Below are 54,450 nucleotides of genomic sequence, written 5' to 3'. Positions count from 1 at the left end.
CCTCCATTAGTACAGCCTCCCAATAAACTAAATAATACTAGTTTACTAGAAGTGTATTGAATAGTGAAAAAGTGTTCAAACCAAATGAGCAAATTCTGTTGATTCTATTTTAGCGTTTACAATAATATAATACCCCAAATAGGAAGGGTAGGATAAAGCTCACTATCAACTAAAAGTGATAATAGTATTCCTATAAAACCTACACTTATAATTATCATTGTAAAGAAGAAGCTTTTATTTTGGAGAATATAACGAGTTGTTCTTTTGGGGTGAAGCCATACAGAAAAATATGGATTTACTCTTTCTAATTGAGTCATATTAGTTCCTCCTATTAGGTTTTACAATAAAAGTAAAACATTATAAAACAAAAATGTAAACTTCATAGAAGTGGAAAAGAGGCTGGGACATAACTAAAAGACGCCATTTTTCTTGATGAGAAAAATGACGTTTTTTTGCTAAGTGGAAAATTGATTTCCGTTCCGGGACCGCGCATCCAGGGCTGGCCCAGAGCCTCCTCGTCGCTACGCTCCTGTGGGGTCTCGAGTCACGGGCTGTTCCCGCAGGAAGCTTTGTACCTGACGCTTCGCTTTCGGTACAGAAAAACATTGCTCTGTAGCGAAAGGCGCAGCCGGCAGCTACACTCGCCCCTTCACTCCAATCGATTTTCAAAAAATATCAAATTCTTATTAATGATAAAAGCGAATTCTTACAAAAAATCCACTTATGTCCCAGCCCCTTCAAACATTCCAGTATTGAAATTTAAATTTAGCTTTTTTATTAATAAACTCCTTCTGAAATCATTCCATTCGCAACCTTTACAAAACCAGCAATGTTTGAACCAACAACTAAGTTGCCAGGATGCCCATAATTTTCGGCTGCAGTTTTACTTTCGAGATAAATAGATTTCATGATGCCATGAAGTTTTTCATCTACTTCATTAAATGACCAATAGTTTCGACCTGAATTTTGTGCCATTTCTAGAGCAGATACAGCAACTCCACCAGCATTTGCAGCTTTTGCAGGTCCGAAAAGTACACCATTATCTAAGAAGATATTAATTGCTTCTAAGTTAGATGGCATATTTGCACCTTCTGCAACTACCTTTACGCCATTTGCGAGTAATGTACGAGCTGCTTCTCCATCAATCTCATTTTGAGTTGCGCAAGGTAAAGCGATATCACATGGAATAGTCCAAATATTATTGCACCCTTCTGTATATGTTGCATTTGAACGGTAATCTACATAGGTTTTAATACGATCGCCTTTTACTTCTTTAATCTCTTTAACAAGCTTTAGGTCAATGCCATCTGGATCGTAAATATATCCGTTTGAGTCAGAGCATGCAACAACTTTTGCTCCAAAATGCTGTGCTTTTTCGATTGCATAAATTGCAACGTTTCCAGAACCTGAAACAACAACAGTTTTGTTTAAAAATGAAAGTTTCGCATCTTGCAGCATTTGCTCTACAAAATAAATTAATCCATATCCAGTTGCTTCCTTACGAGCAAGAGATCCTCCATAGCGAGGTTGTTTGCCAGTTAAAACACCAGCTTCATATGCACCGCGGATTCGTTTATATTGTCCGTAAAGGTAACCAATCTCTCTTCCACCTACACCGATATCTCCAGCAGGAACATCGACATCAGGACCGATATGACGGTATAATTCTGTCATGAACGCTTGGCAGAAACGCATAATCTCTGAATCTGATTTACCCTTTGGATCAAAATCCGAACCTCCCTTACCGCCACCAATAGGCAGTCCAGTTAATGAGTTTTTGAAAATTTGTTCAAAGGCTAAAAATTTCATAATTGATTCGTTTACTGTTGGGTGGAAACGTAAACCACCTTTATAGGGGCCTACAACATTATTAAACTGTACCCGATAGCCCCGATTTACTTGGACATTATTTTGGTCGTCTTGCCACGTAATTCGGAATGAGATAATTCTGTCTGGTTCAACGATTCGAGATAAAATATTATGTTTAATATATTCTGGATGTTTTTCAAAAACTGGTACTAAGGATAAAAAGATTTCTTCCACAGCTTGTAAGAATTCTAGTTGGTGTGCATTTTTTTGTTTAAGTTGTTCGAATACTGAATCTATATAGTTTTGTGCAGCTGATTTTGTACTAATTACTTCTGTCGTCATCATGTTACCCCCGTTTTTTTTGTTGATGAATGTATAGTATTATGATTTTTCTAACAATTCAATAAAATATTTTGCTCGCAAGTTTATGACATGTTTATGTAAGGTTGTAATTAATGCTGAATTTACTATTTAAATATAATAAATTTATACAAATATTTCTAGGTGGTGAAGGTCTATTTTACAGTTACTAATTGATGCAGATGCTTGTCCGGTTGTTGATTTGGCGCTGTTTATATCATCTCAATATGAGATTAAACCAATCTTGTTTTGCGATACATCACATACTATAGAAAGGGAGAATGCAATAACAATTACAGTGCCGAAAGGGCCCGATTCAGTTGATTTTAAGCTGGTTAATGCGGTTTCAAGATACGATATTGTCATCACACAAGACTACGGATTAGCAGCAATGTGTTTAGCGAAGGGGGCGTTTGTTATTGATCAAAATGGAAGAGAAATGACTTCAGATAACATTGCTCAATTACTTGCTTTTCGATTTGAAAGTGCAAAAATTAGACGTTCAGGAGGTCGAACAAAAGGTCCAAAAAAACGAACGGAAAAAAATAATATTTCGTTTGAAATGAAATTTCGACAAATTTGTGAACGAGCGATTTTGGAGAAAAAAGGGGGATGAAATAAAATGATTGAAAAACAAAAAATAGAAAAATTAAGGAATCAATTTTATTTATTAAATGACATATCTATGTTAAAACCGGTGTTATGGATAAACCCAAAAAAACAACTGACTCTGCCAAAAGATGATTTTTCAATTCATGAAGCTAAAGAGGCAGAGGAACTATTAAAGCGATTCTCTTCTTATATAAGAGCGGCGTTTCCTGAAACTGAAAAATCGCAAGGAATCATTGAGTCCGAAATAAAAGAAATTTCTAATATGAAACGTCATCTAGAAGAACTAGAAGGTATTAAAATATCGGGGAAATTTATTTTAAAATGCGACCATTCTTTGCCGATTTCTGGTTCCATTAAGGCGCGAGGTGGAATTTATGAAGTGCTAAAATATGCAGAGGCGCTCGCAATTGATAATGGTTACTTATCATATGATGATAATTATGAAAAGCTTGCTAGTGATACATTTAAGCAATTTTATAGTCAATATAAAATTGCAGTCGGCTCAACTGGGAATCTGGGGTTAAGTATTGGAATTATGGGAGCAAAACTAGGCTTTCAAGTTACCGTTCATATGTCAGCAGATGCAAAGGAATGGAAAAAACAATTGCTTAGGGAAAAAGGGGTTGAGGTAATTGAATATTCATCAGATTATAGCAAAGCGGTTGAAGAAGGAAGGAAACAGGCAGAACTTGATGAAAAATGCCATTTTGTAGATGATGAAAATTCAAAGGACTTATTTGCAGGTTACGCAGTAGCAGCTGCAAGATTACAAAAGCAGCTAATTGATTCAAAAATACTTGTTGATAAAGATCACCCTTTATTTGTCTATTTGCCTTGCGGTGTAGGAGGTGGCCCAGGAGGAGTTGCGTATGGTTTAAAAGCACTGTATGGAGAAAATGTTCATATATTCTTTGGTGAACCAATTCAATCACCATGCATGTTATTAGGAATGATGACTGGGCTACACGATGGGATTTCTGTAGCAGACATTGGCTTATCTAATCAAACAGAAGCGGATGGATTAGCAGTTGGACGAGCATCCAAATTTGTTGGGAAAATAATGGAGCCAATTATAAGCGGATGTTATACAGTTAGTGATCAATTTTTATTTAATAGCTTAAAAGATATATATAAACAGGAACATATTTTTATGGAGCCATCTGCTCATGCTGGTGTTTATGGTCCAATCATGTTAATGAAAAACGGCAGTCACTATCTTTCGGAAAATGACTTAACAGCAAAAATGGAGCACGCAACTCATCTGATATGGTCAACAGGGGGAGATATGGTACCGCCCGAGCAGCGTATAGAGTATTTACAAAAAACTCTAAAATAGAGATAAACTGACATAAAGCAGTACAAATCATTAGTATGGTTTGTGCTGCTATTTTTTAGAATAAGCAAAAAATTGAATAACGGATAAAAAAAATCTTATGACTCACAATAATAATTGTGGAGGTGAGAATGGAATGGGCAGCAATAAACATAAAAACAATAAAACGCAAGATAACAAAAAACAACAAAATCAAAATCAAAACGCGAATAAGCGTGAAGAGTTTGCTGAGGAAATAAACGTAAATAAAAACCGTAATAAAAAATCATAACAGCTTCTAGCTAAAAATAACATCTAACTATTAAGTGCTGACTGATTTTATCAGGTAAAAATAAACCCTAATAGAAACCCTTTTATTAAAGGGGATATCTATTGGGGTTTTTGATTCAGAGTAGTCGCTTTTAGAAATTACTTTTCCTTTTTATTTGATTAGTCACATTTCTATAAAAAATACCCGGAAATAATATTCCGGGCTTGATTACACTTACTTAAATTCCTCCATGACACACTGCCTCGCTTTTCGCATTGTATCTTAAGATTTACCTAAGAAAACCTTGCTTTAGCAATATTTCAGTTGATGGCCCTTCAGAGTTCAATCTTCTGCACTCATCGGGTTAACCCTCCTAGTCATTGGATTTGAAGTGAAATCTTTAATAGTATTGTTCAATTATTAATTATTATACGCATTAATGCGATTTGGAATATAAAGGAAATTTCAAGGAATTTGAGCTGTTGTATTAATCGGCTTGAATTTCTTCAACTGTTTGTTCTACTTCTGCACGCGTCATCTTTTCTTTACCTTGTTTTAATGCATCCAACGTTTTATGTGCTAATGCAAGTGGTAAACGGCAGAATAATGTAATAGAACGTTTATTAATATCTTTCATATAACGGTCTGCTTTATCTAAATTTTCTTCAGCGTATTTAAATAAATCAGCTTTTGTCCAACCATCAGGAACAAAACTTACACCACGTTCTTCCATATCCTCCTGTTGATTCCGAAGAATGTTTACAATTTGCAACCCTCGACCATAGCCAATTGCCAATTCCCGATCGGTTTTAATTCCTGCATTCCATTCCCAAAGCTCTGACAACATTACGCCAACAAGTCCTGCAACATAGTATGTATAATCATCTAGATCTTCTTTCGTATGGACTTGGAAATTGTCTCTAGCCCATTTTCCCATACCTTCAGCCATTTCGCTTGTTGCATTTTTAACAATATTCTCCGCTCCATTAGGGATAAGACGAATCCAATCTCCTAAACGTATCGTAACTTCCGGCATGTATTGTTTTATAGGTTCAAGTATATCTAAATATTTCTGTTCATTAAAAGCAGGCTCTTTTAATAGTGAACTTACCTCTGTTAAAATTGCGAATTTAATGTCATTCGTTACTTCTGGATTTTCATTATCCTCTATTTCATCAATCGCTCTCATCATTAAATAAGCAGTAGCAACAGCTGTTTTTAAATCTTTTTGCAAAAAGGTAATGGGTATATAAAAAGTACGGCTAGTTGCTTTTAAAACCCGCATTGCATCCTTTAGGAGTTCTTTGTCATTCATTCAGATGTTTCCTCCGTTCATTACATACATCAGTTATTATCGTACATTAATTTTCAAGAAAATAAAAATAGAAACTTTAATATTTTTACTTAAATACCGTATTTATTTTGTTAAGCATTGCAAATACGAAAAGAAACCAGTTATAAGATTTATTTTCTCTTTTTCACAATGATAAACTATTTTCATAACATATTCGTGTAAAATACCTTTATATTCGCTACAATGTAGAATAGTAGACTGAACAGGTCAGCCTGTTTTTTAGTTAAAGGTGGAATGAGAGTGCGCAAGTACACTTACATATTTCTTGATATTGAAGCGGCATTAATCCATGGAAAACAACATATTATCGAAATTGGTGCTATTAAGTTGTTGCCTAATGGAACAAGGGAGAGTTTCTCAAAACTTATTCAACCGAATAAATTCAAAAAGTTAAATTCACATATACAAAAATTAACTGGAATTAAAACGGAAGAACTCATAACAGCTGCGTCGTTTAAAGAAGTAATGAAAAAGTTTATGGATTGGTGCAGCGAGGATACAATATTTGTTGCATTTGGTGAATTTGATCGGAAGGTTTTAGAGGAAGAATTAATACGAAACGGTTTGGATGTAAGTTTTATTTATCCAATGATTGATTTTCAACAGAAGTATATGATTGCAAATCAATTAAAGGAACAACCTAGTCTTAGTAGTTTATTGGATGCTTATCAAATTGAAGTTGAAACCCAGCACAGAGCGCTGGCTGATGCCTTTAGTTTGTGTAAAATTTTTAATGCTACAGATGGAGTAGAATTAATTGAAAATCAAAAAACAAATAAGTTCGGCATTATTTTAAGTGAATTTCGCCAAATGGACAATGTTTTTGATTTAAGCATTTCATTTATTTCGGGAAATGTTTCTTCAAAGGAGATTGAAATAACGTCAGTTAAAAATATAAATAAACATTTACATTATGACATTATTGAAGAACAGCGTAAAACAGAAGAAGGGGAAATAGAAATCATTCAGCGGACACAAATTTATCCACATAATGATGTACAACTATTCTAGGAAAGTATAATTCAAAATTTAAAAAATAAAGTACTGATTACGCGTTCCGGTTTAAAACAATTATCCCGAATTATTCGCCTTCATCAATGTACTATACCTAAAACAGAAGTTATGACACTACATAACGTACTGCAAAATGAGGACCTTCTAAATGAGTTTACTTTAATTGATGAATTTAATGAATCCTATGAAAATAAAATTTATCTTTTATTAAAGAAAAATGAAAATTTAATTATAGATGAATTTAAAAAACGAGACCTCTTAATAAAGGATAAAATACTTATTTAATGAAATAGAACTATAGAATTACATTTTATTGGTCAATTACTCATTGTTTATATTAATATAGTTAAGTAAAAATAATTGCACTATTATTTTAAGAAAGTTAAAGTTTAGAGGGAGAAACTAAAGGAGAACATTTATGCAAAAAGTTATAGGAATTGATGCAGGGGGAACTTTAACAAAATTAGTTTTTGTAAATGAGCAAAATGAGCTGGAGTTTAAAATCTTTCCTTCAAATGATTTTTCTCAAGTAAGGAATTGGTTAGAAAATCACCCGCATATAGAAGAAATAGGACTTACAGGCGGCCGCACACAACAATTGCTTGAAGTCTTAAATACAATGAAATCCATTCAATATTTAGTTGAATTCGAAGCAACATTCAAAGGTGTAAAATATTTATTGAAAAAAGATGGTTATGATATAGAAAATAGTATTATAACAAATATAGGAACTGGAACTTCCATTCATTATATGGAAGGCCAAAGCCATACGCGAGTTGGTGGGACAGGCATTGGCGGAGGTACATTAACTGGACTTTCTACAATAATAACAGGTATTTCTGATTTTGAAGATATTACATCTAAAGCAGCTCTAGGCAGCCGAGAACTAATCGATTTATTTGTTAAAGATATTTTCCAAGGAATGGAACCACCGATTGAGGGGCACCTAACAGCTAGTAATTTTGGGAAAGTAAGTATTTTAAAAGATGCAAAACATGAAGTAAATGACTTACTTGCAACTGTTCAAGCATTAGTTGGTGAAGTTATTACTACGCTAAGTATTCAATTTGCAGAAGAAAAAAAAGCAGAACATATTATTTATATTGGCTCAACTTTAATTAATAATGAGCATTTAAAAAAGGTTATTGCTAATTATACAATTTTGAAAAAACATAAACCGATTTTCTTAAAAAATTGCGGATTTACTGGAGCAATCGGGGCATTATTAAATAAACTCGAACAATCTAAAATTACCTATTAAAACAAGAGGCATTTTAAGCATCCATCATGCTTAGATGCCTTTCTCTCTTATATTTATTTTGCCCCTTTTAAAATTGCTTCTCTAGCAAGTGCATCTGCTGCTTTATTTTCATTGTCTGGAATCCATTTGATAAAAAATAAATCAAATTGTTCAGCAAGTTGTATAATTTGATCTAAATATGGTTTATATTGTTCGTTTTTTACGTACGTTTTTTCAACTGATGCAACCACTATTTTTGAATCAGAGCGGACTGAAACGAAAGTTGACCCCAATTTTTTCGCTTCCTCAAGGCCGCGTAATAAAGCGGTAAACTCTGCAATATGGTTATTCGTTTCACCTATGTACTCACTAATTTTTATTAAATGACCTTCACCTTTAATGAAAATTCCAATGCCACTTGGTCCAGGGTTTCCCGCACTAGCACCATCAATGTACACTTCTAGCATAAATATCCCTTCTTTTTTTGAAATAATTAAATTGTTTTTTAAGCATATTATAACTTATTGTATCGTAATAAAAAATTGTTATCACCACAATTACTTAGGTAATACGCTTTGACAAAAGAAAAACGGTAATAGTAAAATAGGAAAACGTTGTTTAAAGGGGGAGTATTGTGAATAAAAATACTGTAATTAAAGATATAGATGAATTAACCGACACTTATTGCAATGACTGTCCTATAAAGCGTGATTTACGTAATAAACGCGGAAAATCAGGTGCTCACCGTTTTTGCATCGAACAATGTTCTGTCGGAGAACAGCTACAGTTTTTAGGAAATGAATTATTAAAAATCTACGAAAAATAGTTATTTATCCTTATTTTAACTATCAAATTTTTGATAAAAATTATTGAATCTTTAATAAAAAATTGATATTATAAATATGTACTATTAGTGCTCATCAAATGTATCCTCTTCATATGAAGAAACAAGATAGAGCTAGTTGAATGATATCCGATGAGGATTAATATACAAAATGGTTGGTTAGCCATAGAAGAAGCAGCCCTCTTTATTAGAGGGCTGTCAGACTGTTGACAAACGCTTTCATCCTACGTTACTTGTCTCGCTCGTCCGCTCATGAAGGCAACTTCTATTCGCGTCTTCACTCGCCTTCGTGCCTTGGCTGGCAAGCGTTTTCAAGACAGTCTGGATATTCTTTACTTTTTAAGAATTACCTAAAAATACGTGTAGACAAAGTCGATTTTCGACTTTGTCTACACTCTGGCAGCCCTCTTTATTAGAGGGCTGTTTTTATAATTTAAAGAAAAAGTGAAAATAATATAATTTTAAAAAAGAACCCGCTAATAAGCGGATTCTTCATAATATCAAATATTTATCATTAATTTACACATTAAAAAGTTTAAACTAAGACATTATCATACTCTAATAATTCTTGGTAATATTTATTTAATGAACTAGAAGAAACTCCGAAGCTCTCTGCAATTTCTTTAATAGTAAATGACTGATTTAGTAATAAATTGCGTTCTTGAGCGAAACGAATAGCACCAGCAGCGATTGCTGAAGCTTTTCTCGCCTTTGGTTTTTTCTCTACTAAATAATCTTCTAATATTTCGATTAGACGATCTGCCTCTATATTTTTATCTAGTAAAAATTGCTTCGTCTGTTCAATTACTTCAATCTCAAATGAAGAATACTCTTCACCGTTATAACCTGTTTCAACTAACTTTACCCAGAAATTATAGTGATTGTTTTGTAAAAATTTATCTACTTCTATCTTCCCATCATATTCCTTGGCAAATGCATCAAATGCTTGCTTGTATTGATTTGGGAAGAAAATTAAAGTAGAAACTGCTAAATAATGATCCTTTTCACCTGAACCATCTGGCAATAAAAACGCAAAAACTTGCATCCCTTCAGGAATTGGTTTATTTGATTCTCGTCGAATATAGAGGTCTGAATTTGTAATTGTGCATGAAGCTTTAAAATATTGACTTTCTAGTGCTTCAACTTGTCCGATAAACATTTTTGGAGTTTCCCATTGTTTTAACAGTTCTTTTAAAGCTGGACGAATAACTTTTTTTGACACTTTTTTTAAATATCCTAACCAAATATCATGTCGTTGATGGAAGAAAAAGTCGTCCAATGCAACAGCCTCGATTAATTCACGTTGTAAATTTTGTTCTAGACTTGGTTTCCATTGTTGAACTAATTCAAAATAATCTTTTATATCCTTTCTTTCTGGATAGCTATTATAAAAAGTTTGAAGAACATGTTCAATTTCCTCTAAAAATACCTTTTTAATTGTCTGCTGTTGAGTTCCTTCACAGCACTTTTTATACTTTTTGCCACTTCCACATGGACATGGTTCATTGCGTCCTACCATATACAGCACTCCCTTTTACGAATTCTAGTTTGATTTGTTCTACTATTAAACTCCATCCATAATAATAACGGCTTTGCATTGAGTTGAAAAATGATAGTCTATTATAAACTATTTGAAAAATCGGACAGATAAAGTGAAACTTCAATCAGTAGGGGTCACTCATCCCTCGCCGTTTGTAAGTTGTTGTCCACAAAATGTGAGTTATACAGCCGTTGCAAAATCTGAGGAGCTTTTAGCTTTTACAGACAATTAATCCATCCTCCACTAATATTTTTCTATAATTACTGCTTTAAAGCGGGATAAATATATATATGCAAATGAATTCAAAAATAGAATTAAAAAACAGTTTAATAGAAGAATCTAATAAACTGTCGATTACTTGTTTCTGAATTCGTAATGTTTGGTAGCTTAGTTTTCCTTTTGTGACGGAAAACAAACCATATAGGAGGATAAAGAAGCACCTTAAGACCTCGTTCGTTTGAAGAACCAGTCTCACACCATTCGATATTTTTATTTATATTAAACTGTTTTTTCTGTATGTGATTTTTTGTGGAAGAATCTGAAACTATTAAATTGTTCTAATTGGGCAATAATGTTGCCACCAAAAATAAATAATCCACCCATAATAAGTTTCATTGTAATGTTTTCATCTAAAAAAATTACAGCAAAGATGGCAGCGAAAATCGGTTCTAGTGAAAAAATAAGTCCAGTTAAAGTGGCAGAAGTATATTGCTGAGCAACTGTTTGACCAATAAAACCAAATGCACTGCAAAGTATTCCTAACCCTAGAACTGCAATCCAGCCTGATGAATCTACTGGGATTTTTGGCGCTTCAAACAATAAACAAAAAATACCGCTTATAATCGTTGCAAACCCCATTTGGTATATTCCAAATGCTAGTGAATCAACTGATCTTGTAAATTTCCCATTTAGCACGATATAGATGGAATAGGCAACGGCTGTAAGTAAACAATAAACATCTCCAATTTGAAATGTGAACGTACTGTTTAACGTTAAAATACTAATACCAAGCATTGTACAGATGATGGCGATTGTAACTGTTCGGGTCGGCAATTTTTTATCGATAAAGCTAGTAATAATTGGTACTAAAACAACTGTCAAGCTAACAAGAAAACCTGCATTTGATGCTGGGGTAGTTTTAACACCGAACATTGGAAAACCTATAGCGAAAACAAGAAAAAAGCCTTGGATCATTGCATAGTAAATTGTTTTTTTATCTACGTGCATTAGTTTTTTATAAAAAATTAACCCTGCTATTATAAAGGCGATAAAACTTCGAAGTGCAACCGTATTAAACACCTCTAATGTCTCTAGCCCCATAACCATAAACGTATAAGAAAGTCCCCAAAACATAGTAACAATAACCATTAACATATTTGCTTTTAATTGCATTTTCATTTTCTCCCATTTCTATCTTTATTGGTACAAATTAATATATAATGTAATCAAAGATTAGTGAAACGAATGTTTATAATGAATATCATTAAAATTATTCATGTTAGATAGGTGTGTTGCTACTTGAGTTTAGTAAAATATGAAATCTTTTGTAAGGTTGCGGAACTTGGTAATTTTACGCGAGCTGGAGAAGTACTAGGTTTGACACAATCAGCTATCAGCCATGCAATTTCGAGTTTAGAAAAGGATTTTGGCTTTGCATTAGTTCATCGTAGTAAAAATGGAGTGAAGTTAACTTCAGAAGGTCAAACATTGTTGACATCAATGCGATCCGTTATGCAAGCAGAAGAGAGATTAAAACAAGAGGCCTCAAATATATTAGGTGTTACAAAAGGTAAGGTGCGAATAGGGACATTCTCTAGTATTTCCTCTAAATGGATGCCTAAAATTATTCAAATAATGGATCGGAAATATCCAGGAATTAAAATTGAATTACAAGAAGGGGATTATTATCAAATTGAACAATGGCTTAGTGATGGGGATATTGATTGCGGTTTTTTAAACCGTGCACACTCAAAACAGTTTCAATTTTTGCCTTTAATACGTGATGAATTGCTTTCCATTGCTTCATCTGAGAGCAAGTTATTTCATAAAGAAGTAATAGATATAAAGGAAGTTGAGGCAGAGCCTTTCGTACTAACATCCTATAACGGGACAAATGATGTATTAGCAATTTTTAATCGCTATGGTATAAAACCGACCGTTCGTTTTGAATTATTTGATGAAAAAGGCATTATTTCGATGGTTGAGCACCATTTAGGGATTTCGATTTTGCCACAGCTCGTTTTTGATCAGCTTCCAAGTAATGTTCGTGCAATTCCCATAAAGCAAGAAAGCTATCGAACAATTGGACTAGCAACAAAACATCAACCTTCTCCAGCAACTGAGAAATTTATAGAGGTTTTACAGAGTTGGCTTTCAACTAATGAAAATGTTAAAAAAGTCGAGTAAACTATTGATAGGATAATTCAATATAAAGGTGATATTATGAAAAACTTAAATGGTAAAAAAATACTAATTACAAGCGGTGGAACCCTAGAAAAATGGGATCGTGTGCGCGGTCATACGAATTTATCGAAAGGTACTATGGGGTGTTTTTTAGCAGAAGAAGCTCTCTCAGCAGGTGCTGAAGTAATTTATTTACATGGCTTTTTTGCTAAACTTCCTGAAAACGCGCATTTGATGACAACGATTATGTTTGAAGGAATAGAGGATTTAGGAAATAAAATTAAATCCATTGTGCAACAGGAAACGATTGATTTTATCATTATGGCAGCGGCAGGTTCAGACTGGATTATTGACAAAGTGTACGATCAATCCGGTAACTTAATGGAGGAAAAGGGGAAAATGCCCTCTGATGAACCGCCTATTATCCATTTTAAAAAAGCTCCAAAAATATTAGGACAAATAAAAGAATGGACACCGAAATCAACATTAATTGGATTTAAACTAGAGGCTACGGATGATTTCGATTATTTAATTAGCCGTGCAAAACTTCGCATGGAAAGCTCGAATGCACAATACATGGTAGCAAACAGCTCAAATTCTTTATATGGTGCAAATGAGCCCCATTTTATTGTAGCATCAAGCGGTGAAGTAATTCGTGTAGAGGGTAAAGAGGGTACTGCTCAGAAATTGATGGAAATATTAGGAGAAAATAAAGAGTAGAAATTCACTTTCTAAAATAACGAAATCAACATATTAGAATAGCAAAAAACTACAATTTAATTCGAATTGTAGTTTTTTCTACTTATGTCCCAGTCCCTTTATTATTAAATGGTATTGATTGTTTATATTAAAACAAAAACATCATTACTTGTATTAGCAGTGCTAATTGCTATTTATATCCTCAATTGTTAATGTTATGAAAAAAGACTTAATCGTCTAAAATAATTAGAAACTCATTCTACTCATCACTTAATAATAATTGTTAGAAATTTTTAGTAATATAAAAGCTAGAATACGATTTGTAAAATGATTATACATAGTTTTTTCTGTGCATGAGAGGGGAGTAGAAAGAATGTTCAAATTAAATAATAACTCACATATTATTGTGATTGTTTCAGTAATTACCGGTATAAGCCTTTTAGGTGATTCCATGTTATACATTACCTTACCAATCTATTTGGAAGACGTAGGACTGGATTCAATCTGGCAAGTTGGTATTCTCCTTTCGATTAATCGATTTATTAGACTGCCATTTAGCCCAATTGTCGGATGGATATATAGTAAAATTTCATTGAAAACAGGTTTAATGATTGCAATTCTTTTAGGGAGTTTTACTACATTAGGCTATGGTGTCTTTAATGGGTTTCTAGCATGGATAATTCTACGGGCTTTATGGGGAATAGCGTGGTCTTTTTTTCGAATCGGTGGTTTATCTATTGTCGCAACTGCTGCTGAAGAAAATAATGGAAAATCAATTGGATTGTACAATGGAATTTACCGGTTAGGAAGTTTAATAGGAATGTTAGCAGGAGGGTTACTGGTTCCTATTTTAGGTATAGATCTTGTATCCATTATTTTTGGCTGTTTGACTCTTATTGGTTTACCTTTAATACTTTTGTTTATAAATGGTCAGTCTCCTAGTCAAGTTGAAGTAAAAGGAAAGGAAACTAAAACTGAAAAGAGACCTTTCATACAGAGACTGCAAAAAAAATATTTAATGATCATTTTCACGGGCTTTTGTATAACCATGTTATTTCAAGGGATATTTACCTCTACTCTAAGCCCGGTTATTGAAAATCATTATGGTGAGATTATCTATTTATTTGGCACTGCAGTTAGCGTTACATTTTTTTCTGGCGTACTTCAATCAGCTCGATGGGTATGGGAGCCATTTTTAGGTGTGCGTTTTGGACATTGGTCTGATGGAGCAAAGGGAAGAATGCCAATTTTAATTCTAACATTGACAATTACAAGTTTAATATTTTGGACAATTTCAATGGATCTACCACTTTTCCTCTTCATAACAAATACTTTTCTCGTTTTGATTGCTGCAACTTCGCTAACAACAGTAGTTGATGCAATTGCATTAGATTTTTCTAAGAAAACTAATGAAGTTTCAGTTTCATTTCTTACTTCCTATTCGATTGCACAGGATTTTGGGGCATCAATTGGACCCTTTATTAGTTTTATGCTTATAGAATTAGAGAATGGTTTTTCTTATATCTATTTTGGCAGCTCAGTTCTATTCTTCGTATTAGCATTATTATGGTTCATTTCATCTAATGGCAGCTTTAAACAAAGTCCAATCATTTGAAAAGGATTAATTAATTCAAGTCAAAACTAAAAAAGGTCTTTGTTATTGGACGGGATTGTGAATTAAGGCTATTTTCAATAACGAAATATAACCAGCAAGCAGATTGAAATTGAAAGAAAATAAATTAATCTATCTGTAACAATTGTAGAAGCTATGTAATAAAGTGCAAAATTGAAAATCTGTCAATAGGTTTTCAGTGGTAAAATAATTTTTGTATGGAATGTTTTATGAAATAAAGGGTGTTGAATCTCTTAGTCTATTAGAGTTTCATTATAGATTGTATCTCCTTCCAGTTTATGGACCTTATATTACTTAATTTGTACTGTAAGATAGGTGCTGTAAACAAAGAGGAGGAATTCAGAATGAATAAAAAATGGTTAGCAACATCATTATGTGCAGCAACATTATTTGGAGCATCTTTTACAACTGCGGGTGCAGCAGGTTTAAATGAAGAGGTTAAAAGTGAATCAAATCCATATATTCAAGTAATTAAAGGCGATCAAGTTCAAGGAGTTGCTTTAAAAATAATCGATCAAATTCAATTATCAAATGGAGAATTTGATTTTAATAAATTCAAAGAATTAGTCAATAAATCATTAAATGATCAAGCAGCACAAAAAGTAATTAAAGAAGGTAAAAAAGTATATCAAGAAAATGCATCTAAAGAAACAAACACAAAAGCACCAGCAAAAACACCTTCTACAAATGCAACGAACAACAACAAAACTACAGCACCAACAAATTCAAATAACCAACAAGTAGAAGCACCAGCAAAAGCGCCTTCTACAAATGTTAGTCAATCAGTATCTGAATTTGAGAAACAAGTTGTAGATTTAACAAATGCTGAGCGTACAAAAGCAGGTCTTAAACCGCTTCAAATCTCGAATCCATTAATGAGTGTAGCTCAAGCAAAATCAGAAGATATGGCGGCAAAAAATTATTTCTCACATACAAGCCCAACTTATGGTAGCCCATTTGACCAAATGAAAGCTGCAGGTATTTCTTATAAAGCAGCAGGTGAAAATATTGCACAAGGTCAAAGAACACCTGAAGAAGTAGTACAAGCATGGATGAATTCAGAAGGTCACCGTGCAAACATTTTAAACGGAAACTTCACACATATTGGTGTTGGCTATGTGGCAGATGGTAACTACTGGACACAACAATTTATTCAACAATAATTTAAGTTTCATATAATATGTATTAGATGGTCTTTAAGTCTACTGGCTTAAGACCATCTTTTTTGTATAAATTTATTCCTGTTAATGCAACCCTGATTGTATAAAGCTCGATAATAGAACTAACTCTGATTATTTTTAATGAAAGTTGTTAAAAAAACACCTGGAAATTTAGTAAAAGTTTAGGAGAGATTGTGAAATCTTGTAACGAGCAATAGAGGTGGAAAAGGACCTTCAATAAAATTTTGAATAGCGTTATGTTTAGAGTATTTATACATAAAATTATTATGAATATTTTATGGAAAGGGGTATGGAATATACGAAACTATTTAAAGCATTTTATTAATGGCGAATGGGTTGAATCAACTGGTTCAAAAACTGTTGATGTGATTAACCCCGCTACTGAAGAAGTGATCGGTCGAATTAGTGATGGAACAATGGAAGATCTAAATAAAGCTGTTGCAGCAGCCCGAGCAGCATTTCCTTCATTTTCTCAAACATCAAAGGAAGAACGAATTGAACTGTTAAATCGCATTGCTGATGAGTATGAAAAGCGTAAAAACGATATCGTTGAAGTCGTTACAGAAGAATTGGGATCACCTATTACAATAAGTGAGAAAACGCATTATAACATGGGATTAGCTCATTTCCGCCAAGCGGCAAAGGAGTTGGAAAGCTTCGAATTTACTGAAAGACGCGGTGGTGCATTAATTCGCAAAGAACCTATCGGTGTAAGCGGCCTTATTACGCCATGGAACTTCCCGACGAATCAGACATCTACGAAGCTAGCAAGTGCTTTCGCTGCTGGTTGTACCGTAGTGTTAAAGCCATCTGAATTAACACCATTTGCAGCGATTATTCTCGCTGAAATTTTCCAAGCAGCTGATTTACCAAAAGGCGTCTTTAATCTTGTGAATGGTACAGGTGAAGTCGTCGGAAACGGCATTAGTTCTCACCCAGATATTGATTTTGTATCATTCACCGGTTCTGGAGCAGTCGGTCAAAAGATTTCCGAAAATGCTGCAAAAACAATTAAGAAAGTGGCCCTCGAACTTGGAGGGAAATCACCACTTGTTATCCTTGATGACTTTGACATGAAAAAAGCAGCTCAAATTGCCATCTCTAATGTTGTTTTCAATTCTGGTCAAGTGTGTGTAGCAGCTACAAGGACACTTGTTCCAAAATCAAAACATGATGAATTCATTGAGGCTGTGAAGGAAATCTTGCCGAATATTCCATATGGTGATCCACAGGATAAGAGAAACATCTTCGGACCGCTCGTTTCTGAGAAACAATACAATCGTGTGCAAGGGTATATAAAGAAAGGCATAGAAGAAGGTGCGACCTTAGTAAGTGGAGGACCTGGCAAACCTGAAGGGCTTGAAAAAGGTTACTTTGTAAAGCCAACTGTGTTTACTAATGTGAAAAATGATATGGTGATTGCTCAAGAGGAAATCTTTGGACCAGTGATGTCAATTCTTACTTACGAGGATATTGATGAAGCCATTGAAATCGCCAATGATACGGTGTATGGATTAGCAGGATATGTAGTTGGCGAGGACAAAGAAAAAGTAGTAAAAGTTGCATCTTCCATTCGTGCTGGCCATATTACGATTAATAATGCGCCTATGGAAATGTCAGCACCATTTGGAGGCTATAAGCAATCCGGAGTCGGTCGTGAGTGGGGCAGCTACGGCATTGAGGAATACTTGGAAGTAAAATCAATAGTTGGTATGCCGTCATAATATTGAAGCAATTTATAGGGGCTGCAAAAATTAGTAAAGAACTGATTTTTGCAGCCCTTGTTTTTGTGGGAACAAGGTAATGATGTCTTATACTTACCCTTCTTTAATGTTCGTTTATAAATAGTTGATGATATCCGACACTTTAAGTGTTGGATTTTTCTGACTTTCTAACTTGAAAACGCTTTGTCAACAGTAATGTAAGGAGTAGTAGAAATTCCAATACATTCATTATTGGAAAGTTCGTAATCCAAATAGCTAATACACTGCCTAAAGTCATAATGATTGTTCCGATTAATAACCAAGGGAAATGAAAGTTTTTAATTAGAATGATGCCTATAATAACGAGAACTAGCGTGACCAAGATAACCATGACAGGACTAGCCGGTTCTATACTTTCATAGGTTAATACGCCATTTTCTCTTTTGGCTTTTAGTTTTAGAACAATTACTGAAGAAAAGAGTTCGTAAAGAATTAACCCGAGTGTTAAGAAACTAAAGGTAATTTTCCAAAATTTCTTCTTGGCCCAGGTTAACCCTAGTGTAAAACAAATACTCCATGCGAAAAGGATGAGTAAAGGGGTGAAGAGAGCATGTAACCAGAAACGTGCATAACTTAACCCTTCGAGTAATTTCCCCTCGCCAATAGATCTTCCTAGAGCAATAATTAAATTATCATAAACAAGTCCGACAATAACGAGCAAAAACAAGTTGGTAGCATTCAAGATGTTCTTTTTTGAAAGGATAAGTCCAAATATGAAAAGCGAAATATATCCAAAGGATAGAAGGAAGTAGAGAAAAGTATTCATGGAATCACTCCTTCTCCTATTGTTTCCGTTTTTCAATCAATAAAAACTTATAAAGATAAAAAACTAATCATAATATAATGGATTCAAACTCGTTCAAAATTCTTTAGGTGGACATGTAAGAGTAATAAAATTCGGATGGCTTTTGTTTTAATGGGCAATTAATTTAATAAATGTTTGTTCCAAAACAAAGTAAAAAACGAAGCACAATTTGCTTAAAAGAATAGGTTGTCCCAATTTGTGACCTGATTTTTTTTAGAAAGTGAACTTTCCCCTATAATTATTGAATTGCCCCTGTACTCTTTAATTTCGGATGAATTATTATTTTTATTTCCGCATTTTTGTACGCTTCTTTCCATTCCTCGCTACTCATACGTTTGTTATGCAATGTACGTGATTTATAATCAATACCAAAACCTATAGGATCAATCCCAACACTGGTCATTTCAGAAAAAAATTCGGTAAGTTTCTCTTTTGCGACTTTTTCAAGTAATTTGTTATAGTACGATAAATTTTTCATTTTTAATGGATGTTTAGATTCTGCAATATATCCGGTTAAACGTACTTCTATTTCAAGTGCAATATTATTGTTGTTTTTTACAATCACTTTATGTTTTGAATTCATAGAATCAATTTTTGCAATAAAAGCTTCTCCTTCTCCGTCTTCTTCTTTTATAATAAGATCAGCAACCTGTATATTCATTGATAGAATATTAAAAATTCCTGTATAAAGCGTGGGGAGTTCGTGTGGTTCTTTCTTATCCACTAATACTAGAGATTTATTTATTTTGAAGTGTGATGTATTCTTTTCAATAATCGGCAATATCGGATCGATTCCTTCTTCCACCATTCTTCTCCTGAAATCAAATAAATAAGTTGTTACAATGTATTGACTTTCGTTTCCAATATCATCAAAGTAGTTGAATAAAGCAGGGTAAGCTGCATTTTCACCTTGAGGCACCATTTTGATTATTTCTTCTGCGGAAGGTCTCCCAGCTGCAATCCAAGATATCATTTGAATATCCGGTCTTCTTAATAAAAAATCCATTACTTCAGATGCTTTATGTTCCTTTAAAAGATCCTCTCCGATTACGATTAGCTTCGCGTGTCCAAATTCTAATTCTTTGTCTGAATAAGTTTCTAATATGCGAATTGCCTCGGATAAAGTCTCCCCAGATTTAGTGATATAAGTATATTGAGGTTCCGGAGACTGTTTAAAAGAACTAGTCGGTACATATAATTTCAAAGTTATTTTGTATGGTTTATCTTCTTCATCAGACTTATCTATGCCAATCATTGAAACAAATACATCTTTATCGATATCCATAAATTCACAACCTGTAAGCAGGGTAATTAAGGGCACTATTACTAGAATGAATAATTTAGTTTTGCTTTTCTTGCTTGGCATATTTCATTCTCCTTTTTATAAAGATAAAAAGTATAATCAATAGTGGGAAAAAAAGTATTAACGTATCATAAAAAAAGTTTGAATAACGGAGTAATTGATATTCATTAAGTTTACCAATTAAAAGTAAAGATGCACCAATGAAAAAAGGGATTGGGATATACTTGCCTATTTTAAAGCCTTTAAATTTAATTTTTTCTAAATTGAAAACAAACTTTAAAAATTCAAACGAGACATGCCAGTGAATCAAGATACTTAAGAAGGCTATGCCCAAATAGAACAATAAAAAAACAAACAGAAGTCGTTCAATCATGAAAAATTCCATCCTTAACGAATCACTTGTAGTAATCCATGGATAAACAAGTTCATCAATGTTTTCGAAACCGTTAAAGCCTATAGGAATAAAATAAGTAGTAAATAAATTTAAGGTTGAAATAAAACCAATTAGTGTTATATGTTTCCAATTGAAATTTTGTTTCTTTGTAAAGAAACGGTTAAATATAAAAAGATTGACTACCCCTAGAAATAAGAAAAAGCAGGATGAGAATGAATGTATATTAGGGAATTGATTCACATAAAGTGCTGCTTCCTTTACAAAATCCCACTCTAAACTTTCGTTGCTATAAGCCTTGAAAAAAATATATAAAATTAATGGAAAAACAATTAACAATATTAATTCAATAGTATATAACACACGTTCGGTTCTCATTAGACACCCAAAGATGACAGATAATATAATTATTAAGCTAATTTGAAAAAGTGGCATCTCAGGCGTAAGAAATCGTATAAGGAGAAAACTAAAAGTTGCCAATGTAATTAATCCTGCTACAAACCACATTAATGCTAAAAAGAATATAAATGGATTGTAAAACCATTTGGAAGTGGTTTTCTTTAGTAAATCAGGTAATGTTATGCCAGGGAAAGCGATAAAAAAACGTGTATAAATTGTTATAAGAATGGTTCCTGCAACTACCGCTAGTATCATGGCGGAAACGGATCCATTTTTATGGTTGTGTAAGAGGATCGCCGGGACTGAAGCGATAACATTCGCCACCATATTTATTAATATTAAGTAGTAATAATATCGGCTCAAGTTTTTTCCTCCGTAGTCTTCCTGTTTTTCGATAAAGTATATATCTTCAGATAAGTTTCCCCAAAACTATCTAAATTAACTAAATACATTATCAATACAAAGAAACCTAATACTAAACCGGCCAAACCAAATACACTTGTGATGATTATTAATAATAATCGAACTACTCTTATAGAAAACGCCATTTCATTTACTGGAATAACAAAAGTTGAAATGGCTACTGCTGAAACAATAATGACCATAATATTGGATGCAAGAGATGCCTCAGTCACAGCTGTTCCTAGTATTAGACCTCCTACCGTAGTAGCAGTTGCACTAACTGCTTTTGGAAGTCGAATACTGGCCTCTAATAATAATTCCATAAAAAAAAGCATGAATAGAACTTCTATAAAAGAAGAGAAAGGTACACCTACTCGACTTCCAGCTACAGTCAAAGCCAGTTCAGTTCTAAACAATTCAGGAGTAAATGAAGTAACTCCGACATATAAAGCAGGAAGAAGAAGGCTGAGAAATAATCCAGCATACCGAAGAATCTTTAGAAAAAGTGAAATAAATAATGTATGATAATTATCCTCCATTGTCGTCATGAAATCGAAGAATACCACTGGTGTAGCGATCGATTGTGGGTTTCCGTCGACCAAAAGAATAACTTTACCACCAGCTAAATTGTAGACAATCCGGTCAGGTCGTTCAGTCATAATCATTTGAGGAAATAATGAAAATCGGCTGTCGTTTATAAGATTACCCAACTGAGTGGTAGAAGTAATTAGTTGTTTATCTACTTTTTGAAGCCTTTTTCGAATAATATCTAATACATCATTTTTAACCTTCTCTTTATCATATATAACTGCAACTTTATGTTGATTTACTTCTCCTTTAACGAAATATTCAACGGATAAAGAAGCTTGATGGTAATTAGAACGGATAACGTTGATGTTTGTCATGAGATTATCACTTAATGCTAATTGAGAACCATGGATAGTGGTTTCTACAGATGTTGAATTGACTTTATCGTTTTTTGCTAGTTTAAAGTCAAGCAAGTAGAATTCGTTTTGAATTACAATTAAAATGTTGCCATTCATTATTTCAAGATGAACTTGTTCTTTTGACTGAACCTCTTGGAACTGTGGCAGTGCTTGCAAGTATAAATTGAATTGTTCTTCGGAGGACATTTCAAAAAAAGGTTTAATAATTAACTTTTGAAGCATTTCTGAATTAATTAGAGATTTAATATAGAATAGCAAGATGTGCTTATTTTCATATTCCAAGTTTTTTTGTACTAATTCATTTGTATTTTTGAATTGTTCGTTAATCCAATTAATGGTTTCCAATGAAGACATATTGAATTCCCCAATCATCTAATAGAAGTACTATTTATATTATCCAATAATTGTGTGTCAATTCATTACCATGGTAACTTATTGACAATCTCTGTTATGTTGAATTTTGAACGACTATAAACAATAATTAATGAATGCTTAAGTAACTCGTCTCATTTCATTAAAGTTCAATGGAAGCATCTGGTTATGCTGTGGTTAAAAAAAGGGAACGTAAAGAAGACAAGTTTAATAGAAGTAGGAGAATATAATTTTTAGTGAGGTAAGTAAATGTGTTGGGCCAGCATTATGATTTTATTATTTCTAAGACTTGCCTTTATGGGGGACATCGTAACTTGGATTGGGATTGAAACAAACGAAAGGGAAGAAATAGAAAAGCAATTATTACATAAGTTATTTGTGTAAATCAGAATGAAAACTAGTATTAAAAGGGAAGTTTTTAAGGTTTTAAATTTTAGCAGTACATTCTAAATTATTAGAGGTTCCCATTAAAAAATTATAAATTTCTACATTACAATTCGAATTTTAACTTTTATAAACCTAAGCCGCGATGGCTTATAATTCTAAAATTCATAATATTTCTAAATTATATATAACTAGTATAAGATTATAATAGAGGAGTGTGATATACAAATGAAGGCACAGGTTATTAAAAAATTTGGGGATTCATCTGTTTTTGAGTTTGCTGAAGTTTCTAAGCCTGAAGTGATTCCTGGGCATGTAATTATTCAAGTGAAAGCAACAAGTGTAAATCCAATTGATACAAAGATACGCAGTGGTTTCGTTCCGGCAGTTTCACCAGAGTTCCCGGCGGTGTTACACGGAGATGTGGCAGGAGTTATTACTGAGGTCGGAGAAGGGGTAACAGAGTTCAAAGTTGGTGATGAAGTCTATGGATGTGCCGGTGGTTTTAAAGGAACAGGTGGTGCTCTTGCAGAATTTATGCTTGCGGATGTACACCTACTATCACCTAAACCAAAAAACTTAACGATGGCACAAGCTGCAGCCCTTCCTTTAGTAACGATTACTGCATGGGAATCACTTTATAATCGAGCAAATGTGCAAAATGGACAAACGGTACTTGTTCATGCTGCCACAGGCGGGGTAGGCCATATTGCCATTCAGTTAGCCAAACTTGCTGGTGCGAAAGTATTCACAACGGCTTCTTCTACAGAAAAGTTAAACATTGGGAAACGTTTAGGTGCTGATGTAGCTATTAATTATCGAGAACAGTCAGTAGAAGATTATGTAATGGAATATACAGATGGTAAAGGGTTCGATATTGTATTTGATACGGTTGGTGGAGAGAACCTAGACCGCTCATTCCAAGCGGCAGCCATAAATGGAACAGTATTAGCAATCGCAGCACGCTCAACCCATGATTTGTCACCTCTCCACTCCAAGTCACTATCCTTACATGTTACGTTCATGCTTTTGAAAATAATTAATAAAGACCAAAGGAAAGATCACGGAAAAATATTAAGAGAAGTAACGAAGCTTGTAGAGGAAGGGAAACTTCATCCACTAGTCGATGAAAATACTTTTACCTTTGATGAAGTAAGTGAAGCACATGCTTATTTGGAATCTAACAAAGCAATTGGAAAAATCGTGTTAATAAATGAATGGTAACTAGGGAAAGTACTTCTTTATAAGTAGAGTAGAGTTATGTACCTCTACTCTCTTTTTGTTTTGGTCTAAGGAACTTTCTTGTTAGACCTAACATCTCGTCTTTTTCATTTAAAAAGTTGTGAATTTTCCAGTATAATAAAACGAAATTGAGTTTTTAAAATTGGAAAAGAAAGGATTGTCTTTATGTCTTTACAAAGTGTTCGTGAGCATTTCAAAAAATTTAATCGAGAACAAGATATTTTAGAATATAATCAAATTAGTGCCACAGTGGAGCAAGCTGCAAATGCATTAAATGTTATACCTGCAAAAATTGCCAAGACTTTATCATTTAAAAATAATGATGGGGAAGCATTTTTAGTGGTAACTGCTGGGGATGCAAAAATTGATAATAAAAAGTTTCGGGAGCAATTTGAAATAAAAGCAAAAATGTTAAATGCCGATGAAGTAGTTGAACATACAGGACATGTAGTCGGAGGAGTTTGTCCATTCGGTCTTGCCAAAGCTTTGAAAGTTTACTTAGATATTTCGATGAAACGTTTTGCAACTGTATTTCCTGCATGCGGAAGTGTAAATTCCGCAATTGAACTTACTTGTGAAGAATTAGAGCAATATTCTGCAGCAGTTCAATGGGTAGATGTTAGTAAAGATTGGAATGAAAACCTAACTGAACCAAATTCGTCTAAAGATAATATAGTTGCAAACTAACAAATAGGAGGAAGCTTGTATGTATTTACTAGATCATATTGTTCATTTCGTGGACAAGCCAGAACAACTAGTAGAAGAAACGAAAAAGATTGGCCTTTATACAGTTAATGGTGGAAAACATGGGATGTGGGGAACATACAACTCATTAAGTTATTTTGGTTTATCATATATTGAATTTATCGGTATTTTTGATGATGAATTGTTCGAGAGAGCTTCCCTCGAACCGTTTACACTTCATGAATCATATAAAAAGCGAAACCGTAAAAATGGACTTACCCGAATTGCATTAAGAACAACGACAATTGAAGCAGATGCAAAAAAACTTAAAGATGCGGGTCTTGTCGTTCATGGACCAGAAACTTTTTCACGCACTCGTCCGGACGGGTCAGAGTTAAAATGGCAATTACTTCATTTTGGTAATGAAAACCAGGAAATCGAATTCCCATTTTTAATTCAATGGGAGGGCAGTGATTCCGACCGTTATGATGAATTGGTTAAGAAAGAAACAATCGGAGAGCACCCTTTAGGAAATTTGAAAATTGAAGAAGTATCATATGTTGTTGAAAACTTAAAAAGTGTAAAAGAGTGGGCTGAACTTTTTAATTTTGATTTGGACATAAATGAAACATACATAAAACTTAAAGCACCAAATTGTGTCATTGGGTTTTATAAAAATACAAATGATAAAAATTCGAATATTAATCAAATTACCGAAGTTATCATTTCGGGAGCAAAAGAGCAAAAAGAAATCGAACTTGAAGGAGCTTCCTATAAATTTAAACGATGATGATTCTTAGTTGAATAATTTCACTTTAATCTCTTTACATATAGGAGGGGGATTTCAATGTTCGATAAAATAATGGCATCTATTTTTATATTTCTTGCTATTGGTTTTGTAACAATAGTACTATTATTTAGCTTTTTACTTACAGGAAAACTCTATTATACTGGTTTAATAGTTGCACTGGCTATTATTCTATTTTTATTTATTGAATTTCAATTGTATGGTTTTTTCAAAACAAAGAAAAGAAAAGTAACTTTTGCTTGTATTTCAATTGCTGCAATTGCTATTACTGCAATTTCACCTATAAAACATGCTTATATTGATAGAATACCAACAGTAGGCGCTGAGGTAGATATTTACCAATACATGCCATTTTCAGAGAATAATAATGTAGCAGTATTAGATGAAGAAGCGTCATTAAAGCTTACAGACGATCAACCTAAAATTGATGGTGCAACAGCACTTTACCCGCTGTATTCAGCAATAGTGCAAGCCACATATCCAAAAAAAGAGTATAATCCTTATGATAGCGAAGTGATGGTGAATACTACACCAGAAGCATATATGAATTTATTAAATGGAAAAGTAGATATGATTTTTGCAGCAGCTCCTTCTGTTTCACAGCAAAATCGAGCAAAACAAAAAGGACTTGAATTAAAACTAACTCCTATAGGACGAGAAGCATTTGTGTTTTTCGTTAATCAAAAAAATAGCATTAACGGGTTGACGATTGATCAAATTAAGAAAATTTATTCTGGAGAAGTGAAAAATTGGCAGGATGTAGGAGGAGATGATGATTCGATTCGTGCATTTCAACGCCCGGAAGATAGTGGGTCCCAAACAGCGCTACAAAAATTAATGGAAGATACTCCGATTATGGAAGCACCTACGGAAGATATTGCTTCCGGTATGGGAGATATTATAAGTGAGGTAGCGCAATATAGAAATTATAAAAATGCAATTGGCTATACATTTCGATTTTATTCAAATGAAATGGTAAAAAATGATCAAATTAAATTGTTGGAAATAAACGGTGTTGAGCCTTCGAAGGAAACGATTCGTAATGGAACGTATCCAATTACTTCTGAATTTTATATTGTCACGGCAGGTACAACGAATCCCCATGTTGAGAAGCTAATTGAATGGATATTATCACCTGAAGGACAACAGCTTATTGAGCGAGCTGGCTATGTCCCGATAGTAGAATAGAACTTATTAATACCTTAAAAGGTCTTTTACTGGAAGGCTCTTTTAAGGTTTTTGATTATTAAACCGTAACCTATAACCTATATAGCAAAAATGGATATAAAAAAACCAGCCTTAAAAATGACTGGTGCCTGTTATCTATAGTTTGACTACATTTGAAGCTTGAGGACCACGATTTCCTTCCACAATGTCGAATGAAACTGGTTGTCCCTCTTCTAAAGTTCGGAATCCTTCTTCTTTAATGCCTGTAAAGTGAACGAAAACGTCTTCACCATTGTTGCATTCAATAAAACCATAACCTTTTTCATTATTGAACCATTTAACTTTTCCTTGGTGCATTGAGGCGTTCTCCTCCCAAATTAGAAATGGCATCTTTAGAATATTTGAACAATTACGAATAAACTATACCTTATTATTATAGTAGTGTCAACATTTTGACATTTTTCGTTTACAACAAAACGTTTTTGAGGAACATTTTAAGCTTATAATAATATTGATACCAAATGAAAGTAGGCTACAATAATGACTTTTACGAAACCACTGACTGATTTGGAAATAGCAACAAAAGCAAAATTAAAACCAATTACTGATATTGCAGATTCCGCTAAAATACCTTTTGAAGCATTAGAACAGTATGGAAAATATAAAGCGAAAATAGATGCAACTAAAATTATCGGAAAACCAACAGGAAAAGTAGTACTCGTTACAGCAACAAGTCCAACACCCGCTGGAGAAGGTAAATCAACTGTTACAGTGGGGCTTGCAGATGCTTTAAATCAACTTAAACAGAAAGTAATGGTTGCTTTACGTGAACCTTCCTTAGGCCCAGTAATGGGAATAAAAGGAGGGGCAACTGGTGGCGGCTATGCCCAGGTTGTACCGATGGAAGATATTAATTTACACTTCACTGGAGATCTTCATGCGATTACGACAGCTAATAATGCTCTAGCAGCTTTAATCGATAACCACATATATCAAGGAAATGAGCTGAAAGTTGACCCGAGACGAATTATTTGGAAGCGCGTGTTGGATATAAATGACCGAGCACTTCGTAAAGTGGTTTTAGGTCTAGGCGGACCTGTCCAGGGAGTACCTCGCGAAGATGGATTTGATATTACAGTGGCATCCGAAATTATGGCTGTATTTTGTTTAGCGACGAGCTTAGAAAATTTAAAAGAACGACTTGCAAATATTGTTATTGGATATACATATTCCAAGGAACCAGTATTTGTTCGAGATTTAGGAGTTGAGGGTGCTTTAACAGTACTTTTAAAAGATGCTTTTAAGCCAAATCTAGTTCAAACAATTGAAGGAACACCAGCACTTGTTCATGGCGGCCCTTTTGCAAATATTGCCCACGGCTGTAACTCGATAATAGCAACTCAAACTGCAAGAAAACTAGCAGATATTGTTGTAACAGAAGCTGGATTTGGTGCAGATTTAGGCGCTGAAAAATTTATGAATATAAAGGCTCGTCAAGGCAGCTTTGCTCCTAGTGCAGTTGTTGTTGTAACAACAATTCGTGCTCTTAAAATGCATGGAGGAGTAGAAAAATCAGCTTTATCAACTGAAAATGTGGTGGCGTTAAAAAAAGGAATTCCAAACTTAGAAAAACACCTCGATACCATCCGCAACTTTGGAATTGAGCCAATCGTTGCATTAAACCGTTTTATTACCGATACTGAACAAGAAATTGATGTAATTTTAAATTGGGCAAAAGATAATAATATTCGAATTGCAAGAACAAATGTATGGGAAGAAGGCGGCAAGGGCGGACTTGAATTAGCAAGACAAGTTTTAGAAGTACTAGAACAGCCTCAACAATTTACATCATTATATGAAGTATCAAATACGATTGAACAAAAAATTACTACAATTGTCCAAAAGGTGTATGGTGGAGAAGGAGTGCAATTTACGGAGCAGGCGAAAAAACAGATTGCTCAAATTAAGAAATTTGGTTGGGATGTGCTGCCAATTTGTATGGCAAAAACACAGTATTCACTATCTGATCAGCCGCATTTGCTAGGACGTCCAGAAGGATTCACTATTACTGTAAGAGAAATAATTCCAAAACTGGGGGCTGGCTTCCTTGTTTGTTTAACTGGAGAAATTATGACAATGCCTGGTCTTCCAAAAGAACCTGCTGCACTCGCAATGGATATAAATAAGAATGGGGAAACGATCGGGTTATTCTAAAAACTGAACAATTTTTTAAAGAGGATAGTATGCTCAGCATAACTCCTCTTTTTTTATATTTAAAATTAAAAGTCACAGGTTGAACTATTAATATTAGCAACTTTGGAATTTATGCAAATTCAAATTGTAAGGAAATGTATATAGATAACATGGGGATTTGTAACTTTATTCCATTCTTGTTCGTCTAGTTTATATGGGGAGTTGGAAATTGATAAAGCTTTTCTATTGGTAGAAACTGGAGGTATCAATCTAATGAAAAAAACATCCTGCATCATTTTTCTATCGTTATTAATTGTGGTGCTATCTGCTTGTCTTAATCAAGATGAGACAGTAGAAGGCAGCTCTGAAATTAATGTGAAGGGCTTAGAGAATGTTGATGTTCTAAATAGTCATGGAAGAATTAAAGGATTGGAAAATATGACTAATTTCTATGAAAATATGCAAAACGGAGTTCCTTCTGAATTGAGAATTGTTCACTATACAATTGAAGGGGACCCAATTGTAACAGATTTAAATTATAACGGAGAACTTCTTGAAGTAATAGATGATACAACACGAGATAAATATGGTAGTGGAGCTATTAGGCATAATAATTGTAGCAAGTTGATTGAGGAGGTTAATCCTATCAATACCACATATATAGCAGTTGACTGTGTTAACGATCCTTATGGGATGCAGGAAATTTTGCAGATAAACTACAACTTGAGCCAACAAGATTTGTTTGAATTTGAGTTGAAATATGGATTAAATTTGGAGAACGAAATAAATACATTAACAAACATAATGAAAAAAGTTAGCGTTGAAAATGGAACACAAATAAATCATGACTATAATATAGCAATGGATGTAAAGCAAGAAATGTATAAAAGATTAGTTTTTGCAAACTACTTAGAAGAAAAAGATTTAACTCAGACATGTGATACTAAGGATACAACCAATTATTTTTTAAGAGTACACATAAATGGTGGTCAACGTGAATATCAATGGGATGCTTGTGATCACAGTAAGGATGGGGTGAAGTTTACTAAAATTGCAAACTACATCATTGAACAATCTGCTGAGGAACAAGCTGAACAACCAAAAGTCACCGTACAAGGCTATGTATTAGAAAAGAAGGGCAAAGAACTGTTAATTGGAGAAGGACTTACGATGCTTGACTACCAATGGATTAAAGAAGAATTACAACAGATGGATTTTGAAGATTATAGTTTTGATTTTACAATCTTAGTAGGGGAAAATACAATAGAATTCAATCCAGGTGATAAAATCCAAGCAACTATAGAAGGAACTATCAGTGATTCAAAACCAGGTAGAGCAAGAGTAAAGGAAATTAAGAAACTAGAATTGTACTAATTGTTTATATATAGGACTAGAGATATTAACTGAATTTTTCTTCTACTGCAGATGCATGAGAATTAAAATACAACACAGCATTTCCTATTAAATTATCAGGATAGTTAATGAAACCTTTAAGAAAAAGTGAACGTAAATAATAATAGGGAGGGCACAATATGTACTTTGATTTGAATGTTAGTTCTATAACGGTTGCTATTCTTTTTATATTTGTTGCTTATTATGTTGGAGTCAAGAAACAAACTTGGATTTTAAAAGGCTTTAATCAAGCAAGGATTAGGGATAAGGATAAGTTAGCAGAGATTGCAGGATTTTTCTTCTTGAATAGTGGGTTTTTCTTACTCTTAAATGGCATTATCCATATTCCGTACCAGGATTCGTTTACTCCTTCTATAATCCTTGCTTACGGTGCGTGTACAATTATTTATGTTCATAAGACATTGGTTGAATAAAAATAGTATTTTGAAAAATTGTATTTAAATAGACGGAGCTTTAAGTTTTTCATTTTTTATATATTCTTGAATAAATGTTGCTTTGTATTATTTTTATACTCTTTAGCTAACACCTCTGCTCTAAGTCTTTAAAATTCAGGATAACCCATATGGTTCTTCAATTGTTTTTAGTTCAAAACCTTGCAAATATTCACCATTTGGTAGTTTGTGCAAGGTTTTCATTTCACTATAATCCCCCACATATGAGCCTTTAAATATAAATATATCTTCAACTGTACTTTGTTTATTTGTTCTGCAGCCATTTAAAAAAGTAATAACAATGGAAGCAATGTATAATTAATTATTTCTCTCCTTTTTCCTCCTCCTCTGTTCTTATCGTGAAATTTACCAAATACAAAATAAGCAGTTTGGTTTAGGTAAAATTTGTATTTTATGGTAAAATTAAAATGTGGTAGGGAGTGATATCTTCTGAAAAAAATGAGCATCCTTTTTGCTTTCGTGATTTTATTATTTGGAGTATTTGGGTATCTACAAAATAAAAAAACGAATGCTGTAGTCAAGGAGGAAGACTTTGTTTATCGGCTTGTAACAGAAAAAGCCCAGTACAGTGACAATGAAACGGTAAAAATATATAACGGAACTTGAATATATAGGAGATAAAGAAGAGATTGAAATTTCTCATGCAAATTCCCCATTTTATTTTCCAATGGTTGAGACAACTCGAAATTACGAAATTGATTATCTTATGCCCAATCATTTATAACTACTAAACTCTTTAAAGGGGAACCAATCCGTCAAGAATATATGGGTAGTGGTGGGTATAGTTCACAGGATGAAAAAAAATACATAGAATTTATGAAACAAATTATGAACCAAGAATTTCCTAAGGGACATTATGTTGTAAATGGATTTACTGATTTTAATGTATTAGCCGATGGGGATTCTGAACAAGGGAAAAGGTATGAAATAAAAGCGAAAATTGAATTTAAGGTTAATGATAGTAAATAAAATATCTTTCACTAATAATGGCCACGCTTTTTGGCCTTTGAGTGCAAGTTACAAAGGAATAGATTGGAGTAATTATGAAATTTTTATTTGGTTTTTTTCTTTTATTACTGGGAAGTTTTTTTATGTCAATTACCATTGATGATTCAATAATCGGTAACAGTATCTTGAAGATAATGGGTTTTCTATGCATCTATGGTTTTGTTAAAATATACCAAGAGAAAAACAAAAATTTATACTGAACTAGTAGGGGTGAATAGCGGTAGAAGAAGTACAGCTATTCCTATGGGATTTAAAAGGAGCAATGAAGTGAAAAAAAATATAATTTTCCTAGTTACTTCAACTTTATTAATTATATTAGGCATTCTATTTTATATGAATGGAAGTAATAATGATGTTCTAGAAACTACAACAGAACAGATAAAAGTAATTAGTAAGCATAAATCTTCCGAAGAACACTGGATTATCCTTGCTAATGATAAAAAGGTTTTTATAGAAAATTTCAGTAACTGGTCATTAATCGAAGAGAATGAGAGCTATACAATAGTTTATGATTTAATGGAAGATACTGAAAAAAATTATTTAAGAACAATTGTCCCTGATGATTATAATGGCCAGTTTTAATTTATTTTATAAACCAATTTAGGGAGGGAAAGGTTTGTTATATGTAGCCTTACTTATAGGTATCGTTTTAATTGTATCTACAACTAAACTTACTGAAGCTTATAAACTTTCAAGCAATTGGGAGTTGCTTGGTCATATTGCTGCTGCACTTGTAATTATAATAGTCGGGAAACTAGAGGTAAGCTATATCAATCAAATTTATGGCGGCAATATTGAATTGGGGTATTTAACAATCCCAATTACTTTACTGTTTCTTGTCAGTTTTACAAATGTGATGAATATTAAAAAAGTGCAAAGTTCTACACTATTGCTGTTATCATGCATCTCTTTAATTTGCTTTTCACTGTCAGCTTACATTATTGATATTTCATTTGTAGAAATAATGGGAATTTGTGCTAGTTTAATCATTATATTAATTCTGATCTACGGCTACTTTTCAGGCAAAATGTTTGCAGGAAGAACTCTTACTAATTCAATCGGTTTCATCATCGCAGTGCTTTCAGTTTCCCTAATTAAAATGTCTATTGTAATGATCTATATTCCGATATTTACTTTAGCACTTCCATTAACTATATACAATTTCATTCAAAATAAAACAACGAGTGGACACTCACTTGCAAGTAGCTCCTTAATAGCTATATTATTCGGGTTATTAATTTTTATAGCTCCTTCCTATATACTATGGTATCTAATTGTTGGGTTCACAATTACTTTGATTATCATGCAATTCTCAAGCAAATATCGCTTTATTTAACTTGGTAATAAAATTCTTTGAAACATAGTCCGATCTTGTTTATAGCTATTTTTCTCGAAGGGAAGGGAAATGGTGAAAAAAAGAATAAGAATAATTGGTGGAGAAAAGGAAACCAAATTATTTGTTCAGGTTGCAAATACTAAAGAAAAAAGAGAAAAGGGCTTAATGTTTGTTGAATATTTACCTGAAAATGAAGGATTGTTATTTGTGTTTTCTGAAAAAATATATGGCGGTTTTTGGATGAAAAATACTTTAATTCCTTTATCTATTGCTTTTATTGATACAGATGGTAAAATTCTCAAAATACTAGATATGGAACTATGCAAAGTGGAAGAATGTCCTATTTACAATCCAGGAATTTTCTATCGTTATGCAATTGAGGTAAATTTCGGATGGTTTAGAAGGAAAGGAATCAAAGAAGGGGATTATGTAATCTTTGATTAATTTATCGGATTGTATATGTCCATATTTTTTCTTATAGAGGAAAGGATAGGGCAATAAATTAGTATGTACTAATAATGGTATGATAGATAATTTACTTGAAATAAGTATGTATGATTGCGAGGATGAAAATTGTTTAAATATATATTACAACTCTCCTTAGGAATGTTTATTTTAATGGTATCAACATTTGTCGCTTGGTATGAGGGAAGCGCCATTACTTATAATTCAATAGAATGGGAATATTCAACACCATTCACTCATTTTTTTAATCATAATATAACAAGTGGGCAGGACATAAGCCAACTGGATTATTTTGTTTATTCGGCTAAATTCCAACCAATGTTCCCAGCCATTATGATAGTAAGCGTTATATATATGGTAAGTGTAATCGGATTTTATCTTTTAAGTCATATAACTAAGTTCTCTATAAGTTATTGGGGATTGATATGTTCTTTGTTAATATTATTTTCAGTATTTTTATCCAATTCTGTAACAATTGGTGGAAAGGTTATTTTCTGGATTACTTGTGTAAGTGCTTTATTTTGTTTGATAGTTGTGGGAGTACATATATATAAAATTAAGTGTCCACAGATTAATATAAATTAAATAACTTTCAGAACTAATTTGGTTCGTGAAAATTTTCAAATGAAGGGTTGCTAAGGCATCCCTTTTTATTCTATATCCAATGGAAAGGGTAATATTCAATATAGCAAGTAAAGATAAATTTAAAGGGGAGGGGTAAAATGAAAAAATTAGTATTTATTGGTTTATCGAGTGTTATTTTATTTTTGATTATAACTTATTTTAAAGAGGATTTTCACGAAAACAAAGGATTTTCACAAGACTTGCCTAAATAAGGGGGATTATCAATTATAATTATTTTTCCTAGTGATTCATTCTTAGAAAAACCTAAGTTCCTATCAAATCATTATGAGAAAGAGATTTTTAAGATTATTTTGATGGATATTGAAATGGTAGACAAGACGTACCCAGAATTAAATATTAAAAGTGCTCCGTATTTTATATTTTTAGATTCGGAAGGAATAGTATTTGAAACAGAGGATATGAAAAAGCTGAAATTTTTTATAAAAAAATGTAGAAAAAGCTGAAATTTTTTATAAAAAAATGTAAAGGATAAAGATCTTTAACGTTTTTTTAAGATGATCTTAGCTTTAATCTTGCTTCTGTACACAATCTTTTTCGTTTTTCATGGATGGAGGTCCAATTGATTGTAAACTCGGTCCTGCCACACCATTGAAATTAAACCTCCTCATAAATTCCTTGTTTCTCCATGTAAAGTAGGCATAAAAACATCTTGTAAGGTAGAATTGTTTTAAAAAATTTATAAAAAAGTTCTGTTAAAAAAGCTAAAAACATAGACTTTATAAGGGTTCTCATAGTTTGCTTGAGAGCATTAAAAAATATTTTTATAAAAAATGAAATTTTAGTATAGCCTAAACTCTATAAATGTGACATACTATAATATGTTTTGAGGTATTAATATTAATTACAGTTATTTTATCCTTATATGTGGAACCGATTACACAATATATGTCACACCATTCTTTGATAATGTGGAACCGATTACACATTGTGGTATTATATGTAACCGGTACCATATTTGAAAAATCTCTATGATTCTAATAAAGAGTGTGATAGATAAATGGCAAATATAAGTGATGTAGCAAAGAAAGCAAATGTTTCAGTTGCAACGGTTTCTAGATACTTAAATGAAAGCGGATACGTTGGAAAGAAATCGCGTGCAGCAATAGAATGTGCTATTAAAGAATTAAATTATACCCCGAGTGAGGTTGCTAGATCTTTATCTACTAAACAGTCGGACCTTATTGGGTTAATTATTCCAGATATTAAAAATCCATTCTTTCCGGAGCTGGCTAGAGCGGTGGAAGATACGGCTTTTAAATACGGTTATACAGTTATACTATGCAATTCAGATGAAAATGTAGAGAAGGAACAGCATTACCTGCAAACTCTTTCTAAAAAATACGTGGCTGGAATTATTTTAACTTCGATAATTGACAGCGACAAACATAATAACGAATTTAATATTCCGATGGTAGCGCTAGACCGCCCGCTAGACTTGGATATTCCAACTGTCACAACCGACAATCAAAAAGGATCAAAGCTTGGAACGGACTATTTAATACAAAGTGGTGCAACGTCAATTCTTTGTTTAACCGGGCCAACTACATTGTCCTCAACAAAGCTTAGACTGGATGGTTTTTTACAGGCAATAGAAGGTAGGCAGATCGAAACACATATTATTGAAAGTCCATATGATTTTGAAGCTGCACAACAAATCGTTTTTGAATATATACAAGGTCATCCAGACATAAATGGCATTTTTGCATTTAGTGATGCCTCTGCAATTGGCGCATTAAAAGCGGCACATCGATTAGGTAAGAAGATTCCTGAACAACTACAAATTGTAGGATTTGATGGAACGCAAATGGGAGAAGTTGTAACTCCAAGCTTAACTACAGTAGCCCAAAATATTTATAAATTAGGGGAAGCTGCAACGGAAATGTTAATACAACAAATTGAAGGAAAAACCATATTAAATGTGTCCAAATGTATAGATCCGCAATTATACATTCGTGAGACAACTCGAAAGGAGTCAACATAATGATTACAGTCATCGGTAGTATCAATATGGATATTGCAATTCAAACAGATATTTTTCCTAAACAAGGAGAAACCGTATTAGGAAATTTATTTACAACGATTCCTGGTGGGAAAGGGGCAAATCAAGCTGTTGCAGTTGCAAGATTAGGAAGTCAAGTTCAAATGGTCGGTGCAGTTGGGAAAGATAGCTTTGGTGATGAACTAAAGTCAAATTTAGAAAATGAAAACATTGTCGTAGATAGTGTTGTAAGAACTAGCAACTCTACTGGAATTGCGAATATTTTACTGCATGATCAAGATAACCGTATTATCGTTGTACCTGGTGCCAATTTTGATGTTACGAAAGATTTAATTGATGAAAATATGGAATTAATCAAAAAAAGTAGTCTGATTATGCTGCAGCTAGAAATTCCAGTAGAAACTATTGAATATGTATTAGAAATTTGCCAGCAATTTGAAATACCTGTGTTACTTAATCCAGCACCAGCTGCAAACTTTAAACGTGAGTGGATTGAAAAGGTAACTTTCTTAACGCCAAATGAAACAGAATGTCTAGTAATGTTTGGAGCAGATTACGAAACGGTATTAAAACAATATCCAAATAAAATTATTGTGACTTTGGGCGGCGACGGTGCTGCTTACCATAATGGATCCGAAATCGTGCGAATCGCAGGCTACAAAACAACTGCCATTGATACAACAGGTGCAGGTGATACATTTAATGGAGCTTTTGCACATGCCATTACTTCAGGTAGTTCAATTGATGAAGCAGTTTATTTTGCAAATATCGCTGCATCCCTTTCAGTTGAAAAATTTGGCGCACAGGGTGGTATGCCGACGCTACAGGAAGTGAATGCACGTTTGGAGGAACAAAAATGAAAAAGCACGGGATATTAAACAGAGAATTAGCAGGACATTTTGCTAAATTAGGTCATACTGATCAAATTGTTATAGCAGATTGTGGGTTACCAATACCAAATAATGTCCCATGTATTGATTTAGCATATCGATTAGGGGAACCGCCGTTTACTACGATTTTAGACGTAGTTTTAGAAGACTTAGTTGTAGAAGCTGCCATTGTTGCAGAAGAAGTAAAAACAAATAATGAGCAAGTTGGAAATGAACTTTCAATGAAATGTCCAAACATCTCATACGTATCTCATGAGGAGTTTAAGGCTCTTACGAAAAATACAAGATTAATTATTCGAACAGGTGAAACAACACCATATGCAAATGTTATCTTACAATGCGGCGTTATTTTTTAATTAAAACTTATAAGAATGGCTTTTCTAATATAACCATAAAAAAGTAGGTGATTCATATGATCGAAATGAAAGGTATTTCAAAATCATTTAGTGGCAATGTCGTGTTAGATAATGTGCAATTTAATTTAGCAGATGGTGAAATCCATGCTCTTATGGGTGAAAACGGCGCTGGGAAATCGACAATGATGAAAATTTTAAGCGGTATTTATACAAAAGACGCTGGGGAAGTCGTAGTTGATGGAGAGGTTGTTCATTTTAAATCACCTAAAGATGCTGAGAAATATGGAATTATCGTTATTCATCAAGAGTTAAATATTTTGCCAGATTTGACTGTTGCACAGAATTTATTTTTAGGTAAAGAACTGACTTACGGCAAAACTGGAATCTTAAAAACTCGCCAAATGGAAAAAGAAGCACACGAACTTCTTTTAAGATTAGGGTTAGATGTCAACCCAAGAATGCGAACTGGTGATTTATCTGTAGGGAAACAACAAATTATTGAAATCGCGAAAGCAATTGCAAGTGATGCAAAATATATCGTTATGGATGAACCGACTGCTGCATTAACAGATCGAGAAATTGAAACTTTATTTAAAACGATTCGCGAATTAAAGGCAAAAGGAATTTCGTTTGTCTATATCTCACACCGTATGGAAGAAATTTTTGCAATTTGTGATCGTATTACAATCTTGCGAGATGGCGGGTATGTTGGTGTACGAAATATTCCTGAAACAAATTTTGATGAAATTGTAGCAATGATGGTAGGACGGGAGCTTGGGGAACGTTTCCCAGAACGAAATTGCCAAATTGGTGAAACAAAGCTGGAAGTCCGAAACTTAACTGTAAATGGACTATTTAAGGATATTTCTTTTTCATTGAAAAAAGGAGAGGTATTGGCTGTTGCTGGTTTAATGGGTGCCGGTCGTACAGAAGTTGCACAAACCATTTTTGGTTATCGAAAAGCTAGCAGCGGTGAGATTTTCATTGACGGGAAAAAGGCAACGATTAAATCACCAATTGATGCGATGAACCATCGTATCGGCTTTGTTACGGAGGACCGTAAAACACAAGGGTTGGTTTTAGATTTTTCTATAAAAGAGAATATCGCTTTAGCTAATCTTAAAAAATGCTCATCATCTGGTGTTCTTAATAAAGAAAAAGAAACTTCAATGGTGATGAAATATATCGAAGATCTTAAAATCCGCACTTCAAGTCCTGAACAGAGTGCTAAATCTTTAAGTGGTGGGAACCAGCAAAAAGTCGTAATTGGGAAATGGCTAGGTACTGATCCTGAAATCTTAATATTAGATGAACCAACTCGTGGTGTAGATATCGGCGCGAAAAAAGAAATCTATCATATTATCAATCAGCTAGCAGAAGCAGGTGTTGCAATTTTAATGATTTCATCTGAGTTGCCAGAAGTCATTGGCATCGCTGATCGTGTAATCGTTATGCAAGAAGGAAAGCTAACTGGTGAAGTCAATAAAGAGCAAATGACACAAGAAGTCATTATGCATTATGCAACAGGAGGAGAGCAACTTGTCTATTAAATCAAAAGAAATGTTATCAAAGCTAGGACCGTTATTCGGGTTACTTTTGCTAATTATTATTGTTTCAGTATTAAACCCTAGCTTCCTATCAATTGCCAATATATTTAATGTACTTCGACAGGTTTCAATTAGTGCAATTATTGCGTTCGGTATGACATTTGTTATTTTAACAGGTGGAATTGACTTGTCAGTTGGGTCAACTTTAGCCTTAACAGGTGCTATTGCTGCAAGTTTACTAGCAGGCGGATTGGATCCATTTCTAACAATGGGAATCGCTTTAATTTTAGGTTTAATTTTAGGTGCTATTAACGGGGTCGTTATTACTAAAGGAAAGGTTGCACCATTCATCGCAACACTTGCAACAATGACAATTTACCGTGGTTTAACTTTAGTATTTACAGAAGGTCGCCCAATTTCGGGTTTAGGTGATCATTATTCATTTCAATTATTCGGGAAAGGATACTTTTTAGGATTCCCAGTTCCTGTTGTAACGATGGTTATTGCATTTTTCATACTATACTTTATTTTACAAAAAACAACATTTGGACGTCGCGTCTATGCTGTTGGTGGAAATGAGGAAGCTGCAAAATTATCTGGAATTAACACAGATCGAGTAAAAATAGCGGTTTATGCAATTACTGGATTTTTAGCAGCATTATCTGCGCTTATTTTAACTTCACGCTTAAATTCAGCTCAGCCAACTGCAGGGGAATCTTATGAATTAGATGCAATTGCAGCAGTTGTACTAGGTGGTACAAGCTTAAACGGTGGTAAAGGCTGGATTTTTGGAACACTGATCGGTGCGTTAATTATCGGTGTATTAAATAACGGAATGAACTTGATTGGTGTGTCGTCATTCTGGCAGCAAGTAGTAAAAGGTATCGTAATTTTGTTAGCAGTTTTAATGGATCGTAAAAAATCAGCGTAAGGAGTACTTTATATGAAAAAGCTCACTTTATTGTTAGTAGTAGCATTAATGACAATCATCCTTTGTGCATGTTCAATGGAATCTCCTTTCTTAAAAAATGCAGAAGAAGGAGCAACGGGTGAAAAAACATCATTTAAAATCGGCTTCTCTATCTCAACTTTAAACAATCCGTTTTTTGTTACTTTAAGTGAAGGTGCAGAAGCAAATGCAAAAGAACTAGGCTCAGAAATTTCGATTGTTGATGCACAAGACGATGCATCTAAACAAGCTTCTGACGTTGAAGATTTAATTCAACAAGGTGTTGATATTATTTTAATTAATCCTGTAGACTCTGCAGCAATTGGCTCTGCAGTTGAATCAGCAAATGCAGCGGGAATTCCTGTTATTACAGTTGACCGTTCAGCTGAAAGTGGAGAGGTAGTTTCACATATTGCATCAGATAACGTAGCAGGTGGAGTATTGGCAGGGGAGTATTTACTTGAATTAGCAGGTGAAGGAGCAAAAGTTGCCATGCTAGAAGGAACTGCAGGTTCTTCTGCTGCACGTGATCGCGGTGAAGGATTCCTAACTGCAGTCGAAGGAAAAGTTGATATCGTATCTAGCCTAACTGCTAATTTTGACCGCAGCGAAGGCTTAACTGTTATGGAAAATATGCTGCAGGCAAACCCGGAAATTCAAGCAGTCTTTGCACAAAATGACGAGATGGCATTAGGTGCCCTTGAAGCAATCGAAGCAGCCAATAAAGATATTATCGTTATTGGCTTTGATGCAACAGATGATGCGCTAGCTAAAATCGAAGAAGGTAAAATGGCAGCTTCAGTTGCACAAAAGCCCGAGGAAATTGGGAAAGCAGCAATTAAAACTGCAGTTGATTACTTAAATGGTAAAACAGTTGAAGAATTCGTTCCAGTAGATTTAGAGTTAGTTAAACAATAAGTAACAAATAGCAGGTAGAACAATATCGCTCTGCCTGCTATTTTTTTAATAGCTCCTTTTAAATTCAACTTTGGATTTCTTTTTAGTATCTCTAACAAAAAGTTTATCTAATGCAAGTAAGCGACTGCCCCCAAATAGCAAGTAGCAGGACATTGCTAGTAATGCGACATCGTATTCATATCCATTTAAAAAACCAGCATCAAATTTAACAAATACAATCGCTCCGGTCATTATAATAATTAGTAAAGCGGATACAAAACGGACTGAAAAGCCGATAATTAAAAAGAATCCGCCTATTAATTCAACTCCTGCTACACCAAAAGAAACATAGTCAGCATATGGAATATTGTAGCTTTCGAATCTTTTTATCGTTTCAGCTATCCCCTCCTGAAACTTTGCCAATCCGTGAATTAAAAATATACTTCCAAGGACAATGCGAATAATTAGCGCCCCAAATTCGTTTTTATACAGTTTATAATCTCCTCTCAAAATAAGTTTTTATATTATCTTATTGTGGCTAGTCCAGATATAATACACTTCTAGAAAATAAGTTTATCTGAAAGAAAAGTTTTATTTCATGTCTTAATCCTTTCATTTATAATTTCAATAGGAGATGATGAAGTATGATTACACAAATAAAAGATTCTGTTAAAGAGATTTATGAAAATTATGATGCAAGCCATGATTTTCAACATATCGAACGTGTATTACAAAATGCAGAAGCAATACTTGAAACGGAGCCAACAGCAGATAAAGAAGTAGTTCGCCTTGCTGCATTATTACATGATGTAAGTGATAAAAAGTATACAGATAATAAAGATAATGAAAATCGTTTAATTGATTCATTAAATATATCTGAAGAAAAAAAGGATCATATTCGTGAAATAATTTCGAGTGTTTCATTTAATGGTGGGAATCAACTTCCTGCTAAAACGATTGAAGCTAAAATTGTGAGAGATGCAGATAGATTAGATGCAATTGGTGCTATTGGAATTGCTCGAACGTTTGCATTTGGTGGGGCGAAGGGACGCAAGCTTTATGATAATCATGAGGAAGTACGGGTAAAAATGACAGAAGAAGAATACCGTTCAAAAAGTACAGCCTCAGTTACACATTTCTACGAAAAGCTTTTGCTTTTAAAGGAATTAATGACCACAGAAAAAGGAAAGCAAATGGCTGAAGAAAGACATGCATTTATGGAAAACTTTTTAAGCCAATTAAAGAATGAGATTGAAGGAAGAGCCTAAAATAACAAATACATTAGAAGTCATTTTGATTTTTTCAAGATGACTTTTTTTAATTTGTTTTTTTAAAATTCTAAGGCTATATAAATTTCCAAAAAAATTAAGTAAAAACATTTGACTAATCTCAAGTTAATTTGTAGGATTTAATTAACTGACGAGTCAGTTAGGAGGTGTGAATGATGCAAGATCGAGTGCGAAGACAAGATAGGAAGCGGCAATTATTACAGATTGCATTAGAACTATTTGCAACAAAAGGCTTTGAGAATACGAAAATTTCTGACATAGTTGCAAAAGCTGAAGTATCGCAAGGAACTTTTTATTGGCATTTTGAAAGTAAAGAGGCGATTTGCTTAGAGATGCTCGAGGCTGGACGTGTTCAAATATTAGAGGCAATCCAAATTGGATATCGTACAACAAAAGTAGATGTGCAAGATTCAGTTGTTTCCTCAATGAGTATTTTTGAACATATATTTAAATTTGCAGAAGAAAATCCGTTTTTAATGCAAATTATTTTAAAGGGGATTCATTCACAGCCTACATTACAAACAAAAGTTGATGCAATTAAAACGGATATGGAAGCTGCTTTTGCTAATAATATAAAACAAGCAAAAGAATTACATATGACGAATGAACGCATCAATCCAGAGATGCAGGCTGTTTTTGTAATGAGTCTTCTTGAAGGGGTTTTATCGCGATGGCTATTTAAATCTTCTTCATCAAGCCAAGTATTGCAGCATCATTCACTACAAGAAATCATTGAAGAGACCGTAAAATTTGAATTTTTCGGCATTTTCGGTGTCTAAAACAGGAGGGAAAACAGCATGAAAAAAGCAAAATGGCTACTATCACTTGCAGCAGTATCTTCATTACTTTTAGCCGCATGTGGAGCTAATACAACAAAAGAAGCAGATAAAGACGAAGCAAACGCTCTTGAGCAAATCCAAGAGGAAGGTAAAATCACTGTAGGAATTATGGGTACATATGCTCCATATAACTACCTAAATGAAAATAAAGAGTACGATGGATTTGATGTGGATATTGCAAAAGAATTGGCTGAACGCCTTGGTGTGGAAGCTGAATTTGTTGCACAAGATTTTTCTGGGCTTATCCCTGGTTTGCAAAAAGACAAATTCGATATTTTAGTAAGTCAAGTTACGATTACAGAAGAACGTCAAAAACAAATTGATTTTACAGAACCATACATTACAAACCAAGTGAAAGTGATTGTTAAAGAATCAAATACAGATATTCAAACAAAAGAAGACTTTAAAGGGAAAAAAATTGGTGTTGGACTAGGTACAAATGATGAAACGTATTTACGTACGGAATTAATGCCTGAAGTTGGAGATTTTACAATTAATACGTACGACGATGTTATTACAACATTAAAAGATTTAGATTCAGGTCGTATTGATGCAACAATTAATAATGTATATGCTTTAAAACCTGTTGTTGAACAAAATGGTTATGCAATTAAAGCGGTTGGTGAACCAATAAAATCAGATAAGGCAGCAGTTGCAGTGAAAAAAGGAAATACAGAACTTGTTGAGGCATTAAATAAAGCTTTAGAAGAAATGAAGCAAGACGGTACGTACGAAGAAATCTTTATGAAATGGTTTGAAGAAGCGCCTCCAGCAGAATAAGGAAGCAGGTAACTACAATGAATCTGGTTATTGAAAATCTCCCTTTTTTATTAAAAGGGGCATACTATACTTTAAATATCACATTGGTTTCGATGTTTTTTGGTTTAATTATTGGCTTAATTACCGCGATTGCTCGAATTAAGGGCAATCGCGTTCTGCGTATGGTTGCAAGAGTATACGTTTCAATCATCCGTGGAACACCGCCGCTTGTTCAAATAGTAATTGTCTACTATGGTTTGGTGGATTTTGGTATTGAGTTGGGAGCACTTACGGCTGCCTACATTGCACTAAGTATTAATATTGGAGCATATGTTTCAGAAGCTTTCCGCGGTGCTATTGAGTCAGTACCAAAAGGTCAAACGGAAGCAGCAATTGCAACAGGGATGACTGAACGCCAGGCTATGCGCCGTATCGTCATTCCACAGGCAATACGTTATGCAATTCCTCCATTAGGAAATACATTCGTTGGTATGCTAAAAGAAACATCGCTTGTTTCTGCTATTACAGTGACAGAACTAATGCGTTCTGCCCAATTATTAGTATCCCAGTATTATGTGTATATGCCATTTTATTTAGCAATTGCTGTAATGTACTGGATAATGAGTACGTTCTTTACATTTATATTGCATAAAATTGAAAAACGATTGTCTGTTTACTAAAGGGGGGGCGTATTGCGTGATTGAGATTAGTCATCTACAAAAGAACTTTGGAGATAACGAAGTACTAAAAAACATTTCATTAACGATTCCTTCACAACAAGTCGTAGCTGTTATCGGTCCTAGTGGTTCTGGAAAGAGTACCTTCCTGCGCTGTATTAATGGTTTAGAAGCTATAACCGGCGGCACCGTCAATGTGAATGGGCATGTTATCGATCCACAAGCACAAAGAAAAGAATTACAAAAAGAAGTACACGCCATTCGGCAAGAAACGGGTATGGTATTCCAGCAATTTAATTTGTACCCACATAAAACGGTTGTAGAGAATGTAATGGAAGCACTTCTAATCGTTAAAAAAATGAAGAAGGATGAGGCATATAAAATTGCATCGGACTTGCTTTCAAAAGTTGGTCTTGCCGAAAAAAAAGAATCATATCCTTCACAACTATCCGGTGGTCAACAACAACGTGTAGCGATCGCACGAGCATTGGCAATGGAACCAAAATTAATGTTATTCGACGAACCGACATCGGCTCTAGATCCAGAGCTGGTAGGTGAAGTATTGAAAGTAATGAAAGACTTAGCAGAAGAGGGGATGACAATGGTCATCGTCACACATGAAATGAAATTTGCAAAAGAAGTAGCTGATAGAATTATTTTTATGGCGGATGGTGTCATTGTGGAAGATGCTAACCCGGTTGAATTTTTTGAGCATCCTCAAACAGAAAGAGCACAAAAATTTTTACAACAAGTATCAGAATTTTAACTTAGTTATTTAAATATTTTTCAAGCGGTTAACTGATTATGAAAGGAAATGAGCAAAATGCAAATTAAAGCGAAATGGCAAGGTGGACGTGCCTTTACAGCAGTTGGACCGACTGGATATCCAATGACGATGGATGCGACAGCTAATTATGGTGGGGAAGGAAAGTCTGCAACACCGACAGAAATGCTGCTAGCCTCATTAGCAGGCTGTATTGGAATTGATGTTACAATGATTTTAAAACCACATTTAGATGACATCGAAAATATTGAAATAACAGTAGACGGTGAACGTCGAGAGGAATTGCCGACAGCCTTTACTGCTGCTACACTTACATTTGTAGTTGATGGCAACATCACACCAAAAAAAGTATGGCGGGCAATTCATTTAGGTGAAGAAAAGTATTGCGCCGTGTCCGCATCACTTAAAGCAGAAATAACATACAAACTAATCTTGAATGGCGAAGAAGTACCTGCTGAGCAAGTATAATGAAAAATGATTGAAGGAGTTGTAATATTATCTCTTTCAATCATTTTTTTAATGTATTACCAATTGAAATTCCAAATAGTGTAAATTATAATTGAGATAATAATTCACAATAACAATGTACAAACCACTTAGCTCTAGCTGATTGTAATGTAGCCTTATTATATTTCCAATACATAAAGAAATAGACTGTTATTGAAGGAGAGATTTGAAATCGATTATAATTCGGTACCTATAAAGAAATTATGGCATTTAAATCAAAGTTAGTGAAGTTTCCGTTGACATGGATAACAGAGGCTGAAGAGGACTATATGAAAAGGTTTATCATAGGTGCAGCGTTAATATGGTTAATTTTATTAGCCTTGTGGTTTTTAACTTCAATGTCAGCTAATGACGAAGTGAAAACTAACCGTTTTTAAAAAAACGGTTAGTTTAATGAGAAATTTCATTCACTAGTATTTCTTTAAAACAATAGCTGAATTATGACCTCCGAAACCAAATGAGTTTGATAGACCATTTCTTATTTTCATTTTGCGGGCAACAAATGGTACATAATCTAAATCACATAATGGATCAGGATTTTCTAAATTTATTGTTGGAGGAATTACATCTTCGTTCAAACTCATTGCTAAAGCAATTGCTTCAACTCCTCCAGCTGCCCCTAACATATGACCAATCATAGACTTATTAGCTGTTACTGGAATCTGATAAGCACGCTTTCCAAACAACTGCTTAATAGCCATCGTTTCAGAGATGTCGCCCACTTTTGTACTAGTTGCATGGGCACTAATTACATCAATTTCTTCGGGCGATATATTTGCACTTTTTAAAGCTGATTTCATTGCAAGATAGGCACCTTTACCTTCCGGATGTGTAGCTACCATATGGTGTGCGTCTGAACTTGCACCATATCCAATGACTTCTGCATAAATCTTTGCATCTCTATGTAAAGCATGAGATAAAGATTCTAAGATTAGAATTCCAGCTCCTTCTGACATAACAAATCCATCTCGATTTTCATCAAAGGGTCGACTTGCTTTAGTGGGTTCATCATTTCTTATTGAAAGTGCTGTAGCATTACCAAAGCTTGCTATTGATAAGTCTGTTATAGCTGCCTCTGTTCCACCCGCAAACATAACATCAGCTTCTCCAGAACGAATTAATCTAAAAGCTTCTCCAATAGCAGTATTTCCAATTGCACAAGCAGAAACAGGCGACATAGAAGGGCCCATAGCATTCCATTTAATACTAATTTGTGCAGCAGCAGCATTCGAAATCATAGTAGGCACTAAAGTTGGACTGACTCTTCTTGGCCCCTTCTGCCTAAGCAAATCAATATTTTCAATCAAGGTTTCAATTCCTCCTATACCTGAACCTACATACACTCCTAACTTTTCTGCATCTATACTATCAAGGTCTAATTTAGAATCTGTCCAAGCTTGTTCAGCTGCAGCTAAAGCAAATTGGGAAAAACGATCTAAACGTCTTACTTCTTTCGTTTCTAAAATCTCAACAGCATCAAAATCCTGGACGATACCAGCAATTTTTGCCTTATGATTACTAACATCAAATGTATCAATAGTAGATATACCAGACTTCCCATTGATCAGATTGTTCCAAAATGTTTGGATATTGTTGCCTATAGGGGAAACTACTCCCATACCCGTAATAACTACTCTTTCCATTTCCATCCCTCCAAATCAATTTATATACTTGTATTTTACAGACCTCTTATCCTATTACAAGGGATTGTTTATCCTGGTATAATTACTACTAGGTTAAATTGAAATTTATGAGGAGTTTTTTAGATGAATGATAAAACTAGGCTGGAAGCTTTGTCGACATTCTTAAAAGCGAAGCGTGCCCAAATTAAGCCAGAGTCCATTGGATTACCTGCAGGAACCCGAAGAAGGACACCAGGGCTGCGAAGAGAAGAGGTAGCACAATTAGCAGGTGTAAGTACTACTTGGTATACATGGCTTGAACAAGGAAGAGATATAAAAGTTTCTTCAAGCGTACTTGATTGTATTTCTACAGCCTTGCAATTAAATAATGATGAAAAAGATTACTTATATGATTTAGCGTTAGAACCGAAATCGGAAATTACAAATACAAAAAAGGATCAAATAGAGCTTAGTCCTTCTTTAAAACGAATATTAGTTGAATTAACATACTGTCCAACGATTATTACGGATCGACATTGCCATATTGTGGGCTGGAATCATGCAGCTGCTCATGTTTTTTTAGATTTTGATCAAGTACCATATAGTCAAAGAAATTTGATTCGATTAGTGTTTGCTAGAAAGGAATTAAAAACATTAGCTGTTAATTGGGAACATTTTGCAAAAGGATTTCTTGCTATTTTTCGAACCTATTATGGTCACTATTTAGGCGATGAATGGTACAACCAATTTATTAAAGAAATGAGTCAATCACATTCAGAATTTCAGCAATTATGGCAAGAAAGTCAGGTGAGTAAGGCTCCGGAGATGGTAATTGAATTTAGACATGCTAAAGCCGGCAAAATGTTGTTTAATTTAACATCGCTTCAAGTACAAGGTGATCTGGATTTACGGTGCAGCATTTATACACCAGTAGAGGAAACAGATACAGAACATAAATTAAAGCGATTAATGAAGAGGGTTTCAGTTGATAATTAATAAGTTAATTTCATTACACACTAGCTATTGAAAGCAATAAGTGAATGTTATGAAGTCTCATAAAAACATTATAATTTTTTTATGGTATAAAGTCGGATAGCATAACAGTAAGAGGGGGAATTTTAGTGGAGAGAGAAATAAAGTTTAGAACAGCTACTGAAAAAGATTTAGAGAGTATTGTTGCAATGCTTGCAGATGATTTTTTAGGAAGTAAGCGTGAGCGTTATGAGCATCCACTTCCTACTAGTTACATAAAAGCATTCGAGGCGATTACATCTGATCCAAACAATGAGTTAGTAGTAGCTTGTATAGGCAATGAAGTAATCGGCGTACAACAAATTACTTTTACACCTTATATAACACATCAAGGTGGATGGAGAGCTACTATTGAAGGAGTAAGAACATCCGCTTCTGTAAGAGGACAAGGTGTAGGTACCGAACTTATTAAATGGGCAATTCAACATGCTAAAGAACGTGGTTGTCATTTAATACAATTAACAACTGATAAACAAAGGCCAGACGCGTTAAGGTTTTATGAACGCATAGGTTTTAAAGCAACACATGAAGGTTTAAAGCTGAAACTTTAAATTAAACTATCAGAAGTCGTTAACTAAGATGAACTGCACTCCAAATGTTAGATAAGAGTCCAATATTTGGAGTGCCTTTTATGACAAGAGTTACTATTGATAAAAAGTCCAACTTATTGTTTAAGTTCTCCTAATATAAGTATTTTAAATCAATTGCTGCTTGATAGGATTTTAAAGGACGTCCTTCTTTTATTTTATGAACGAAATCTGGATTAGCTATTAGAGAACGTCCAAAGGCAGCTAGGTCAATTGTACCCTCCTTAATTGCCTTTGAAGCAATCTCTGGATTTAAATTACCTACTCCGATAATAATACCATCCCAATATTTTCTAACTAGTTGATGAAAAGTCATGTCATTAGATACTTTTTCAGTAAAATGATTTGTCGAGGGATGGATAATTTGTATTCCTACTTCATTAAACACTTGTATAAATGCCTTTATATTCTCTTCAGGATTAGCCCATCTATAACCTGGGATATCATCTTTAATTTCAGAAAATCTAATAATAGTTTTATCTTTGCCAACTTCCTTAATAACAGCCTTTAATACTTCCTTGATAAAGGATAAGCGATTCAACAAATCCCCCCCGTACTCATCTGTTCGTTTATTAGTAATTTCAGAATTAAATTGATCAATTAAGTAACCGTGAGCCCCATGTATTTCAACTCCATCAAATCCAGCCTTCATGGCGTTTCTAGCTGCAGAAATATATTCTTTAATAACTTCCTTTATATCCTCCAAAGACATTTCTTCAGGAGTGTCATACGGCTTCCGCAATCGATGGACAAGACCATCTGCCTTGATAGGTGAGGGTGCTTGTGGCGGGAATCCTCCAGTTAGTTCTCGATGTGTCAACCTTCCTACATGCCAAAGTTGTGCAACAATTTTTCCTCCTTCTTCATGAATAGCTTCAGTTACTTTCCGCCATGAATCTACTTGGCTATTTGTATATAGCCCTGGCACACCGAAAGTGCCTTTGCCTCTAGGAGAAGGAATAATGCCTTCTGTAATAATAAGACCAATACCATCTTTGGCTCTTCTCCGATAGTAGTTGACAATATCTTCACCAACAGTGCCTGTATTGTTGTTAGCAAAACTTCGTGTCATAGGAGCCATCACAATTTTTGTTTTCAAGTGCCAGTTGCCGATCTGAGTTGGATTTAATAATTCATTTTTTCCCAAGAGTCCTAACTCCTTTATAAAAGTATTAACTTCTTGGATAATTTTATATAATTAAAAGAAGGAGTTATATAGAAAAATCCAGTTTATATGGTGTTATTAGTTTGAAATTTATTTTATTTTGAGTATTTTACTTAGAAAATAAAGGTGGAGTAGATAATGGATGAATTGGATAAAGATATTCTTTTGATTTTACAGGAGAAAGGTCGAATTTCCATGACGGATCTTGGAAAAGAGGTATCACTCTCTCAGCCAGCGGTTACGGAGCGAGTGCGAAGAATGGAGGAAAAGGGAATTATTGACCACTATCGGGCTATTGTAAGAGCAGAAAAAATAAACAGACCGATATCAGCCTTTCTGTTATTCCATACGAAAAGCTGTGAAAACTTTGTAGATTTCTGCAATCAGTCAAATGATGTAGTTGAATTACATAGAATTAGTGGCCAATATAACTTTTTAGTAAAAGTAGTTAGTGAAACACTTCACTCCCTTGAAGTTGCTATTAACGAAATGGGTACCTACGGGGATTCAACTACATTAATAGTACTATCATCACCAATAGAGAATAATAAGTTAGTTCCTATAATAAAGAACTAAATCATAATAAATATTGATTGTAAAGGTATGGGAGGTAAACTAAAGTTCATATTATACAAACAAGGAAAGCTTAGATAGGTAAAAGGGAGCTATGAATATAAATTAGTGATATCATTTATGAAGCAGTTTGAAAAAAAGTGGTAGAGACTTAAACAGATTTCTCTACCACTTTTTTATTAAGAGGGGCAATTTTTCTTAAAGCAGTTGCTTTGCTATAATTAAATTAGAAAATCTATTATAATTAAATCAATAAAACTTGCATTGTTATTGTTGTAGATGTTTAGTTGAATTCTTTACAAAACTAACATTGAATGACAACAAAATAAAGAAAAGAAGGAATTTCATGAGTCATTTAATTGTATCAAATTTAACAAAGACAGTTGGCGATAAAACGCTTTTTGAAAATATCGAATTTACTATATATGATGGGGAACGCGCAGGCTTAATCGGCATCAATGGTACTGGGAAATCGACGCTTTTATCAATTTTAGCAGGGGTACAGGATGCGGATTCCATTGAGCTTGACCATCCAAACAAGTATCGTATTGCTTATTTACCACAGGAGCCAACGTTTAATGATGGAGAAACTGTGTTACAAGCTGTATTCTCAGGTGATTCTCCAATACTTCAACTAAATAGACAATATGAAGATACGGTTTCGGCACTATCAAAAAATCCACAATCTGAAGAACTTCAAAATAAATTATTCCGTTTGCAGCAGCAAATGGATACGGAAAAAGCTTGGGATGTCAATGCACTTGCAAAGCAAGCATTAACAAAACTGGGCATCGATATGTACGATCAATATGTAACGAAGTTGTCAGGTGGCCAACAAAAACGTGTAGCATTGGCAAAGGTTTTAATTGAACCAGCCGACCTTTATTTGCTAGACGAGCCTACTAACCATCTTGATGTCCAGTCAACAGAATGGCTTCAGGAAATGGTGTTGCGTCTTAAAGGTGCCGTGATTTTCATCACCCACGATCGTTATTTCTTAGATGAAATATCAACACATATTTATGAGCTTGCAAATCAAACACTGTATCGTCATACGGGAAATTACGCAGATTATTTAGAGGCACGTGCAATTCGTGAAGAAATGAATGCTGCGACTCAAGAAAAGCTACGCAACCGTTATCGTTCAGAATTAAAATGGATTCGCCGTGGTGCAAAAGCTCGGACAACGAAACAAAAAGCAAGAATTCAACGTTTCGAAGAGCTCGATTCGAAAATAGATCGTAATTCGAATGATGCGAATTTAGAATTGGCGTTAGCCACAACTCGACTAGGTAAAAAGGTAATTGAGGGCGAACATCTGTCAAAATCCTTTGGTGATCGTGTAATTTTAAAAGACTTTAACTTTTTAATGCAGCAAGGTGATAGAATTGGAATCATTGGTGCAAATGGCTATGGCAAATCTACCTTGCTTAATATGCTTGCAGGCGAGCTGGAACCGGATGCTGGTGAAGTGATTGTAGGTTCTACAGTAAGAATTGCACATTTTAAACAAGTATTGCCTGCTATGAATGAAAACGAACGTATGATTGAATATATTCGTGAAGCTTCCAACGATATTACAGATGCTGAAGGGGTACGTTACTCTGCCGCCCAAATGCTTGAACGTTTTTTATTCCCGCTGCATACCCATGGAACTCCAATTGGAAAACTTTCTGGTGGAGAACGTAAAAGACTTCATTTATTAAAATTGCTTATGGAACAGCCAAATGTACTTCTATTAGATGAGCCAACGAACGATTTAGATATTGAAACATTAGGAGTTTTGGAAGACTTTATCGAACATTTCCCTGGTGTTGTCATTACAATTTCCCACGATCGTTTCTTCCTTGATCGTATCGCGAAAAAACTGTGGATACTAGATGGAAAGGGAAATGTAGAAGAAAGCTTAGATATATACAGTGACTATTTAGAAAAACAAGCAGCAGTACAAAAGGAAATAACTAAGGAAATAAAGATTGAAAAGCCAAAACCTCCAAAACCAAAAAGTGACAAGAAAAAGCTATCGTTTAAAGAACAGAAAGAGTGGGAGACTATTTCTGATACAATTGCGAAAGTCGAAGAAGAAATTATGCTGACAGAAGAAGAAATCTCTACGGTTGGCTCTGATTATACGAAGCTTCAAAATTTAACAGAAAAATTAGATGAACTAAATAAAGAATATGAAAGATTAATTGAAAGATGGTCATATTTAGATGAGATTGTAAATGGATAGGAGAGATAATATGAAAATCGTCACAATCGAACCAACACCAAGCCCCAATTCAATGAAGGTTGTCGTTGATGAGGAGCTGCCATTTGGCAAAAGCTTTAATTATACAAAAGAAAACGCATCAGAAGCACCAGAAGTCATCCAATCAATATTAAATATTGAAGGTGTAAAAGGTGTTTATCATGTTGCTGACTTTTTGGCAATTGAACGAAATGCAAAATTTAATTGGGAAACCATTTTAGCAAGTGTTCGAATTGCATTAGGTGAAAAAGGTGAAAAAGCAGAGCAAGAAGCACAGAGCATCGATCATTATGGAGAAGTATTTGTTCATGTCCAAATGTTCAGAGGCGTTCCACTTCAAATTAAAGTATTTGATTCCTCGTCAGAGCACCGAATTGCAACAGGGGATCGTTTTGTACAAGCATTCCAATCCATAGAAGTTGATAAAATGGATGACAATTATATTTTAGAACGCAAATGGGTAGATTTTGGTGTTCGCTATGGTGAAAAGGAAGACATAGCTAAAAATGTTTTAGAAGAAATTCATGCTACCTATTCAGAGGAGCGTTTAGCAGACATTATTAAAGCTGCAAATTCAAAAAATACAGTGACAGTGGAACGTGAAAAGGTAACGTTAGATCAATTTACTGCTGCAGAGGATTGGCAAAAACGTTATCAATTGCTTGATCAAATTCCAGATCCAGAAGTGGAAGATCTACCTTTACTTGAAAAAGCATTAGAAGATGATCAAATGTCAATAAGACGGTTAGCAACGGTATACTTAGGCATGATTGAGGATGTTGCTGTTGTACCTTATTTAAGCCGAGCTTTAAAAGACAAAAGTGCTGCAGTTCGCCGGACAGCAGGGGATTGTATGAGTGATTTAGGTTTTGTGGAATTTGAACCTGCTATGATTGAAGCATTAAAAGATAAAAATAAACTAGTTCGTTGGCGCGCGGCAATGTACTTATATGAAACAGGTACAGAAGCTTGTTTAGAGGCATTGCATGAAGCGGAAAATGATCCAGAATTCGAAGTGAAACTACAAGTAAAAATGGCCATCGCCCGAATTGAGCAGGGAGAAGAAGCAAAAGGCTCTGTATGGAAGCAAATGACTGAAAGATAGTTCTGCTAGGTACAGCAATTAAGAAAAAATATAAAAAAAGAAGTTGTCCGGAAAGTGAACTGCTCCCCGTCAAGTAGACAGTATAAATAATAAAAAGATTTTAAGCGGCTTGAGCTCGGAATTCTAAAGGGCTTAAGCCGTTTAATTTTTTTGTGTAACGATAATGATTAT

General features: G+C 34.1%; 59 protein-coding genes. 44 read left to right on the top strand and 15 right to left on the bottom strand.

The genetic code is table 11. The features are described 5' to 3' along the window. Positions 1–116 precede the first annotated feature (116 nt). Together EKG35_RS11070 and gdhA are read right to left on the bottom strand one after the other, a co-directional pair. A complete protein-coding gene (locus EKG35_RS11070; protein WP_126294512.1) occupies positions 117–317 on the bottom strand; it encodes a hypothetical protein in 201 nt (66 codons plus the stop codon). Between the two features lie 460 nt (positions 318–777). Beyond that, positions 778–2,154, bottom strand: a complete 1,377-nt coding sequence (gene gdhA, locus EKG35_RS11065; RefSeq protein ID WP_400194480.1) for an NADP-specific glutamate dehydrogenase — start codon at positions 2,152–2,154, stop codon at positions 778–780. A gap of 217 nt (positions 2,155–2,371) precedes the next feature. On the opposite strand from gdhA, the gene EKG35_RS11060 reads away from it, so the two are divergent. The 3 genes from EKG35_RS11060 (at position 2,372) to EKG35_RS21445 (ending at position 4,385) form a co-directional block, all read left to right on the top strand. Beyond that, positions 2,372–2,785 carry a YaiI/YqxD family protein gene (locus tag EKG35_RS11060; RefSeq protein ID WP_342774111.1) on the top strand — a complete coding sequence of 138 codons (414 nt, stop codon included), beginning with the start codon at positions 2,372–2,374 and terminating at the stop codon, positions 2,783–2,785. A 6-nt stretch (positions 2,786–2,791) separates the two neighbouring features. Beyond that, a complete protein-coding gene (locus EKG35_RS11055) occupies positions 2,792–4,117 on the top strand; it encodes a D-serine ammonia-lyase (RefSeq protein ID WP_126294509.1) in 1,326 nt (441 codons plus the stop codon). A gap of 133 nt (positions 4,118–4,250) precedes the next feature. After that, a complete protein-coding gene (locus EKG35_RS21445; protein ID WP_281274609.1) occupies positions 4,251–4,385 on the top strand; it encodes a hypothetical protein in 135 nt (44 codons plus the stop codon). A gap of 466 nt (positions 4,386–4,851) precedes the next feature. On the opposite strand, the gene EKG35_RS11050 is transcribed toward EKG35_RS21445, so the two are convergent. Continuing rightward, complete coding sequence (locus EKG35_RS11050) at positions 4,852–5,679, bottom strand: squalene/phytoene synthase family protein (protein WP_126294508.1); 828 nt, start codon at positions 5,677–5,679, stop codon at positions 4,852–4,854. A 279-nt stretch (positions 5,680–5,958) separates the two neighbouring features. Between EKG35_RS11050 and EKG35_RS11045 the strand changes: the two genes are divergently transcribed. From EKG35_RS11045 to coaW, 3 genes are all read left to right on the top strand, one after another. Continuing rightward, complete coding sequence (locus tag EKG35_RS11045; protein ID WP_185807726.1) at positions 5,959–6,729, top strand: 3'-5' exonuclease; 771 nt, start codon at positions 5,959–5,961, stop codon at positions 6,727–6,729. Between the two features lie 111 nt (positions 6,730–6,840). After that, entirely contained in the window at positions 6,841–7,017 is a 177-nt protein-coding gene (locus EKG35_RS20930; RefSeq protein WP_185807725.1) for a hypothetical protein, read from the top strand. Positions 7,018–7,150: 133 nt separating this feature from the next. Further along, on the top strand, positions 7,151–7,993 hold the full coding sequence (coaW, locus tag EKG35_RS11040) for a type II pantothenate kinase (protein WP_126294506.1): 843 nt from the start codon (positions 7,151–7,153) through the stop codon (positions 7,991–7,993). 53 nt (positions 7,994–8,046) lie between these two features. On the opposite strand, the gene EKG35_RS11035 is transcribed toward coaW, so the two are convergent. Continuing rightward, positions 8,047–8,439 (bottom strand): ribonuclease HI family protein, encoded by a 393-nt coding sequence (locus tag EKG35_RS11035; RefSeq protein ID WP_126294505.1) that lies wholly within the window; start codon positions 8,437–8,439, stop codon positions 8,047–8,049. 167 nt (positions 8,440–8,606) lie between these two features. Between EKG35_RS11035 and EKG35_RS11030 the strand changes: the two genes are divergently transcribed. Further along, on the top strand, positions 8,607–8,798 hold the full coding sequence (locus EKG35_RS11030; RefSeq protein WP_126294504.1) for a zinc-finger domain-containing protein: 192 nt from the start codon (positions 8,607–8,609) through the stop codon (positions 8,796–8,798). A gap of 553 nt (positions 8,799–9,351) precedes the next feature. On the opposite strand, the gene EKG35_RS11025 is transcribed toward EKG35_RS11030, so the two are convergent. Both EKG35_RS11025 and EKG35_RS11020 read right to left on the bottom strand, forming a co-directional pair. Next, positions 9,352–10,335, bottom strand: coding sequence for an SEC-C metal-binding domain-containing protein (locus tag EKG35_RS11025; RefSeq protein ID WP_126294503.1), 984 nt, complete (start codon positions 10,333–10,335; stop codon positions 9,352–9,354). A 519-nt stretch (positions 10,336–10,854) separates the two neighbouring features. Beyond that, on the bottom strand, positions 10,855–11,748 hold the full coding sequence (locus tag EKG35_RS11020) for a DMT family transporter (protein WP_342774110.1): 894 nt from the start codon (positions 11,746–11,748) through the stop codon (positions 10,855–10,857). 126 nt (positions 11,749–11,874) lie between these two features. Between EKG35_RS11020 and EKG35_RS11015 the strand changes: the two genes are divergently transcribed. The 5 genes from EKG35_RS11015 (at position 11,875) to EKG35_RS10995 (ending at position 17,996) form a co-directional block, all read left to right on the top strand. Next, positions 11,875–12,762: a LysR family transcriptional regulator gene (locus EKG35_RS11015; protein WP_126294501.1), complete on the top strand. Its 888-nt coding sequence runs from the start codon at positions 11,875–11,877 to the stop codon at positions 12,760–12,762. Positions 12,763–12,798: 36 nt separating this feature from the next. Further along, a complete protein-coding gene (locus tag EKG35_RS11010; RefSeq protein ID WP_126294500.1) occupies positions 12,799–13,479 on the top strand; it encodes a phosphopantothenoylcysteine decarboxylase domain-containing protein in 681 nt (226 codons plus the stop codon). 352 nt (positions 13,480–13,831) lie between these two features. Further along, positions 13,832–15,073, top strand: coding sequence for an MFS transporter (locus EKG35_RS11005; protein ID WP_126294499.1), 1,242 nt, complete (start codon positions 13,832–13,834; stop codon positions 15,071–15,073). Between the two features lie 362 nt (positions 15,074–15,435). Then, positions 15,436–16,254, top strand: a complete 819-nt coding sequence (locus tag EKG35_RS11000; protein WP_126294498.1) for a CAP domain-containing protein — start codon at positions 15,436–15,438, stop codon at positions 16,252–16,254. A gap of 314 nt (positions 16,255–16,568) precedes the next feature. Continuing rightward, a complete protein-coding gene (locus tag EKG35_RS10995; protein ID WP_126294515.1) occupies positions 16,569–17,996 on the top strand; it encodes an aldehyde dehydrogenase family protein in 1,428 nt (475 codons plus the stop codon). Positions 17,997–18,138: 142 nt separating this feature from the next. Here the strand turns inward: EKG35_RS10995 and EKG35_RS10990 are convergent, their stop codons facing one another. From EKG35_RS10990 to EKG35_RS10975, 4 genes are all read right to left on the bottom strand, one after another. Continuing rightward, positions 18,139–18,801, bottom strand: a complete 663-nt coding sequence (locus tag EKG35_RS10990) for a hypothetical protein (protein ID WP_126294497.1) — start codon at positions 18,799–18,801, stop codon at positions 18,139–18,141. A 277-nt stretch (positions 18,802–19,078) separates the two neighbouring features. Continuing rightward, a complete protein-coding gene (locus EKG35_RS10985; protein ID WP_126294496.1) occupies positions 19,079–20,206 on the bottom strand; it encodes a Ger(x)C family spore germination protein in 1,128 nt (375 codons plus the stop codon). Further along, the gene (locus tag EKG35_RS10980) at positions 20,181–21,296 is read right to left on the bottom strand and encodes a GerAB/ArcD/ProY family transporter (RefSeq protein WP_126294495.1); all 1,116 of its coding nucleotides are present in this window, start codon (positions 21,294–21,296) and stop codon (positions 20,181–20,183) included. Before EKG35_RS10980 ends, EKG35_RS10985 begins: the two co-directional genes overlap by 26 nt. After that, positions 21,293–22,636, bottom strand: coding sequence for a spore germination protein (locus EKG35_RS10975; RefSeq protein WP_126294494.1), 1,344 nt, complete (start codon positions 22,634–22,636; stop codon positions 21,293–21,295). Before EKG35_RS10975 ends, EKG35_RS10980 begins: the two co-directional genes overlap by 4 nt. Before the next feature lie 267 nt (positions 22,637–22,903). Between EKG35_RS10975 and EKG35_RS21440 the strand changes: the two genes are divergently transcribed. The 5 genes from EKG35_RS21440 to EKG35_RS10955 all read left to right on the top strand — a co-directional run bounded on the left by EKG35_RS21440 (position 22,904) and on the right by EKG35_RS10955 (position 26,960). After that, complete coding sequence (locus EKG35_RS21440) at positions 22,904–23,038, top strand: hypothetical protein (protein WP_281274608.1); 135 nt, start codon at positions 22,904–22,906, stop codon at positions 23,036–23,038. Positions 23,039–23,266: 228 nt separating this feature from the next. Continuing rightward, a complete protein-coding gene (locus tag EKG35_RS10970) occupies positions 23,267–24,262 on the top strand; it encodes a zinc-dependent alcohol dehydrogenase family protein (protein WP_126294493.1) in 996 nt (331 codons plus the stop codon). Between the two features lie 183 nt (positions 24,263–24,445). Continuing rightward, on the top strand, positions 24,446–24,967 hold the full coding sequence (locus EKG35_RS10965; RefSeq protein ID WP_126294492.1) for a YbaK/EbsC family protein: 522 nt from the start codon (positions 24,446–24,448) through the stop codon (positions 24,965–24,967). 19 nt (positions 24,968–24,986) lie between these two features. Then, positions 24,987–25,754: a VOC family protein gene (locus EKG35_RS10960; protein ID WP_126294491.1), complete on the top strand. Its 768-nt coding sequence runs from the start codon at positions 24,987–24,989 to the stop codon at positions 25,752–25,754. Positions 25,755–25,811: 57 nt separating this feature from the next. Then, positions 25,812–26,960, top strand: a complete 1,149-nt coding sequence (locus tag EKG35_RS10955; protein WP_126294490.1) for a PstS family phosphate ABC transporter substrate-binding protein — start codon at positions 25,812–25,814, stop codon at positions 26,958–26,960. A gap of 135 nt (positions 26,961–27,095) precedes the next feature. On the opposite strand, the gene EKG35_RS10950 is transcribed toward EKG35_RS10955, so the two are convergent. Further along, positions 27,096–27,296, bottom strand: coding sequence for a cold-shock protein (locus tag EKG35_RS10950; protein ID WP_126294489.1), 201 nt, complete (start codon positions 27,294–27,296; stop codon positions 27,096–27,098). A 183-nt stretch (positions 27,297–27,479) separates the two neighbouring features. On the opposite strand from EKG35_RS10950, the gene EKG35_RS10945 reads away from it, so the two are divergent. The 3 genes from EKG35_RS10945 to EKG35_RS10935 all read left to right on the top strand — a co-directional run bounded on the left by EKG35_RS10945 (position 27,480) and on the right by EKG35_RS10935 (position 30,958). After that, positions 27,480–29,153: a formate--tetrahydrofolate ligase gene (locus tag EKG35_RS10945; RefSeq protein ID WP_126294488.1), complete on the top strand. Its 1,674-nt coding sequence runs from the start codon at positions 27,480–27,482 to the stop codon at positions 29,151–29,153. Positions 29,154–29,405: 252 nt separating this feature from the next. Then, a complete protein-coding gene (locus EKG35_RS10940; protein WP_126294487.1) occupies positions 29,406–30,506 on the top strand; it encodes a DUF4362 domain-containing protein in 1,101 nt (366 codons plus the stop codon). A 158-nt stretch (positions 30,507–30,664) separates the two neighbouring features. Continuing rightward, positions 30,665–30,958, top strand: a complete 294-nt coding sequence (locus tag EKG35_RS10935; protein ID WP_126294486.1) for a DUF3784 domain-containing protein — start codon at positions 30,665–30,667, stop codon at positions 30,956–30,958. A 135-nt stretch (positions 30,959–31,093) separates the two neighbouring features. Here the strand turns inward: EKG35_RS10935 and EKG35_RS21610 are convergent, their stop codons facing one another. Next, complete coding sequence (locus EKG35_RS21610) at positions 31,094–31,216, bottom strand: DUF4825 domain-containing protein (RefSeq protein ID WP_484177323.1); 123 nt, start codon at positions 31,214–31,216, stop codon at positions 31,094–31,096. A gap of 219 nt (positions 31,217–31,435) precedes the next feature. On the opposite strand from EKG35_RS21610, the gene EKG35_RS20925 reads away from it, so the two are divergent. The 12 genes from EKG35_RS20925 to rbsB all read left to right on the top strand — a co-directional run bounded on the left by EKG35_RS20925 (position 31,436) and on the right by rbsB (position 41,110). After that, positions 31,436–31,603, top strand: coding sequence for a hypothetical protein (locus tag EKG35_RS20925; RefSeq protein WP_185807724.1), 168 nt, complete (start codon positions 31,436–31,438; stop codon positions 31,601–31,603). Positions 31,604–31,762: 159 nt separating this feature from the next. Further along, a complete protein-coding gene (locus EKG35_RS20920) occupies positions 31,763–31,966 on the top strand; it encodes a hypothetical protein (protein ID WP_126294484.1) in 204 nt (67 codons plus the stop codon). Between the two features lie 192 nt (positions 31,967–32,158). Beyond that, positions 32,159–32,587, top strand: coding sequence for a hypothetical protein (locus EKG35_RS10920; protein ID WP_185807723.1), 429 nt, complete (start codon positions 32,159–32,161; stop codon positions 32,585–32,587). 34 nt (positions 32,588–32,621) lie between these two features. Continuing rightward, complete coding sequence (locus EKG35_RS10915; protein ID WP_126294482.1) at positions 32,622–33,341, top strand: MraY family glycosyltransferase; 720 nt, start codon at positions 32,622–32,624, stop codon at positions 33,339–33,341. A gap of 72 nt (positions 33,342–33,413) precedes the next feature. Then, positions 33,414–33,785, top strand: a complete 372-nt coding sequence (locus EKG35_RS10910; protein ID WP_221766329.1) for a DUF192 domain-containing protein — start codon at positions 33,414–33,416, stop codon at positions 33,783–33,785. A gap of 129 nt (positions 33,786–33,914) precedes the next feature. Then, a complete protein-coding gene (locus EKG35_RS10905) occupies positions 33,915–34,391 on the top strand; it encodes a YjdJ family protein (protein ID WP_126294480.1) in 477 nt (158 codons plus the stop codon). A gap of 1,057 nt (positions 34,392–35,448) precedes the next feature. After that, complete coding sequence (locus EKG35_RS10900) at positions 35,449–36,432, top strand: LacI family DNA-binding transcriptional regulator (protein ID WP_126294479.1); 984 nt, start codon at positions 35,449–35,451, stop codon at positions 36,430–36,432. After that, on the top strand, positions 36,432–37,310 hold the full coding sequence (gene rbsK, locus EKG35_RS10895; protein WP_126294478.1) for a ribokinase: 879 nt from the start codon (positions 36,432–36,434) through the stop codon (positions 37,308–37,310). The genes EKG35_RS10900 and rbsK overlap by 1 nt, the downstream gene beginning before the upstream one ends. Further along, the gene (gene rbsD, locus EKG35_RS10890; RefSeq protein ID WP_126294477.1) at positions 37,307–37,696 is read left to right on the top strand and encodes a D-ribose pyranase; all 390 of its coding nucleotides are present in this window, start codon (positions 37,307–37,309) and stop codon (positions 37,694–37,696) included. Before rbsK ends, rbsD begins: the two co-directional genes overlap by 4 nt. A gap of 56 nt (positions 37,697–37,752) precedes the next feature. Continuing rightward, entirely contained in the window at positions 37,753–39,246 is a 1,494-nt protein-coding gene (locus EKG35_RS10885) for a sugar ABC transporter ATP-binding protein (RefSeq protein WP_126294476.1), read from the top strand. A 10-nt stretch (positions 39,247–39,256) separates the two neighbouring features. After that, on the top strand, positions 39,257–40,174 hold the full coding sequence (gene rbsC, locus EKG35_RS10880) for a ribose ABC transporter permease (RefSeq protein WP_281274610.1): 918 nt from the start codon (positions 39,257–39,259) through the stop codon (positions 40,172–40,174). Positions 40,175–40,186: 12 nt separating this feature from the next. After that, positions 40,187–41,110 (top strand): ribose ABC transporter substrate-binding protein RbsB, encoded by a 924-nt coding sequence (gene rbsB / locus EKG35_RS10875; protein WP_126294474.1) that lies wholly within the window; start codon positions 40,187–40,189, stop codon positions 41,108–41,110. A gap of 45 nt (positions 41,111–41,155) precedes the next feature. On the opposite strand, the gene EKG35_RS10870 is transcribed toward rbsB, so the two are convergent. Continuing rightward, positions 41,156–41,599: a DoxX family protein gene (locus tag EKG35_RS10870; protein ID WP_281274607.1), complete on the bottom strand. Its 444-nt coding sequence runs from the start codon at positions 41,597–41,599 to the stop codon at positions 41,156–41,158. A gap of 134 nt (positions 41,600–41,733) precedes the next feature. Between EKG35_RS10870 and EKG35_RS10865 the strand changes: the two genes are divergently transcribed. From EKG35_RS10865 to EKG35_RS20915, 7 genes are all read left to right on the top strand, one after another. After that, complete coding sequence (locus EKG35_RS10865; protein ID WP_126294473.1) at positions 41,734–42,357, top strand: HD domain-containing protein; 624 nt, start codon at positions 41,734–41,736, stop codon at positions 42,355–42,357. A gap of 176 nt (positions 42,358–42,533) precedes the next feature. Further along, the gene (locus tag EKG35_RS10860; RefSeq protein ID WP_185807722.1) at positions 42,534–43,157 is read left to right on the top strand and encodes a TetR/AcrR family transcriptional regulator; all 624 of its coding nucleotides are present in this window, start codon (positions 42,534–42,536) and stop codon (positions 43,155–43,157) included. An 18-nt stretch (positions 43,158–43,175) separates the two neighbouring features. Then, positions 43,176–43,997 (top strand): ABC transporter substrate-binding protein, encoded by an 822-nt coding sequence (locus EKG35_RS10855; RefSeq protein ID WP_126294471.1) that lies wholly within the window; start codon positions 43,176–43,178, stop codon positions 43,995–43,997. A 17-nt stretch (positions 43,998–44,014) separates the two neighbouring features. After that, entirely contained in the window at positions 44,015–44,656 is a 642-nt protein-coding gene (locus tag EKG35_RS10850) for an amino acid ABC transporter permease (RefSeq protein ID WP_126294470.1), read from the top strand. A 16-nt stretch (positions 44,657–44,672) separates the two neighbouring features. Beyond that, the gene (locus EKG35_RS10845) at positions 44,673–45,419 is read left to right on the top strand and encodes an amino acid ABC transporter ATP-binding protein (protein WP_126294469.1); all 747 of its coding nucleotides are present in this window, start codon (positions 44,673–44,675) and stop codon (positions 45,417–45,419) included. Between the two features lie 57 nt (positions 45,420–45,476). After that, on the top strand, positions 45,477–45,905 hold the full coding sequence (locus tag EKG35_RS10840; RefSeq protein ID WP_126294513.1) for an OsmC family protein: 429 nt from the start codon (positions 45,477–45,479) through the stop codon (positions 45,903–45,905). Positions 45,906–46,147: 242 nt separating this feature from the next. Further along, positions 46,148–46,321, top strand: coding sequence for a hypothetical protein (locus EKG35_RS20915; RefSeq protein ID WP_185807721.1), 174 nt, complete (start codon positions 46,148–46,150; stop codon positions 46,319–46,321). A 33-nt stretch (positions 46,322–46,354) separates the two neighbouring features. On the opposite strand, the gene fabF is transcribed toward EKG35_RS20915, so the two are convergent. Next, complete coding sequence (gene fabF, locus EKG35_RS10835) at positions 46,355–47,587, bottom strand: beta-ketoacyl-ACP synthase II (RefSeq protein WP_126294468.1); 1,233 nt, start codon at positions 47,585–47,587, stop codon at positions 46,355–46,357. A gap of 123 nt (positions 47,588–47,710) precedes the next feature. On the opposite strand from fabF, the gene EKG35_RS10830 reads away from it, so the two are divergent. Both EKG35_RS10830 and EKG35_RS10825 read left to right on the top strand, forming a co-directional pair. After that, the gene (locus EKG35_RS10830) at positions 47,711–48,562 is read left to right on the top strand and encodes a helix-turn-helix transcriptional regulator (RefSeq protein WP_126294467.1); all 852 of its coding nucleotides are present in this window, start codon (positions 47,711–47,713) and stop codon (positions 48,560–48,562) included. Between the two features lie 125 nt (positions 48,563–48,687). Next, positions 48,688–49,149, top strand: a complete 462-nt coding sequence (locus EKG35_RS10825; RefSeq protein WP_126294466.1) for a GNAT family N-acetyltransferase — start codon at positions 48,688–48,690, stop codon at positions 49,147–49,149. Positions 49,150–49,279: 130 nt separating this feature from the next. Here EKG35_RS10825 and EKG35_RS10820 read toward each other — a convergent pair whose 3' ends face one another. After that, positions 49,280–50,332, bottom strand: a complete 1,053-nt coding sequence (locus EKG35_RS10820) for an alkene reductase (protein WP_126294465.1) — start codon at positions 50,330–50,332, stop codon at positions 49,280–49,282. 156 nt (positions 50,333–50,488) lie between these two features. On the opposite strand from EKG35_RS10820, the gene EKG35_RS10815 reads away from it, so the two are divergent. The 3 genes from EKG35_RS10815 (at position 50,489) to EKG35_RS10805 (ending at position 54,279) form a co-directional block, all read left to right on the top strand. After that, complete coding sequence (locus EKG35_RS10815) at positions 50,489–50,926, top strand: Lrp/AsnC family transcriptional regulator (RefSeq protein ID WP_126294464.1); 438 nt, start codon at positions 50,489–50,491, stop codon at positions 50,924–50,926. Positions 50,927–51,269: 343 nt separating this feature from the next. Beyond that, positions 51,270–53,156: an ABC-F family ATP-binding cassette domain-containing protein gene (locus EKG35_RS10810; protein ID WP_126294463.1), complete on the top strand. Its 1,887-nt coding sequence runs from the start codon at positions 51,270–51,272 to the stop codon at positions 53,154–53,156. A gap of 10 nt (positions 53,157–53,166) precedes the next feature. Further along, on the top strand, positions 53,167–54,279 hold the full coding sequence (locus EKG35_RS10805; RefSeq protein WP_126294462.1) for a conserved virulence factor C family protein: 1,113 nt from the start codon (positions 53,167–53,169) through the stop codon (positions 54,277–54,279). Positions 54,280–54,450: the final 171 nt, after the last annotated feature.

The sequence above is a fragment of the Lysinibacillus telephonicus genome (genome assembly GCF_003966145.1).
GTDB lineage: Bacteria > Bacillota > Bacilli > Bacillales_A > Planococcaceae > Ureibacillus > Ureibacillus telephonicus.
This window is presented reverse-complemented; position numbering and strand designations above follow the sequence as displayed.

What these genes read in the sequence shown, in the direction of transcription:
- EKG35_RS11070 (WP_126294512.1), bottom strand. Translation starts at nt 317, where the DNA reads ATGACTCAATTAGAAAGAGTAAATCCATATTTTTCTGTATGGCTTCAC.
- gdhA (WP_400194480.1), bottom strand. Translation starts at nt 2,154, where the DNA reads ATGATGACGACAGAAGTAATTAGTACAAAATCAGCTGCACAAAACTAT.
- EKG35_RS11055 (WP_126294509.1), top strand. Translation starts at nt 2,792, where the DNA reads ATGATTGAAAAACAAAAAATAGAAAAATTAAGGAATCAATTTTATTTA.
- EKG35_RS21445 (WP_281274609.1), top strand. Translation starts at nt 4,251, where the DNA reads ATGGGCAGCAATAAACATAAAAACAATAAAACGCAAGATAACAAAAAA.
- EKG35_RS11050 (WP_126294508.1), bottom strand. Translation starts at nt 5,679, where the DNA reads ATGAATGACAAAGAACTCCTAAAGGATGCAATGCGGGTTTTAAAAGCA.
- EKG35_RS20930 (WP_185807725.1), top strand. Translation starts at nt 6,841, where the DNA reads ATGACACTACATAACGTACTGCAAAATGAGGACCTTCTAAATGAGTTT.
- coaW (WP_126294506.1), top strand. Translation starts at nt 7,151, where the DNA reads ATGCAAAAAGTTATAGGAATTGATGCAGGGGGAACTTTAACAAAATTA.
- EKG35_RS11035 (WP_126294505.1), bottom strand. Translation starts at nt 8,439, where the DNA reads ATGCTAGAAGTGTACATTGATGGTGCTAGTGCGGGAAACCCTGGACCA.
- EKG35_RS11025 (WP_126294503.1), bottom strand. Translation starts at nt 10,335, where the DNA reads ATGGTAGGACGCAATGAACCATGTCCATGTGGAAGTGGCAAAAAGTAT.
- EKG35_RS11020 (WP_342774110.1), bottom strand. Translation starts at nt 11,748, where the DNA reads ATGCAATTAAAAGCAAATATGTTAATGGTTATTGTTACTATGTTTTGG.
- EKG35_RS11010 (WP_126294500.1), top strand. Translation starts at nt 12,799, where the DNA reads ATGAAAAACTTAAATGGTAAAAAAATACTAATTACAAGCGGTGGAACC.
- EKG35_RS11005 (WP_126294499.1), top strand. Translation starts at nt 13,832, where the DNA reads ATGTTCAAATTAAATAATAACTCACATATTATTGTGATTGTTTCAGTA.
- EKG35_RS11000 (WP_126294498.1), top strand. Translation starts at nt 15,436, where the DNA reads ATGAATAAAAAATGGTTAGCAACATCATTATGTGCAGCAACATTATTT.
- EKG35_RS10990 (WP_126294497.1), bottom strand. Translation starts at nt 18,801, where the DNA reads ATGAATACTTTTCTCTACTTCCTTCTATCCTTTGGATATATTTCGCTT.
- EKG35_RS10985 (WP_126294496.1), bottom strand. Translation starts at nt 20,206, where the DNA reads ATGCCAAGCAAGAAAAGCAAAACTAAATTATTCATTCTAGTAATAGTG.
- EKG35_RS10975 (WP_126294494.1), bottom strand. Translation starts at nt 22,636, where the DNA reads ATGTCTTCATTGGAAACCATTAATTGGATTAACGAACAATTCAAAAAT.
- EKG35_RS21440 (WP_281274608.1), top strand. Translation starts at nt 22,904, where the DNA reads ATGTGTTGGGCCAGCATTATGATTTTATTATTTCTAAGACTTGCCTTT.
- EKG35_RS10970 (WP_126294493.1), top strand. Translation starts at nt 23,267, where the DNA reads ATGAAGGCACAGGTTATTAAAAAATTTGGGGATTCATCTGTTTTTGAG.
- EKG35_RS10965 (WP_126294492.1), top strand. Translation starts at nt 24,446, where the DNA reads ATGTCTTTACAAAGTGTTCGTGAGCATTTCAAAAAATTTAATCGAGAA.
- EKG35_RS10960 (WP_126294491.1), top strand. Translation starts at nt 24,987, where the DNA reads ATGTATTTACTAGATCATATTGTTCATTTCGTGGACAAGCCAGAACAA.
- EKG35_RS10955 (WP_126294490.1), top strand. Translation starts at nt 25,812, where the DNA reads ATGTTCGATAAAATAATGGCATCTATTTTTATATTTCTTGCTATTGGT.
- EKG35_RS10950 (WP_126294489.1), bottom strand. Translation starts at nt 27,296, where the DNA reads ATGCACCAAGGAAAAGTTAAATGGTTCAATAATGAAAAAGGTTATGGT.
- EKG35_RS10945 (WP_126294488.1), top strand. Translation starts at nt 27,480, where the DNA reads ATGACTTTTACGAAACCACTGACTGATTTGGAAATAGCAACAAAAGCA.
- EKG35_RS10940 (WP_126294487.1), top strand. Translation starts at nt 29,406, where the DNA reads ATGAAAAAAACATCCTGCATCATTTTTCTATCGTTATTAATTGTGGTG.
- EKG35_RS10935 (WP_126294486.1), top strand. Translation starts at nt 30,665, where the DNA reads ATGTACTTTGATTTGAATGTTAGTTCTATAACGGTTGCTATTCTTTTT.
- EKG35_RS20925 (WP_185807724.1), top strand. Translation starts at nt 31,436, where the DNA reads ATGAGCATCCTTTTTGCTTTCGTGATTTTATTATTTGGAGTATTTGGG.
- EKG35_RS20920 (WP_126294484.1), top strand. Translation starts at nt 31,763, where the DNA reads ATGGGTAGTGGTGGGTATAGTTCACAGGATGAAAAAAAATACATAGAA.
- EKG35_RS10920 (WP_185807723.1), top strand. Translation starts at nt 32,159, where the DNA reads ATGGTTTTGTTAAAATATACCAAGAGAAAAACAAAAATTTATACTGAA.
- EKG35_RS10900 (WP_126294479.1), top strand. Translation starts at nt 35,449, where the DNA reads ATGGCAAATATAAGTGATGTAGCAAAGAAAGCAAATGTTTCAGTTGCA.
- rbsK (WP_126294478.1), top strand. Translation starts at nt 36,432, where the DNA reads ATGATTACAGTCATCGGTAGTATCAATATGGATATTGCAATTCAAACA.
- rbsD (WP_126294477.1), top strand. Translation starts at nt 37,307, where the DNA reads ATGAAAAAGCACGGGATATTAAACAGAGAATTAGCAGGACATTTTGCT.
- EKG35_RS10885 (WP_126294476.1), top strand. Translation starts at nt 37,753, where the DNA reads ATGATCGAAATGAAAGGTATTTCAAAATCATTTAGTGGCAATGTCGTG.
- rbsC (WP_281274610.1), top strand. Translation starts at nt 39,257, where the DNA reads ATGTTATCAAAGCTAGGACCGTTATTCGGGTTACTTTTGCTAATTATT.
- rbsB (WP_126294474.1), top strand. Translation starts at nt 40,187, where the DNA reads ATGAAAAAGCTCACTTTATTGTTAGTAGTAGCATTAATGACAATCATC.
- EKG35_RS10865 (WP_126294473.1), top strand. Translation starts at nt 41,734, where the DNA reads ATGATTACACAAATAAAAGATTCTGTTAAAGAGATTTATGAAAATTAT.
- EKG35_RS10860 (WP_185807722.1), top strand. Translation starts at nt 42,534, where the DNA reads ATGCAAGATCGAGTGCGAAGACAAGATAGGAAGCGGCAATTATTACAG.
- EKG35_RS10855 (WP_126294471.1), top strand. Translation starts at nt 43,176, where the DNA reads ATGAAAAAAGCAAAATGGCTACTATCACTTGCAGCAGTATCTTCATTA.
- EKG35_RS10850 (WP_126294470.1), top strand. Translation starts at nt 44,015, where the DNA reads ATGAATCTGGTTATTGAAAATCTCCCTTTTTTATTAAAAGGGGCATAC.
- EKG35_RS10840 (WP_126294513.1), top strand. Translation starts at nt 45,477, where the DNA reads ATGCAAATTAAAGCGAAATGGCAAGGTGGACGTGCCTTTACAGCAGTT.
- EKG35_RS20915 (WP_185807721.1), top strand. Translation starts at nt 46,148, where the DNA reads ATGGCATTTAAATCAAAGTTAGTGAAGTTTCCGTTGACATGGATAACA.
- fabF (WP_126294468.1), bottom strand. Translation starts at nt 47,587, where the DNA reads ATGGAAAGAGTAGTTATTACGGGTATGGGAGTAGTTTCCCCTATAGGC.
- EKG35_RS10830 (WP_126294467.1), top strand. Translation starts at nt 47,711, where the DNA reads ATGAATGATAAAACTAGGCTGGAAGCTTTGTCGACATTCTTAAAAGCG.
- EKG35_RS10815 (WP_126294464.1), top strand. Translation starts at nt 50,489, where the DNA reads ATGGATGAATTGGATAAAGATATTCTTTTGATTTTACAGGAGAAAGGT.
- EKG35_RS10810 (WP_126294463.1), top strand. Translation starts at nt 51,270, where the DNA reads ATGAGTCATTTAATTGTATCAAATTTAACAAAGACAGTTGGCGATAAA.
- EKG35_RS10805 (WP_126294462.1), top strand. Translation starts at nt 53,167, where the DNA reads ATGAAAATCGTCACAATCGAACCAACACCAAGCCCCAATTCAATGAAG.